Raw genomic sequence first — 56,151 nt, forward strand, 5'->3', positions numbered from 1 at the left:
ATGCGCATCCTTGTTATCGGTTCGGGCGGCCGTGAACACGCCCTGTTGAAAGGTCTTGCAGGACACGAGCTCACTGTCGCGCCGGGAAACGTCGGCATGGCATCACTTGCTGAGGTCAGGAGTGTCGACGTCGCTTCGCCTGAGTCGGTCGTCGAGCTGGCGAAAGACGTTGACGCTGAGCTTGTCGTGATTGGCCCTGAGGTGCCGTTGGTGGCGGGTGCGGTGGACGCGCTGCAGGCCGCGGGCATTCCAGCGTTTGGCCCGACGAAGGCCGCGGCGCAGCTGGAGGGGTCGAAGGCATTCGCGAAGGACGTCATGGCCGCTGCTGGTGTGGCGACGGCCCGCGCGCAGCGCGTGGAGCGCATCGAGGAGATCGACGATGCTCTTGAGGCGTTCGGCCCGCACTACGTGGTCAAGGATGATGGGCTGGCTGGCGGCAAGGGGGTCGTCGTCACGCTCGATGCTGCCGAGGCCCGCGCGCACGCTCGCGCGGTGATTGAGGCCGGCAACCCCGTGCTGTTCGAGTCCTTCCTGGAGGGCCCGGAGGTGTCACTGTTCTGCCTCGTAGACGGCGAGACCGTGGTGCCGCTGCTGCCAGCGCAGGACCACAAGCGCGCCTACGACAATGACGAGGGCCCGAACACTGGTGGGATGGGCGCGTACACGCCGCTTCCGTGGCTGCCGGAGGGTGGCGTAGACCGCATCGTGGACGAGATTGCGCGGCCGGTGGCGCGCGAGATGGTCGCCCGCGGCATCCCGTACCAGGGCCTGCTGTACGTCGGCGCCGCGTGGGGGCCAGAGGGCCCGTCGGTGGTGGAGTTCAACGCTCGCTTCGGCGACCCGGAGACCCAGCCGGTGCTCAGCCTGCTGCGCACCCCACTTGTCGACGTCCTCTACGCCGTAGCAACGGGCAGCCTCGACACGCTGCCGGCGCTGGACTGGGAGGACGGCTACGCGGCGACGGTGGTGCTGGCGGCGAAGGATTACCCGGAGCACCCGAAGACCGGGGACGCCATTAATGGCGCCGACCTGGACAACCCCGACGTGGTGTTGCACGCAGGTACCGCGACCAAGGATGGGGAGTACGTCTCTGCTGGTGGGCGCGTGCTCAACGTGCTGGGTAAGGGCGTAACGCTGCAGGACGCGGTGGACGCTGCCTACCAGGCGATTGGGCAGATTTCGCTCGAGGGTTCCTTCTACCGCAAGGACATTGGGCGGCGCGCGATTGAGGGAGAAATCCGTATCTAGCGCGCGTGTCGGGACGTTGTGCGATAATCAGCGTCGTGGCTGAGAAACTGTTGAAACCGAACAATAGCAACGTCCTGTCGAACCGCTACGCGTCGCCGGAAATGGCGACGCTGTGGAGCGCAGAACACAAGATCATTCTGGAGCGTCAGCTCTGGATCGCCGTGATGAAGGCGCAGCGTGAGCTGGGAGTCGAGATTCCCGAGGAGGCGATCGCTGCGTACGAGGCGGTCGTCGACAAGGTGGACCTGGCTTCGATTGCTGAGCGTGAGAAGGTCACGCGACATGACGTGAAGGCGCGCATTGAGGAGTTCAACGCGCTGGCCGGGTACGAGCACATCCATAAGGGGATGACCAGCCGTGACCTGACCGAGAATGTCGAACAGCTGCAGATTTATCGCTCGCTGGAGCTGATTCGCGACAAGTCGGTTGCGGTACTCAAGACGATCGGGAACCGGGCGGATCAGTACTCCACCCTGGTGATGGCGGGGCGTTCGCACAACGTTGCGGCGCAGGCCACGACGCTGGGCAAGCGTTTCGCATCGGCGGCGGATGAGATGCTGGTAGCGGTTGAGCGCATCGAGACGCTGCTGGCGGCATATCCGCTGCGCGGCATCAAGGGCCCGATGGGCACCGCACAGGACATGCTCGACCTGATGGGTGGTGACGAGGCGAAGCTGCGCCAGCTGGAGCAGTCGGTGGCGCGCCACCTGGGATTTGAGCGCACCTTTGACTCGGTCGGCCAGGTCTACCCGCGCTCCCTGGACTTCGACGCTATCTCGGCGATCGTGCAGCTGGGAGCGGGTCCGTCGTCGCTCGCGACCACGATCCGCCTGATGGCCGGCAACGAGACGGTCACGGAGGGCTTCAAGGAGGGCCAGGTTGGTTCTTCGGCGATGCCGCACAAGATGAACGCGCGTTCCTGCGAGCGCGTCGGTGGCTTCCAGGTGATCCTGCGCGGCTACCTCACCATGGTCGCTGACCTTGCTGGGCAGCAGTGGAACGAGGGCGATGTGTTCTGCTCGGTGGTGCGCCGCGTGGCACTTCCGGACGCCTTCTTCGCTATCGACGGCCAGTTTGAGACATTTCTCACTGTGCTGGATGAGTTCGGTGCGTTCCCGGCGATGCTCAACCGTGAGCTGGACCGTTACCTGCCGTTCTTGGCCACGACGAGGATTTTGATGGCGGCGGTACGCGCGGGTGTGGGCCGTGAGACGGCGCACGAGATTATCAAGGAGCACGCGGTTGCGATGGCGCTTGATATGCGCGAAAATGGCGCTGAACAAAACCTCATTGAGCGCCTCGCCGCTGATGAGCGCCTCCCGCTCGACAAAGAGCAGCTGCAGGATGCGTTGGCTGACCGCCACGCGTTCATTGGCTCGGCGGAGTCGCAAGTCAGCAACGTGTGCGCTCGTATCCAACAGCTTATCGACGCCCACCCGGACGCCGCTGCGTACAAACCAGGGGAGATTCTGTAACCTTTATGTCCATGCGTCCAGAGCTTTCTGACTATACCCACCTGGCTGGCGGCAAAGTCCGCGAGATTTACGAGGTGGATGACGAAACGTTATTGATGGTGGCGTCCGACCGCATTTCGGCGTTCGACTTCTCGCTGGAGCCGGCGATCCCGGATAAGGGCCGGATTCTGACTGCCACGTCCATGTTCTTCTTCGACCTGCTTTCGGGTGTGCGCAATCACCTGGCGGGCCCGATTGATGATCCCCGGATTCCGGAGGAAGTCCTCGGCCGCTCGTACGTGGTGAAGAAGCTGAAGATGATTCCGTTCGAGTGCGTCGCTCGCGGTTACCTGACTGGTTCAGGCAAGAAGGAGTACGACCGCACCGGCATGGTGTGTGGTGTGAAGCTGCCCGAGGGCCTGGTTGAGGCCTCGAAGTTACCGGAGCCGATTTTCACTCCTGCGACGAAGGCTGCGCAGGGTGACCACGATGAGAATGTCACGTTCGAGTACGTGGAGGAGAAGGTGGGCGCGAAGCTCGCCGCCCAGCTGCGCGACCTCACCTTGGAGGTGTACACCAAGGCTGCGGAGTACGCGGAGACCAAGGGCATCATCCTGGCGGACACGAAGCTGGAGTTCGGCGTCGACGAGGAAGGCAACCTGGTCCTTGCGGACGAGGTACTCACGCCTGATTCGTCCCGCTACTGGCCAGCCGATACGTACGAGGAAGGCAAGGTGCAGCCGAGCTTCGATAAGCAGTACGTGCGCAACTGGCTCACCGGCCCGAAGTCCGGCTGGGACCCTGCGGAGAACACGCAGCCACCGGAGCTGCCTGGTTCCGTGGTGGAGGCGACCCGCGACCGCTACATCGAGGCGTACGAGCGCCTCAGCGGCGAGAAGTTTGGGGACTGGCCGGGGGCGCGTGCCTAAGGCGTGAGGTTGCGCGTAGACTCGTCGCCTATGACGAATTTCAGCGCGCAACCGCCAGTGGCAGCAAAACACCCTACGACTCGCGTGTTTCATGGACGCGAGTTCGTCGATAATTATGAGTGGCTCCGGGACAAGCAGTCCCCGGAGACCATTGCCTATTTGGAGGCGGAGAACGCGTATACCGCGGAGGTGACTGCCCCATTTGCCCCGCTCGCGGAGCAGGTTTACCAGGAGATGAAGTCTCGCATCAAGGAGACTGATATGTCCGTGCCGCAGCGCAACGGAGACTGGTGGTACTACGGCCGCACCATCGAGGGTAAGAGCTACGGCGTGTCCTGCCGCGTGCGGGTCGGCGACGACCCGTGGACGCCGCCGACGCTGCCGGAGGACGGCTCGCCGCTGCCGGGGGAGCAGGTGCTGCTTGACCTCAACGAGATGGCCGAAGGCCATGAGTTCTTCTCGCTCGGCGCGTCAGCGGTATCTACGTCGGGGCGCTTGCTCGCCTTTTCGACGGACACCTCCGGCGACGAACGCTTCGACCTGCGCATCAAGGACCTGGAGACCGGCGAGCTGCTGCCGGATACCATCGAAGGCGCCTTTTACGGCGCGACGTGGGCGGGGGAGCAGTACCTGTTTTACCTGCGCGTTGATGACGCGTGGCGCCCGCACCAGGTGTGGCGCCACGAGGTGGGCACGGCGGCGTCGGAGGACGTGCTGGTCTACCAGGAGGACGACGAGCGCTTCAACCTCGGCGTGGGCGGGGACCGCGCCGAGCAGTTCCTGTACATCGTGGCCAGCTCGAAGCTGACCAGCGAGTGGCGCGCGGTACCCCTGGAGACGCCGACCGCCGAGTTCGAGGTGCTGTGGCCGCGCGAGGAAGGCGTGGAGTACGACCTGGATTACGCGGAGCTCGCCGGGCGCGGGTACTGGGTGGTCACGCACAACGCCACCGGCCCCAACTTTGCAGTGGGGACCTGCCCGGTGGATGCGCGGGTGCCGCTGACTGAGCTGGAGACGTTCGTGGAGCACAGCGCGGACGTGCGCGTAGAGGGCGTCGATACGTACCGGGACTTCCTGTTTTGTGCCTACCGCTCCGGCGGCATTAGCAGGCTTGCGGTAGCGCCTGTGGAGGGCGGCAGCTTCGGCGCGCTGCGCGAGCTCGAGTTCGACGAGGAGCTCTACACCGTGGGCTTGGGCGGAAACCCTGAGTGGGACGCGCCGGTGGTGCGGCTGACCTACACCTCGTTTACGCAGCCGGCCCAGCTGTTCGACTACCAGGTGGCCACCCGCGGCCTGACGTTGCTGAAGCAGCAGGAGGTGCTTGGGGGTTACGACGCCGCCGATTACGTTGCCAGCCGCATGTGGGCTACGGCCGACGACGGAACCCAGGTGCCGATCTCCGTGGTGCACCGCGCGGACCTGGACATGACCCATCCGCACCCGACGCTGCTCTACGCCTACGGCTCCTACGAGTCCTCCGTGGACCCAGGCTTTTCCGTGGCGCGGCTGTCGTTGCTGGACCGCGGGATGGTTTGGGCGTGCGCGCACGTGCGCGGCGGCGGCGAGATGGGCCGCGGCTGGTACGACAACGGCAAGATGCTGACGAAGAAGAACACGTTCACCGACTTCATCGCGTGCGCCGACGAGCTGGTGCGCGCGAGCGTGAGCTCCTACGACACGCTTGTGGCCGAGGGCGGATCGGCGGGCGGGATGCTGATGGGCGCGATTGCGAACATGGCCCCGGAGAAGTTCGCGGGCATCCAGGCGATCGTCCCGTTCGTGGACCCGCTGACCTCAATCCTCATGCCGGAGCTGCCACTGACCGTGGTGGAGTGGGAGGAATGGGGCGACCCGTACCACGACCCGGAGGTGTACGACTACATGGCCTCCTACGCCCCGTACGAGAACATCACAGCCCAGCGCTACCCGGACATCCTTGCAGTGACCAGCCTGAACGATACGCGCGTGCTGTACGTGGAGCCCGCGAAGTGGGTGGCGAAGCTGCGTGAGATAGCTACGGGCGGGGAGATTCTGCTTAAGACGGAGATGTCTGCCGGTCACGGCGGTGTGTCCGGCCGCTACGAGAAGTGGAAGCAGACCGCGTTCGAGTACGCCTGGACGCTCGTACACTCGGGGGCGTGCACCGTCTAGCAGCCGCAAAATAAAGGACTCCCGCGGGAGGGATCCGTTCGTTATACTGTCTTCGTCGTAATGACCTCCGAGACACGAAGGATTCTCATGGCAAAAGTCGTGGTAAATGTCATGCCTAAGGCTGAAATTTTGGATCCGCAGGGCCAAGCTGTCCTGCGCGCGCTGGGCAGAATCGGGGTGAACGGTGTCGAGGACGTGCGTCAGGGCAAGCGCTTTGAAATCGAAGTCGACGACACCGTGTCCGACGATGAGCTCAAGCGCGTCGCCGAAACCCTCCTGGCAAATATGGTGATTGAAGACTTCGAGGTTGTTCGATGACGGCAACCATCGGTGTAATCACGTTCCCAGGCACGCTCGACGACGTCGATGCGTTGCGTGCAGTTCGCCTGGCTGGCGCACAGCCGAAGTCGCTGTGGCACGCTGATGAAGATTTGACGGGTGTTGACGCCGTCGTGGTCCCCGGTGGGTTTTCCTACGGGGACTATTTGCGTTCCGGAGCCATCGCCGCGCAAGCCCCAATGATGGGCGCTGTGGTGGAGGCTGCGAAGAAGGGCATGCCGGTGCTGGGCATCTGCAACGGTTTCCAGATCCTCACCGAGGCTGGACTGCTGCCGGGCGCGCTGACCCGCAATCAGCACCTGAACTTCCACTGCGTGGACACCTACCTTGAGGTGGCCAACGCGGAGACCGCGTGGACGAACCGCTTCAACGAGGGGGACAAGATCCTCGTGCCGGCGAAGCACGGCGAGGGCCGCTTCCAGGCGTCCGCCGAGACCATCGAGCAGCTGGAGAAGGAAGGCCGCGTGGTGTTCCGCTACACGGATAACTTCAACGGCTCTATCAACGCGATTGCTGGTGTGACGAGCGAAAACGGCCGCATCGTGGGGTTGATGCCGCACCCGGAGCACGCGATTGAGGCGCTTACGGGGCCGTCGACGGACGGGCTCGGGTTGTTCTTGTCCGCTATTTCTTCGATCGGAGCGTAGGGAAACAATGACTGTACATAATGACACGGTGGAGCACGCCGCGCAGACTCCTGAACTGGAGCAGCCCTACGCGGAACTCGGCCTGAAGACCGACGAGTACGAAAAGATCAAGCGCATCCTGGGCCGCCGCCCGACGGATGCGGAGCTGACGGTGTACTCCGTCATGTGGTCCGAGCACTGCTCCTACAAGTCCTCCAAGGTGCACCTGCGCTACTTCGGGGAGACGATGACGGAGGAGATGGCGTCGAAAATTCTGGCCGGTATTGGCGAGAACGCGGGCGTCGTCGACATCGGTGACGGCGACGCGGTGACCTTCCGCGTGGAGAGCCACAACCACCCGTCCTTCGTGGAGCCCTACCAGGGTGCCGCGACGGGTGTGGGTGGCATTGTGCGCGACATCATGGCGATGGGCGCGCGCCCAATCGCGGTGATGGACCAGCTGCGCTTCGGCCCTGCTGACGCGCCGGACACCAAGCGAGTCCTGCCTGGCGTGGTGCACGGCGTTGGCGGCTACGGCAACTCGCTGGGCCTGCCGAACATTGGCGGCGAGACCGTCTTCGACGAAGCATATGCGGGTAACCCGCTGGTCAACGCGCTGTGCGTGGGCACGCTCAAGGTCGAGGACCTGAAGCTGGCGTTCGCCTCCGGCACGGGCAACAAGGTGGTCCTCTTCGGCTCCCGCACGGGCCTTGACGGCATCGGCGGCGTGTCGGTGCTGGGCTCTGCGACCTTCGAGGAAGGCGAGGAGCGCAAGCTCCCAGCCGTCCAGGTTGGCGACCCGTTCGCGGAAAAGGTCCTCATCGAGTGCTGCCTGGAGCTGTACAAGGCCGGCGTTGTCGTCGGTATTCAGGACCTCGGTGGCGGCGGCTTGGCGTGTGCTACCTCCGAGCTGGCTGCGGCGGGCGACGGCGGCATGACCGTCAACCTGGACAACGTGCCACTGCGCGCGGCGAATATGAGCGCCGCCGAGATCCTGGCGTCCGAGTCCCAGGAGCGCATGTGCGCCGTGGTCACACCTGAGAACGTGGATCGCTTCATGGAGATCTGCGCGAAGTGGGAGGTCGGTGCGGCCGTGATTGGTGAGGTCACCGATGAGAAGGACCGCTACCTCGTCTACCACAAGGGCGAGCTGGTACTGGACGCGCCACCGTCATCGATCGACGAAGGCCCGGTCTACGACCGCCCGTACGCGCGCCCCGAATGGCTTGATGGCGTGCAGGCGAAGGCGGACGTCGATACTTCGGAGGACCTGGAGGCTACCTGGCTCAAGATGGTTGCCTCCCCGGCGCTGTGCTCCCGCGACTTCATTACGCAGCAGTACGACCGCTACGTGCGTGGCAACACCGTGCAGGCCCAGTACTCGGATGCGGGCGTGCTGCGCATCAACGAGGAGACCTCGCGCGGTGTGGCGATTTCCGCTGACGCGTCCGGCCGCTACTCCTACCTGGACCCGAACATGGGTGTGCGCCTCGCGCTTGCGGAGGCCTACCGCAATGTTGTGGTCACCGGCGCGAAGCCGGTCGCGGTGACGAACTGCCTCAACTTCGGTTCCCCTGAGAACCCCGACGTGATGTGGCAGTTCCGCGAAGCCGTCCACGGCCTCGCCGACGGCGCTGCTGAGCTGGAGATTCCGGTCTCCGGCGGCAACGTGTCCTTTTACAACCAGACCGGCGAGACCCCAATCCTGCCGACCCCAGTCGTGGGCGTGCTCGGCGTGATCGAGGACGTCAACGCCGCCATCCCGCACCGCCTGCCGAAGGGCGAGGGCGAGCAGGCCTTGCTCGTGCTGGGTGACACGAAGGCGGAGTTCGGCGGCTCGGTGTGGCAGGACATCTCCGGCCAGGGCCTGAGCGGCCTGCCGCCACAGGTAGACCTTGCCAACGAGGAACGCCTCGGCGAGCTGCTGCACGCGAACAAGGATATTCTTGCCGCGCACGACCTCTCAGAAGGTGGCCTGTCCCAGGCTGTCTTCGAGATGCTGCTGGGCTCCGGCAAGGGCGCCAAGCTGGACCTTTCGGCGGTCCACGAGGACGCGTTCACCGCGCTGTTCTCCGAGTCCGCCTCCCGCGTGCTCGTCGCGGTGGATCCATCGCTTGTCGACGCCACCATCGAGCGCGCCAACGCAACCGGCGTCCCAGCGCACGTGTTGGGCACCACCACCGACGACGGCCAGATCACCTTCGGTGATCACTCCGTCGCCGTGGCCGCGCTGGCAGACGCGTGGGCGAATACGTTGCCGGCACTGTTCGGCAACGCGACGGCCCCGAACGCCGCGCTGTAGTTAGCGCGATTTAGAGGTTATGCCGCCAGGTCATTACGGTGCCTGGCGGCGTTTCCATGCGCAGGCCTGTTGCCTCAACGCCGGGCTGGCCTGCGTCGTCGACGGAGAAGCTGACGAAGGTCTGGTTGTAGGTCTGATTGGGAACGAGCGCCTGCGGGTCCCGTGGCAGGACCGGGAGCTCTACGGTGTCGCAGAGCTGGGTGGCAAAGTTGCGCACGCGGTTCGCCGCCACGTTGCCTTCGCCGACGATGGTGATTTCGGGGCTGATCACGGCCTCGTCGGGGCTGTCGCCTGCGGTGCCGCCGGTGTAGACGTAGCTGATGTCGAAGCAGCGCAGCTGGGTCACGTCGGCGAGCGCGGTGTCGGCGTTGGTGTAGTTGCCGACACGCCTGCGTGCCTCCTGTCCTGAGATGACGCGGGGGTTCTCTACGCGTGCCCGGAAGTGGTACGCCCCGCCGCTATCGCCGAGGAGCGTGACGGCGGCGGACTGGCGGAACTGCAGCGCGGTCGCCGTCTTCGGCTGGGGCGCCGCGCAGCCAACCAGTGAACCGGCCACACAGGCGCTCGCGGCCAGCAGCGCAGCGGTTCGCTTCAGCACTGACATAGCCGCCACTAGTCGACGCGCTGCTGCGCATCGTCTGGGCGCACCAGCGGCTCCGGCTCATACTGCGCCCGCAGGTCCTTGAGCGTCTGCGTGTGCTCCCAGAGGCGTTTGTCCTCGTCCGTGACTGGGGTGAACTTGCGCGCGGCCAGCGGGTTGCCGTCGATATCGATACCGATGTAGGTCACCGTGGCGTGAATCGCGTTCTGGAGCGACTCGCGTCCGCCGCGCGGATCCCCCGATCGAACAAAGATAGAGGTGTGCATCGAGCGTGCATCCGTCCTGGTCAGGCGCGCTTCCACCTCGATGAGGTCGCCGATGTGGATCGGCTTGTAGAAGCGGATGCCGCCCGCGTACACCGCTGCGGTGCGTTCCCCGGACCACTCCATCGTGCAGGCCATGCCGGCCTCATCGATCCACTCCATGGCGGTGCCGCCGTGCACATCGCCGCCCCAGTTGATGTCGGTCGGTTTGGCCAGGAAGCGGTGGATGGTGCGCGGCGCGGTGGAGTCGTCCGTGTAGGTCTGTTCCAGCATGGACGCCTCGATGGCCTTGCGCAGGTCGATGCGGGAGATCGCGGCGGCTTCCACGCGGCGTTCCTCATCGGTCTCAGGCGTAAATGTCGGCACCGGGGTTGGGCGCCCAGCTGCATCCTTTGCCACGAAAATCACCAGGCAGTCGCACGCGCGGGTGAAAACACCTTCCCGTGGGTCTGCCGAGAGCACCTCGTTGACGATGTGCATGGAAGTGCGGCCAGTCATCGCGATCCGGGAACGGACCTCCACAATGTGACCCGACGGAATCGGTCGGGTGAAGTGGATGTGGCCGACGTAGGCAGTCACGCAGTAGGTCGAAGACCACTGCGCGGCACACGCGTATGCCGCCTTGTCGATCCACTGCAACACACGGCCACCGGAGACGCCCTGGGCGCCCGCGTGGAGAACATCTGTAGGAGCCGCCATGAAACGCAGCGTGATGGAAGGAGACTTCATGGCACCACAGCATAATATGAAATCCATGGCACAGAGGAAGGCACAGAAGAAGACAGAGGTGGACCCGGCAGCGACTCGAGCGGCCGTCTTGGCAATCAAGGACTGGCTGTTGGACGAAGAGGGCGTCGATAAGCCCGGCAGGGCGCTGCTTGCCGACGCCGTTCGCCGCACCGCCCGCACCCTCGCCCACGAGATGCCCGGACACACAGTAGAGCTGCGAGTACCCCCGTTTGTTGCGGTGCAGTGCGTCGAAGGCCCCCGCCACACCCGCGGCACCCCGCCCAACGTCGTGGAAATGGACCCGGCCACCTGGCTGCGAATCGCCACAGGTTGTGCCACTTTCGAGGAAGAAGTTCGCGCCGGGCGTATCGACGCCTCCGGCTCCCGAGCCCACGAAGTCCAAAAAGGGCTGCCCGTTCTACCCCTTCACCCCTAGGTGTTCGTTAGAGTAGAGCACGTGCGAACCGAAGAGGAATACATCGGGGATGACACTCCGCGCGAAGAATGCGGTGTGTTCGGCGTTTGGGCGCCCGGTGAAGACGTATCAAAACTGACATATTTCGGACTATTTGCCCTCCAGCACCGCGGCCAAGAAGGCGCAGGTATCGCTGTGGGCGACCACGACCAAGTGGTGGTGTTCAAAGACATCGGGCTGGTCAGCCAAATCTTTGACGAGCCGACGCTCGGCGCGTTGCAAGGCGACGTCGCCATCGGCCACACCCGGTACTCCACGGCGGGCAACAACTCGTGGGACAACGTGCAGCCGATGTACCGCGTCAGCCCCAACGGCACCGACGTTGCGCTGGCGCACAACGGCAACCTGACCAACTACGTGGAGCTGCAGCGCGAGGCCGTGGAGCGCAAGCTCATCCCCGCCGACGGGGTAGAGGGCCAGGGCTCCTCCTCCGACACGGCGGTCGTCTCCGCCCTGCTTGCCGACGCCATCCGCGACGACGTCACCCTCCTGGACTCCGCGCGCCAACTCCTGCCGCGCGTCAAGGGAGCGTTCTGCTTCATGGTGACCGACGGCAAGACCCTCTACGCGGCGCGCGACCCACACGGCGTGCGCCCACTGTGCCTCGGCCGCCTGGAACGCGGCTGGGTCGTCGCTTCCGAAACGTGTGCGCTGGACATCGTGGGCGCCTCTTTCGTCCGCGACATCGAACCGGGCGAGCTCATCGCCATCGACGAGACCGGCGTCCACTCCGAGCGCTTCGCCGACGCACCGCACGCGCACTGCGTGTTCGAGTACGTCTACGTCGCCCGGCCCGACTCAGTTGTCGACGGCCAATCCGTCAACAGCGCCCGCATCGATATCGGACGCCGCCTGGCCCGCGTCGCACCCGTCGACGCCGACCTGGTCATGCCGGTCCCAGAGTCCGGCACCCCGGCAGCAATCGGCTACGCCGAGGAGTCCGGCATCCCGTTTAAGCAGGGCATGATGAAGAACGCCTACGTGGGCCGCACCTTCATCCAGCCCTCGGACACGCTGCGCCAGTTGGGCCTGCGCCTGAAGCTCAACCCGGTGCGCGAAGTCATCGAGGGTAAGAAGCTCGTCGTCGTGGATGACTCCATCGTGCGCGGCAACACCCAGCGCAAACTGATCCGGATGCTGCGCGAGGCCGGCGCCGCCGAAGTGCACGTGCGCATCGCTTCGCCACCAGTGAAGTGGCCGTGCTTCTACGGCATCGACTTCGCCAGCCCCGGCGAGCTCATCGCCAACCACGGGCGCGGCGGCAACGAAGAAGTCGTCGCCGAGTCCATCAGGACCATGGTGGGTGCGGACTCCCTGGCGTTCGTCACCACCGAGGACATGATCGCCTCCACCAACCAGCCAGCCTCCAACCTCTGCGCGGCCTGCTTCACCGGCGAGTACCCACTCGGGCTCCCGGAGGGCAACCACAACGCAGATCTTGTTCGTCGTCTTCAGAAAGGTGAAAACGCATCATGACCCACCACAACACCCCAGCTGACTCGGGCGTGTCCTACGAGGCCGCAGGTGTCTCCATCGAAGCCGGCGACAAGGCCGTCGAGTTGCTCGCGCCCCTTGCCAAGCGCGCCTCCCGCCCAGAGGTCCAGGGTGGCATCGGCGGCTTCGCCGGCCTGTTCGCCTTGGGCAAGTACAAGGAGCCGCTGCTCGCGGCCGGATCCGACGGCGTCGGTACCAAGCTGGCCGTCGCTCAGGCGATGGACAAGCACGACACCATCGGCATCGACCTGGTCGCCATGTGCGTCGACGACCTTGTCGTCTGCGGCGCGGAGCCACTTTTCTTGCAGGATTACATCGCGATCGGCAAGGTCGTCCCCGAGAAGGTAGCCGACATTGTTTCCGGCATCGCCGAGGGCTGCGTCCAGGCGGGCTGCGCGCTGCTCGGCGGCGAGACCGCGGAGCACCCAGGCGTCATGGACGTCAACGACTACGACGTCTCCGCCACCGCAATCGGCGTCGTCGAAGCTTCCGAGCTCCTCGGCCCGGACAAGGTCCGCGAGGGCGACACCATCATCGCGATGGCGTCCTCCGGCCTGCACTCCAACGGCTACTCACTCGCACGCTACGTGCTGCTCGAGCGCGCCGGGCTGCCTCTCGACGGCCACGTCGACGCCCTCGGCCGCACCCTCGGCGAGGAGCTTTTGGAACCAACCAAGATCTACGCTCTCGACTGCCTGGCGCTTGCCAAGGAGTGCGACGTGCGCACCTTCTGCCACGTCACTGGCGGCGGCTTGGCGGGCAACATGGAGCGCATCATCCCTGAGGGCCTCGTTGCCGACATGGACCGCTCCACCTGGACCCCCGGTCCGATCTTCCAGACCATCCAATCCGTCGGCGACGTCCCCGTCGAGGAGATGGAGAAGACCTTCAACATGGGTATCGGCATGGTGGCCGTCGTGGCACCAGAAGCGCGTGACCAGGCGTTGGCGCTGCTGAAGGACCGCGGCATCGACAGCTGGGTCCTCGGCGAGGTCCGCACGGCCGAGGCCGGGGAGGATGCCCGCGCGGTACTTCGGGGCCAGCATTCTTAGGACTCACGCACCACATTCCGCAATTTCAATCAACGGGCTTCACAAAAGCCTAGGTCGCTGATTAGCTGTGCAGGAATGTGGTGTCTCCTTGGTCGCCCCAGTGCCAAAGGACGCACCCAGTTTTATTTAGCCCTTTTGTGGCCTGCGGATACGTAAGGGTCCTGTTTTGGAATTGCGTCCTTTGGCACTCGTGCTCCTGTGCGTGCACCAAATTCCCTCCCGCCCGACCAGCGACCAGGGAAAACGCCAGGCCTCTATCTAAAACCAAGGAATGTGGTGTCTCCTTGGTGCCAGCAGCCCCTGAACGAGTGTTAAAGGCACCAAAAGAACACCCGCGGCCCGGATGGGCAGCAGGTGTTCTTTGTAAGCGTTGGACGTTTAGCGGCCTGAGGTGCCGTACGCATCCCAGTCGGCGTAATCGGCGTACTGGTCATCTACCTCGTAGTCGTCGTCCTCTTCCCAGCTCTTCTTCGGAGCTTTGCCTGCGAGCTCGCGTTGGAGCGACTCGAGGTCCATTTCGGGAGAGTTGTACTTCAGTTGGCGAGCAACCTTGGTCTGCTTTGCTTTGGCGCGTCCGCGACCCATTGCGTGACCCCCTTGAGGTGGTTCTTCTGGGCGGCTCCCGGGCAGGGAGCGGCCTCATGCTTTTCGATTCGTTAATTGTCCTGTAGGACATAATAGCGCGAACGTTCCAAAAATTCCCCTCCACGGGGTGACCTGTGTGTTTGCCCAGCGGGCCCCGGCAAGAGCCCGCACCGGGCCCCAATTTGAGACCTAGTTGCCGCGCAGCCGTTGTTGCGCCTTGCGTCCGGCTTTCTCGCCCTCGTCGGTGGGGAGGGAATCGGGGTCGATGCGGGCGGCGACGCCGTCGATGTCAAGGTCGACGTCAGTGCCGGCGTTGAGTGCGGACCGTTTCAGGCGGGCCAGTGCGATGGGGCCGTAGTCGGCGTCGTGGACGACGGTGCCGAGTGTGCCAACCGCGCGCCCGCCCGCCCGGATGGTTGCACCGATCTCTGGCTCGGTGGGTGCGGAGCCGTCGAGCTGCAGCATGACCATCAGGCGGGGGGAGCGGCCAATGTTTTCCACGCGCGCGACGGTCTCTTGTCCGCGGTAGCAGCCCTTCTCCAGGTGGACTGCGGCGATGCGGTCACCGCGGTTGATCAGGCGCGGGGCTTCGTGCGGGATGGTTTTTTCGTCGCAGTCGGCGCCGAGTTCGGGCTCGCCGGCCCGCACGCGCTCGGCGGTGAACGCCATCAGCCCGCCGAGCACGCCGCCGCGTTCCACCAGCGCATCGACGACCTCTTCGAGCCGGTCGCGTTCGACCGCGATGTCGAAGCGCGCGTGCGCGGTCCACGGGGACACCCGCCGGGAAAACGCCGTGCCGTCCATCGACGCGAGGGCTTCCGTGGCGTCGGCTGGGCCGATGAGCGTGAGGATCGCCAGGTCGGTGTCGGTGATGGTGACGTCGGACCAGAACACCATTTTGCGCAGGAACGCGGTGAAGGTTTCGTATTGCGCGGCTGGCAGGTCGAGGTAGAACGTGGCGCCGTCGTAGAAGACGTCGGCGTGGTGGAGGATCCTGCCCTGCGCGTCGAGGTCGAGGGCGGAGGCTGCGAAGCCGGAGGGGGCGTCGTCAAGCTTTTGTGAGAGGAGGTTGTTTAAGAACTCTGGTGCGTCGGGCCCCGCGACCGCGATGATGCGGCGCTGCGAGCGGTCGATGATGACGGGCTGGGTGTCCATGGCGCGTTGTTCGCCGAGCGGCTCCCCGTAGTGCCAGGCGACCCCCTTCGCGTCGAGCGGCGTCGTGCCCGCAAACTCTGCGGCGCCAGGGCGTTGCAAAAGTGGAGAAGAGTTCAACACATCCACCATCGTAGCGGGATACTATGAACGCATGGGTTCGTCGCACTTGTTACCAGCTCCAGTGATCTATCTTGTGGAACCGTTCGGCGGTTCTATTCGACGCCAAAACGCCAGCATGCCGCACGTGTTTTGGGACGACGCCGCCGTCACGCGTGGCGACGGCATCTTCGAAACCATCCTGATCCGGAAGGGGGTGCCCGCCAACCTTGAGGCCCACATTGAGCGTTTCCGGCGAAGCGCCCGCACACTCGACCTGCCGGACCCGGGGGTGGACCACTGGGTGAAGGCGACGAATGAGGCGGTGGCCGACTACGTGCGCGAGCGCGGCAGCGAGCCGGAGGAAGTGGACGCGCGCTGCGTGTGGACGATGACGCGCGGCCGCGAAACCACCGGGGTGCCCACAGCGTGGCTGACGGTGCGCCCCATCGACGAGACTGCCCTGAAGCAGCGCAAGAGCGGGGTGTCGGTGATGACGACCTCGCGTGGCTACTCCCTGGACACCGGTGAGCACGCAGTGCCGTGGATGCAGGTAGGCGCGAAGACCTTGAACTATGCGGCGAACATGGCTGCGCTGCGCTGGGCGAAGAGCCACGGGCACGACGACGTCATCTACATCGACCCCACCACCGAGCGCGTGCTGGAAGGTGCGAACTCGACGGTGATCGTGGTGAAGAAGGGCGGGCGGATCCGCACGCCGAAGCCGGGGCCGGGCATCCTGCCGGGCACGACGCAGGCCGCGCTGTTCGAGTACGCATCCGAGCGCGGCTGGAAGTGCAAGCAGAAAGACATCTACCTCAATGAGCTGTTCAAGGCTGAGTCGGTGTGGCTGGTGAGCTCCACGCGGATGGCGACGAGGGTGAAGCGCCTGAATGACAAAAAGCTCCCGGCCCCCGAGAACGCTCGGGAGATCCAGGAGCTGGTGCAGCAGGCGCTCGACGCGAGTCTTGGCCTGTAAAAGCCGGTAAACCCTAGTGCTTAGCCGGCGATGCGCTTGAGCTCGGCGGACATGTAGGGGACCATCTCGCCGTCGACGGCGCGCTCGTCAACCCAACCGAGGTTGTTGTTTGGCATCAGGCCGTAGACGCGCTTGCCGGGGCCGTGGTTCTCAGGGCCCGTTTCCGTCACGATGGTCGACGCGCTGGTCAGCTGCCATGCGCGCTCGTTGAGCAGCGTGCCGTACATGATCTCGGTGAGCCCGCGGGAGTTGGTGAGGGTGACCTCGATTTCGTCCTTCAGGGAAATGCGCCAGAAGCCGACCTCGCGCTGGTCCGCGCCGGTGGGCTTGCCGTCCTTGTCCAGGCGCCAGATGCGGGACTCGAAGCGGAGGTAATTCTCGCCGTCGTGGGAGATGACCAGCTGCTGGCCAAAGGCGTACTCGTCGCCGTTATCGTTGGCTTGGCCCTCGCCGTGCCACACGCCGACCAGCGGCAGAAGTGCTAAGAGGCCGTCGTGGAGGCTAGGGCCTTCACGCAGGTTTGCCGTGTCCGCTGGCAGGGGCATCTCATCAAACCCGAGGGCGGGGATGTTGCGGTGCGCGGTCGCCTTCGACTGTTCAGCGGCGAGGTTGACTGCTTCGTTTCCGTTTAGCTTTTCACTCATGCGTACCAGGCTACAACGTCCTACACCAGCGGTGCGAGGTCGGCAGCTTCCACGACGGTGTTGATGCGGTCGCGGGAAAATTCGATGGAGCCGCCGGAAAGTTGCACGTTGTCGGCCTGGCCGCCTAGCGGCAGGTCGCGGGTGTCCCTGTCCAGGGTGTACGCGTCGATGACGCGGTCGGTGAGGTCGGAGGGGACGTCGATAAGCTGGCTGGGCCGCATGCGGAACGTGGGGCCGTCGAGGCGCAGGGTGACCACGACTGTGGTGGGAATGTCCGTGCCGGGGACGGTGCCGGTCATGCGAGCTTCGCTCGCGGTGCCGCCGGAGGGCGAGATGTCGTAGGGATGCGCGATGTCGAGGTCGGTCATGCCGAGGAGCTGGCCGAACGCGACGCCGTCGAGGCGCACTGTGCGGCGTACAACGTCGGCCTGCGCGCCGGTGAGATCCGCGCGGCGCAGGCGTTGCCCGGCGCTCGCGGGCAGTTCCAGGTTGATCAGCTCCACCCCGGCGTTGCCCACGCCGACGCCCGCCACCGGCACGTCTACGGAGTGCAGGCTCACCCTTGACACAGCTCCGGTCACAGCAGCCAGCGCCACCGGGAACCCGGAGATGTAGGCCTCGGGGGCGACTTCGAGCCCGTTGAGCTGCGCGGCCTGCCTCGACAGCGTGCGCTCCACGCCGGAGGCAAACAGGGTGTCGGCGGTGCCACCGATGCACAGCACCGCAACGAGCCCGAGTGCGATCGACCGTTTCTTCACGTCTCTAGTTGTACACACACGCTAGCCTTGGGGCATGACGAACACTCGCTTTCACCCCCAACCGCTCACGCTGCCGGAACATCCGGAGACGGCCAAACAGGTCGAGGCGATGCTGCAGCGCGTCGCGGACTACGACGGCATCGCAGCCTTTTCCGAGCAGTTCCTCAACGGGCTTCACGACGCCCGCCTGGGCCACAACCACCTGGTAGTCAACCAAGGTGACGACGTTGTAGGAGTCGTGGGGTTCGCCCCGGACGGTTCGGCGGAGCTCGCGGTGGATCCGCAGTCGCGTGGTCAGGGGATGGGCCGCAGCCTTGTCGACGCCACCTTCGCCCACAACCCCGCCGCCGGCCTATGGGCCCACGGCAACCTGCCCGACGCCCACGAGGTTGCGCTGCTCCTCGGGCTCCGCCCGGTGCGCGAGCTGCTCGTGATGCGTCTGGACGAGGTGCGCGCTGAACCCGTGCAGCTGCCCGAGGGATACGAGGCGTTCAACCTCACCGAGGCGAGCGCAAAGTGGGGCCGTGGGGCCCTCGAAAAGGCGTGGCTGGAGGCCAACAACCAGGCGTTTTCCTGGCACCCGGAGCAAGGCGGCTGGGATATCGAGCGCCTGCACCGCGCGATGGAAGCGGAGTGGTTCGACCCAGCCGGGGTGTGGCTGCTCTACCGCGGCGAGGAGCTTGCGGGCTTCCACTGGACGAAGCGCCACCCGGACGGCACCGGAGAGGTCTACGTTGTCGGCTTGGCGGACGCCTTCCGCGGCCACGGCCTTGGCGGCGTATTGATGGAACTGGGGCTGGTTCACCTCGCGGAGCAGGGAAGCCCGGCCGTGATCCTCTACGTTGAGGCGGACAATGCCCCGGCCGTGAAGCGCTACGAGGAGCTTGGATTCCAGGTCGCGGAGCGCCACGTCGTATATAAAGCGGCGGGGGCAGCGGCGGGTGATTAAACCCAACCGTCACGCAACATTCATGTGAAGTTCACGAATAGGGGCCTTTAGTGTTCACCATCACGCTTTAGCGTTACTCCTCGAACATTAAAGGTCACTATTTCTTGGAAAGGTATTCCACGTGAATTTCAAAAATCAGCGTTCTGCAGCAGTATTCGGTGCATTGGCGGTAGCGTCGGCCGCGTTGGTTGCGTGTGGCAACGGTGCAGACAATGCGGCGGACACCTCCGCAACGGATACCCCCGGTTCCGATGCTGCAGTCGCAGGGGAGTACGAGCTTTCCGGCGAAACTGGGCAGCTGCTGGCGGAGGGCGCGTCTTCGCAGCAGAACGCGATGGACTACTTCCGTACCGTGTACGAGGCAGACGTTCCGGGGGCAACGCTTGCGTACAACCCGACCGGCTCCGGCGCTGGCGTGAAGCAGTTCCTGGATAACCAGGTGGTCTTCGCAGGCTCCGACTCGCCACTGAAGGAAGAGGAAGTCGCAAAGGCTGCGGAGCGCTGCGGTGGCAACGAGGCGTGGCACCTGCCGTTCGTGATTGGCCCTGTCGCGGTTGCATACAACCTGGAGGGCGTCGACGAGCTGACGCTGAGCGTCGACAACATCGTGGAGATCTTCCAGGGCGTCATCAAGAACTGGAATGACCCGAAGATTGCGGAGTCCAACCCGGGTGTGGAGCTGCCGGACCAGAAGATCAACGTCGTTTACCGCGCGGATGAGTCGGGTACCTCGGACAACTTCCAGAAGTTCCTGATCGCAGCGTCGGATGGCAAGTGGGAGTCGAAGGGCAAGGCGTTCCCGACGGAGGTTGGCTCCGGTGCGAACGGCTCCACGGGTGTCGCTGACCAGGTGGCAAACACCCCAGGCGCGATCACCTACGTTGAGGCGGGCTTCGCAGACAAGATTGCGAAGGTTGACTTCGGCAACGGCCCGGTTGAGCTGAACTCCACCACCGTGGGCAACGCGCTGGCACACATGAAGTTCTCCACGGAGGGCCACAACATGGTGGTGGACTCGGAGGCACTGTTCGCGTCGAAGGATGCGGATTCCTACCCGCTGATCCTGACCACCTACGAGATTGTGTGCTCGGCTGGCTACGATGCCGCAACCGCTGGCATGGTGCGTGACTTCCTGAACGTGGCGCTGGATTCGCAGGACAGCGAGCTGGAGTCCGAGGGCTTCATTCCGGTGTCGGGCGCGCACGCTGAGCGTCTCCGTGAGGCTATCAACGCGATTCAGTAACCATGGCTGCAGCTCACGTTGAGGCGCGCCCCCGGCGCCGAGCCGGGGACCGCGTCTTCGAGGGCGTATCGACGTCCTCTTCGGTTTTAATCACGCTCATCATTTCTGCGATTGGCGCATTCCTCCTGCTGGAGGCGTTGCCGCCCCTGCTGCGGAACGAAGGCGGCTTCCTCGGGTTCCTGACGTATTCGGGTCCGTGGGAGACGGCGAACTTAGACGCAATGCGTTTCGGTATCCCGAACTTGTTCTTCTCCACGGTGATGATTTCGCTCATCGCGTTGCTCATCGCGATGCCGGTCGCTCTGGGTGTGGCGTTGTTCCTCTCGAGCTTCGCGCCGAAGCGCATGGTGCGCCCGCTCGCGGTGCTGGTGGACTTGCTGGCGGCGGTGCCGTCGATCGTCTACGGCATCTGGGGCGCGAAGGTGCTGGGACCTGCACTGGGCAAGTTTTATGAGTGGGTGCATTCCTGGGGAGGCGACTTCTTCCTCTTCGCGCACTACCAAAACTCGCCGTCGTTCGCGACGGGCCGCAACATCCTGACCGGTGGCATCGTGCTGGCCATCATGATCTTGCCGATCATCGCAGCCACCGCGCGCGAGATCTTCACGCAGACGCCGCGCGGTCTCATCGAGTCTGCGATGGCGTTGGGTGCGACGCGCTGGGACGTGGTGCGGATGACGGTGCTGCCGTTCGGCAAGTCCGGCTTCGTGGCCGGTTCCATGCTGGGGCTGGGCCGCGCGCTGGGCGAGACGATGGCGCTGTACATGGTGGTCTCCCCGGCACCGCTGTTCCGCGGCTCGCTCTTCGACGGCGGCACCACCTTCGCAACCGCGATCGCGAATGCGTCCGCGGAGTTCAATAACCCGATTAGCGCTGGCGCCTACATTGCGGCGGGCTTGGTCCTGTTTGTGATTACGTTTGCGGTCAACGCTGCAGCGCGCGCGATTGTGAGGAGAAGTAAATGACAACAAAGCCTATGTCGCCATTTACCCCCGTGGCGAAGTCGCGCACGATCAAAAGCGCTGTGATGGGCACCCTCGTGGCTGCCACGATGGTGCTGGCGATGCTGCCGCTGCTGTGGCTGCTGGTCACGGTGGTCGGCCGCGGGTGGGACGCCATCAGCGACGTGTCCTGGTGGACCACCGACATGGTCGGTATCCGCGCCACCAAGGAGGGCGGCGGTGCGCTGCACGCGATTGTAGGAACGCTGGCGCAGACATTGGTGGCGTCGATAATTGCGATCCCGATTGGCGTGGCCACAGCGATCTACCTGGTGGAGTATGACAAGGGCGGGAAGCTGGGCAAGCTGACCACGTTCATGGTGGACATCCTGTCAGGTGTGCCGTCGATTGTTGCCGCGCTGTTCATCTACGCGCTGTGGATCACGGTGCTGGGGCAGGCGCGCTCCGGTTTCGCGGTCGCGCTGTCGCTGATCCTGCTGATGCTGCCCGTGGTGGTGCGCAATACGGAGGAGATGCTGCGCGTGGTACCGATGGATCTGCGCGAGGCGTCCTACGCCCTGGGCGTGCCGAAGTGGAAGACCATCGTGCGCGTCGTGGTGCCGACAGCCTTCTCCGGCATCACCACCGGCATCATGCTGGCGATTGCCCGCGTGATGGGCGAGTCCGCGCCGGTGCTGATCCTGGTTGGGTCCACGCCGATCGTGAACTGGGCCGGCATGTTTGGTCAGCCGCAGTCCTCGCTGCCGCTGTTCATGCTGGACATGTGGAAGGCAGGCGGCACGGGTGCGGCCGCCGACAGGCTGTGGGGCTCGGCCCTCACACTGCTCATCATTGTTGTTGTGCTCAACGCCCTCGCGCGGTTGATTGCCGCGAAGTTTTCAGTGAAGAAATAAGGATTACGTGCAATATGTCGAAGCTTCAGATGCGTGACGTCAACATTTACTACGGTGATTTTCACGCGGTGCAGGACGTCACCATGGAGATTCCCGCGCAGGCAGTCACTGCGTTCATCGGCCCTTCGGGCTGTGGCAAGTCAACCGTGCTGCGCACGCTCAACCGCATGCACGAGGTGATCCCGGGCGCCTCCGTGCAGGGCGAGATTATTCTGGACGGCCACAATATTTACGGCAAGGACGTGGACCCGGTGTCGGTGCGAAGCACCGTCGGCATGGTGTTCCAGAAGGCCAACCCGTTCCCGACGATGTCCATCGAGGACAACGTCGTGGCGGGCCTGCGCTTGGCAGGGGTGAAGAACAAGAAGGAGCTCAAGGACGTCGCGGAGCGCTCCCTGCGCGCGGCGAACCTGTGGGACGAGGTCAAGGACCGCCTGGACAAGCCGGGTGGCGGCCTTTCCGGTGGTCAGCAGCAGCGCCTCTGCATCGCGAGGGCCATCGCGGTGCGCCCCGAGGTCTTGCTTATGGACGAGCCCTGCTCCGCCCTCGACCCGATCTCGACCCTGGCCGTGGAGGAACTCATCCACGAGCTGAAGGAGAACTACACCATCGTGATCGTGACACACAACATGCAGCAGGCCGCGCGTGTGTCCGACAAGACGGCGTTCTTCTCCCTGGAAGCAACCGGTAAGCCTGGCCAGCTCATCGAGTTCGACGACACCACCACGATCTTCGAGAACCCGTCACGGCAGGAAACCGAAGACTACATCGCAGGCCGCTTCGGCTAGCCGCTACTTCTTGGCTCTGAACCGCCGCTCGATTGCCGCCAGCTTCGAGTGGCGGTCAAACGCGTCCTCGTCGCGCTGCTTCATGTACTCCTTCGGGTTTAGGCCCGTGACCAGGAAGACGACGCGGCCGGCGACGTTCACGCAGCGGTCCGCGTAGCGCTCGTAGTAGCGGGAGACGAGCGCCACGTCGACGGCCTCCCGCGCAGAGTGTTCCCAGGAGTCAGACGTTGTGATGGCGTTGAGGTAGTCGTGGAGGTCGTCGACACCTTCGTCGATTGCGTTGAGCTCAACGGCGACGTCCGCGTCAGGGTCGAGCAGCAGGTCGTGTGTGATGTTGACCATTTCGTCCACGCGGGCGGCCATCTCAGCGATCGGGGCGTGCTCCGTGTTCGGCAACACGGGGAAGGGGTGGCGCAGCCGCGCCAGCTTCGCAATGTGCTTCGCCATCGCGCCCATCCGCGAGAAGTTCTCCACGATATAGATAGAGGACAGCACCTGGCGCAGGTCTCCCGCCACCGGGTTCTCCAGCGCGAGCAGGCTCATGCTGCGCTCCTCGCAGCGCAGCTTCAACTCCTTGAGCGGGTCAGAGGCGTTGAGGGCATGCTCGGCGTCCTCGAGTGACTGCTCCAGCAGCGCCGTGGACGCCAGCTGCATGACTTCGCGCACGGTGTCGCACATCTGCAGCAGGTCGCGGTTGAAGGCTTCGAGGTGTTCACGGTAGGCGGTACGCATGCCCGCCATAGTAATAGGTACGGCCTTATCAACGAGGCTAGGGCTAGCCGCCGTTGTTCTCGATTTCCGCGCCCTCCGGCACGGTGGCGTCTTCCGGATCGTCGAGCCAGCCCTCAGGCAGCGCAACCTTGGAGGAAGAACCCTGGCGGCCGCGGGCGTCGTCGGCGTGCTCGGCGAGTTCTTCGGAGTCCGCGATGGTCGCCAGCAGCGCCCCGAGCTCATCGAGCGTTTCCACCCGGGCCAGGTCCTTGCGGAATTCGCCGCCAACCGGGAATCCGCGCAGGTACCAGCCGGTGTGCTTGCGGATGTCGCGGCAGGCCTGCTGCTCACCGACGTGCTCCGCGAGCAGTTCCGCGTGGCGGGCGATGATGCCGCTGACGCGCCCGAGCGTCGGCTCCGGCGGAATCGGCTCCCCGCGCAGCTGCGCGCCAATCTGGGCGAACAGCCACGGCCTGCCCAAGCACCCGCGGCCTACCTCCACGCCGTGGCAGCCGGTTTGCTCCATCATGTCGGTCGCATCCTTGGCAGCGAAGATGTCCCCGTTGCCGATCACCGGCAGCCCCGTGCCGCGCATGTGCTCAACCAGCCGGGCGATCTCATCCCAGTGCGCCGCCCCGGAGTAGCGCTCGGCGGCGGTACGCGCGTGCAGCGCCACGGCTGCCGCACCCTCCTCGGCGGCGATCCGGCCCGCGTCCATGTGCGTGTGGTGGTCGTCGTCAATGCCGATGCGGAACTTCACCGTAATTGGCACCCCCGAACCTTCCGCCGCGCGGACAGCCGCGGCCACGATGTTGCCGTACAGCCTGCGCTTATACGGGATGGCCGACCCGCCGCCGCGCCGGGTGACCTTGGGCACCGGGCAACCGAAGTTCATGTCCACATGGTCGGCGATGTTTTCCTCGACGATCATGCGCACCGCCTCGTACGTGTAGGCGGGGTCCACGGTGTAGAGCTGCATGGAGCGCGGCTGCTCCACATCGGCGAAGCGGATCATCCTGAGCGTTTTCTCGTTGCGCTCGACCATCGCGCGGGCGGTGATCATCTCGCAGACGTACAGCCCGGAGGTGGTGCCGGTGAGCTCCTGCTCAATTTCACGGCACAGCACGCGGAACGGCATGTTGGTCACGCCGGCCATCGGCGCGAGGAGGACGGGGGAGTTCAGCTCCAGGCCGCCGATGCTCAGATGTGGGTTCATAGTGCCCCCATTGTTCCCGTCACTGCCTGCGCAGTCCAATTCGGATGTCCTTTTTGTTTGTCGACGCCCGCTTCGCCCGGTAGGGGGTATCCAGTGAGGGTGACCTTTCTGGATGTTTGCGTAGTTTTCTGCCGTAAGACCTAAGTCACAATTATGGTGGTGTGATATCTGAATCATCAACACGAAGTGAGGTTTTTAATGAGCGAGCGTATCGCGAGTGACAAGCTGCGCGCCAAGGTCATGACTGCAGAGGAAGCTGCCCAGTTCGTGAACCATGGAGATAAGGTCGGTATCTCGGGATTCACCGGCGCTGGTTACCCGAAGGCAATGCCTGCTGCGATCGCAGCCAAGGCAACCGACGAGCATAACGCTGGCCGGGAGTACGCAATCGACCTGTTCACCGGCGCTTCGACGGCACCGGAGTGCGACGGTGTCCTGGCGGAAGCAAATGCGCTGCGCTACCGAATGCCGTACCAGTCTGACCCGCAGATGCGTAACAAGATCAACGCCGGCGAGATGAAGTTCCAGGACATCCACCTGTCCCACTCCGGCATGATGGTTGAGCAGGGTTTCTTCGGCGACGTGGACGTCGCGATCGTCGAGGCCGTCCGCATTACCGAGGAGGGCAACATCGTGCCTTCCTCGTCGGTCGGCAACTCCGTTGAGTACCTCAACGCTGCGAAGAAGATCATCATCGAGGTCAACGAGTGGCAGTCGCTGGACCTTGAAGGTATGCACGACATTTGGCTCGTGCCACCACTGCCGAACCGCATCCCGATCCCGATTACCAAGGCTGGCGACCGCATCGGTACCACCTACATCGAGATCGATCCGGAGAAGGTCGTCGCCGTCGTCAAGACCAACGCTGAGGACCGCAACGCGCCGTTCAAGGCTCCGGACGAGACCTCTGAGCGCATCGCCGCGAACTTCCTCGACTTCCTCGAGCACGAGGTGCGCCACGGCCGCCTCACCTACGACGGCTACGTTATGCAGTCCGGCGTGGGCAACGTGCCGAACGCTGTGATGGCGGGCCTGATGGACTCGAAGTTTGAGAACATCCAGGCGTACACCGAGGTTATCCAGGATGGCATGGTCGACCTTATCGACGCCGGCAAGATGTCCGTCGCATCCGCAACGTCCTTCTCGCTGTCCCCTGAGTACGCAGACAAGATGAACGCGGAAGCCAAGCGCTACCGCGAGTCCATCATCCTGCGCCCGCAGCAGATCTCGAACCACCCGGAGGTCATCCGCCGCACCGGCCTGATTGCCTCCAACGGCATGATTGAGGCGGACATTTACGGCAACGCGAACTCCACCCACATCAACGGCTCCCGCATCATGAACGCTCTGGGCGGCTCTGGCGACTTCACCCGCAACGCCTACATCTCCTCGTTCATCTCCCCGGCAACCGCGAAGGACGGAGCGATTTCCTCCATCGTCCCGATGGTCTCCCACGTGGACCACACCGAGCACGACGCGATGGTCTTCATCACCGAGTTCGGTGTAGCTGACCTGCGCGGCCTCGCTCCACGTGACCGTGTGGCCAAGATGATCGCGATCGCTCACCCCGACTACCGCCCACTGCTCGAGGAGTACGTGGAGCTGGCGTCGAAGAGCAAGTTCCAGCAGACGCCACACGATCTGCGTCATGCGTTCGACTTCCATACCCGCATCATGGAAACCGGCACGATGAAGAAGTAGCGCCAGCTACGACACCGCATCCGGGCCCGTCGGCGAGGCAGCAACCTCGATGCCGACGGGCCCGTCGACGTGTACGACCGCAATCACCGTGCGCTGCGGCAGCGCGCCGGGTAGCGGTTCGTGCAGCAGGACATCGAGGAGGTGCTCCGCGGCGTCGATCGAGAGGTGCTCGGTTGGTTCGTCGAGCAGCAGGATGGGGGCGTCGCTGACCAGGGCGCGGGCCAGCAGCAGTCGGCGGCGCTGCCCGGAGGACAGCGAGTCTGCGCCGTTAGCCAGCATGAAATCCAGGCCGAACTCGAAGCCGGTCGCCTCCAGTGCCTCCGCCATGCGGGCGTCGCTGGCGTCGCCGTTGGCAACCAGCAGGTTCTCCCGCACCGTCGTGGCGAACACCCATGCGTCCTCCGCGAACAGGCGCGCACCCTCCGCGATGGCCGCCGTCCCGCCGGCGACGGGCAGCAGGCCGGCGAGCGTTTCCAGCATCGTGGTCTTGCCGCAGCCGGAAGGCCCGCGCACCAGCATCCGCTGGCCGGGGGCAAGCTCGAAGTCCCATGCTTGGTCGCCGTAGACGGTGCGCAGCGCCTCCGCCCGCACGGCCACGCCGGTCTCCGGGTGGGGGAGGGGTCCGCCGCTGAGCTTCGTTGTCTCTTCGGCGCGGTCCGCGACCTCGCGCAGGCGGTGGGCACTGCGCTTCGCCTGGTCCGCGTGCACCGCAGCCCCCGCGAGTGGGCCGTGCGCCTCAAAGGCCGCCAGCGGCAGCATTACCAGCATGCCCAGCCACACCGGGTTGCCCGTATACGTCTCGACGGCCAACCACGTGATGAGCAGTGCGCAGATGCCCGTGGCCCACGCCTGGATTGCAGACGCGGTGGCCTCCGGGCGCGTGGATTGAGCCCACGCCTTGCTCGCATCCGCCGAGGCCTGCGCGGCTTGCTCTATCAGCGCGTCGCCCTTGCCAGCGACGGCGTACTCCACCCTGTCGTGCAGCACCGAGTCGAGCTGCAGCGTGAAAGCGTTTTCTGCCTCGACAAGGAAGGTGTTGCGCGAAGCGCGCGTCGCTAAGTAGGGGATGAGCAGGCCCGTGAGCGCGAACCCACCCGCCATGATCACCGCCGCAAGGGGGTGCAGCACCGCCGCGCCCACGATGGCTACCACCGTGAGCACCACGGCGACGCCACGCGGGACGAGCGTGCGCACGATGTAATCCGTCACGCGCTCCGTATCCGCCACCAGCAGCGCCTGGCCCTCGCCGCGGCCCACACGGCCGGCGGCCGCCTGGGCGTCGTACATGGTGGCGCGCAGCGTCGTCAGCGCGCGCAGGCCCAGCTTGTGCGCCACCAACCGGTCAAGGTAGCGGAACACCGCTCGCGAAATACCCAACGTGCGCACAGCCGTCACCGCCACCGAGAGGTCCAACACCGGCGGCATCTCCCACGCGCGCGTAATCAGCCAGCCGGACAGTACCGTCAGGCTCAGCGCCGCCAGAAGCGTGATCGCACCGGCGATGATCGGGCTGATCAGGTCGCGGGGACGCACCTGCGCGATGCGCAGCAAAAACTTCAAGTCACTCATACCTGCACCACCTGGTCCGCGGCGTCGAGTACCCGCTGGTCATGGGACGCAACCAGCACCGCAGCGCCCCGCTGCGCCAGCCCGCGCATCCTTCGTATCACTTCGTCAACTAACTCGGGGGAGAGGTGCGCGGTCGGCTCGTCCAACACGAACACGTCCGCATCCGCGGCGAACGTGCGCGCAATGCCGACGCGCTGTCGCTGGCCTGCGGAAATGCCGTCCCCATATGGGCCGACAGCATGTGCCTCGGACACGCCCACCAGGCTGACGTCCCCGCGCGCGCCGAACAGAGCCACGTTCGAGCCCACGGTCCCAGGCTCCATCGCCGGGGTCGCAGGCAGATACGCCACCTTCTTCTCGACGCCCACTTCGCCCCCAACCATTGCATCCGGCAACTGGCCCAGCACCGCCAACAGCGTGGTTGACTTACCAGAACCATTTGCGCCGGTCAGCACCGTGACCTGGCCGCGCGGGGCATCAAACGTCAGACCGTCCGGGCGTACGCCGTCGCGCCCACGCACGCTCAGGTTGCGTACCTGCACACCGGGTTCCTCGGCGATGTAGGAGCCGGTGGTGGCGGAGGGGGCGTCGAGAAGCTCGAGGACGCGCTCGGCAGCGCTCAGGCCGTCGGCTGCGGCGTGGTAGCTTGCGCCGACCCTACGGATCGGTGCGAAAACCTCCGGGACGATGATGAGCACCGTCAGCCCGGCCAGCAGCGTGATCGAACCGGTCACCAGCCGCAGGCCGATGCTCACCGCGACCAACGCCACCGACAGCGTCGCGATGAACTCCAATGCGAACGAGGACAGGAATGCCAGTCGTAGCACTCCCATCGTGGAGTCCGCGTGTTTTTGGCCCGTTTGGCGGATCTGCTGCGCAGGACGCTTCGTGGCGTGCAGAGCGCGCAGTGTCGGGGCACCTGCCAACAGGTCCGACAGTTGAGCTCCCAGCCCAGCTGTGACCTCGAGTCGGCGCTTGGTGTGATCCGCCGTCAACTTGCCGATCAGCACCATAAACATCGGAATCAACGGCAGCGTAATCAGGCAAAACACGCCAGAGATCCAGTCGAAGTAGAAGATGACGGCGACCACGATTGGGGTGCCGATGGCCGTCGAAAAGAGGGCAGGGAGGAACTCCGTGAGATATGGGCGGAAGTCCGTAATGCCGCGCGTGAGCACATGGCTCCACGTTGCCGAATCCTGCTCCACCGCGCGCGGGTCCTGCTTCGCCAACGCCCGCAGCGCCTTCGTCCGCAAGTCCTCTACAACGCCGCCGACCGCATCGGCGGACCAGCGCTGCGCTACCCACGACAACACGCCGTGGGCCACAACAACGCCAGCAAGCGCCAACAGCAACGAGGCACGCGGAACCGCGCGCTCCGTCACCGCCGACGCTGCGACAATCCCAATCAAAATACCCCGGGCCACCAGCAGCAACGTGTCTGTAGCTTGCGCAACGCCCGTGCGCACAATGAGTTGGCGCACGGGCGGAACGAGGCGAAGTAGCCGGGGGTCAATCGGCGAGGCCATAGCCTAGACCGACACCCTCTTCCGGAACGCCCAGTAGGTCCAAATCTGACCTGCCAGGACGATCGGGGTGAGGCACACAGCCGCCCACGTCATCACCTTCAAGGTGTACGGCGAGGAGGACGCGTTGCGGATATCCCAGCCAGCGAACAGGTCGCTTGTCGACGGCATCACGTCCGGGAATAGCGAACCGAAGAGAACGATCGCGCAGCAGATAATGGCAAACGCCGTCATCCAGAACGCCAATCCATCACGGTTGCCAGCGATGCCAACCACCGAAACGATCAGGCCGACCGCCGCGAGTGCCAGCGGGATCCAGGTCCAGCCAGCGCCCAGCGTGAGCTGGATCCACAGCAGGTACGCTGCGCCAACCACAATCGCCGGGCCAGCGATGAACTTCTTTGCAAACGCGTGCATCTCAGCACGCAGCGGATCGTGGGACTTAAACCCAAGGAACGTCGCACCGTGCAGCATGAACAGCAGCACGAACGCCACGCCGCCCAGCAGGCCGAGCGGGTTGAGCAGGCCAAGGAAGCCGTCATAGAAGGAGTCCAGGCGGCCCTGCTCGTTGAGCGGAACGCCCATCACGATGTTCGTGAAACCAACGCCCCACAGCAGCGTAGGCAGGTAGGAGCCAAACGCCGTGCCGGCGTCGCAAAGCCTGCGCCACTTCAGCGTGTCCACCTTGACTCGCCACTCCAAGCTCACGCCGCGGACAATCAGGCCCATAAGGATGAGCACCAGCGGCAGGTAAAAGCCGGAAAACAGCGTGGCGTACCACTCCGGGAACGCCGCGAAAATCGCCGCGCCGCCCGTAATGAGCCACACCTCGTTGCCGTCCCAGATCGGGCCAATCGTCCTGATCGCAGCCGTACGACGACGGTCGTTCTCGATCTCATCGCCCTTCATGAACGGCAACAACATGCCAACACCGAAGTCAAAGCCCTCCAACACGAAGTAGCCGGTGAAGAACACTCCGATGATCACAAACCAAAGCACTTGCAAGTCCATGATTTATAGCTCCTTGTTGTCCGCAGTGGTTGTGGTTGCGCCGGACTCCTGCGAAGACTTGAAGCTCAACGGCTCCAACTCGGTCTCGGCGTTCGGACCGTAGAGCACATCCTTCAGGCGCTTGGAGTCGCCCTCGTGCAGTCCAGGCTGGTCCATGCCCTTACGGACCTGACGCTGAATGAGCCACACCCACAGCACCGCACCGATGCCGTAGAGCACCGTGAACAGCACCATAGAGAGCAGCACCTGCCACGGCTGGTGGTCAGAAACACCGAAGTCCAGCAGCATGTGAATGTTCTGCTCCATACCCGGATGGTCCCCACCCTGGAACGCAGGGTTCGGATGGACGATCCACGGCTGACGGCCCATCTCCGTGAAGATCCAGCCCGAAATGTTCGACAGCCATGGAGCCGGCAGCGCCACCAGGCACAAGGTGCCCAGCCACTTCGCAGTAGGCACGCGCTTGCCGCGGGTTACCCACAGGCCTACCAGCGCCATCACGACGGAAACGACGATGAAGAAGATCATCATGCGGAAGGACCAGTACGTCACGAACAGGTTCGGGGTGTAGTTGCCCGGGCCGTACAGCGACTCGTAGTACTGCTGCAGATCCAGCACGCCCTGCAGCTCAACGCCGGAAAACTTGCCTTGTGCCAGGAACGGAAGCACAAATGGCAGGCCGATCAGCTGGGTTGCGGACTCGCAGTCGTTGTACGTCGAGATAGAAAGCACCGAGAAGTGCGGATCCAGCTCGGTGTGGCACAGTGCCTCTGCCGACGCCATCTTCATCGGCTGCTGCGTAAACATCAGCTTGGCCAGCTCATCACCAGTCAGCGTGATGAGCACCGTCGCAGCGAGGATGACCCACGCACCGAAGCGGGTGCAGGAACGCCACACCGTCGCGGCATCCCCATCCGGATCGCCCTTGCGGGCCTCGCGAATCATCCACCAGCCAGCGACGCCACACACCAACGTGCCCGCGAGCATCCAAGCGCCGAACACCGCGTGCGGGAATGCCCACAGCACCGTTGGGTTCGTCAGCAACGCCTTGAAGGAAACCAGCTCAGCGCGGTTCGTTTCCGGGTTGAACACAGCGCCCACCGGGTGCTGCATGAACGAGTTTGCGGTAATAATCCAGAACGCCGAGATGTTCACGGCGATCGAAACAATCCAGATTGACGCAAGGTGTGCCCACTTCGGCAACCTGCCCCAACCGAAAATCCAGACGCCGAGGAAGACGGATTCAAAGAAGAATGCCGTCAGGCCCTCGAAGGCGAGCGGTGCACCAAACACGTCTCCCACGAACGAGGAGTATTCAGACCAGTTCAAGCCGAACTGGAACTCCTGGACGATGCCGGTGACAACGCCCATTGCGAAGTTAATGAGGAAGATGTTTCCGAAGAAACGGGTCGCGCGGTACCAGCGCTCGTCGCCAGTCTTGTGCCAGATGCTTTGCATGATCGCAACCATCGGCGCGAGTCCCATGGTCAGTGGGACGAAAAGGTAGTGATAGACCGTCGTAATGCCGAACTGCCACCTTGACAGATCGACTAAATCTAGCGGCATTGTGACTCCTTCAACGTAAACAACCAATAAAGGTTATGGTCATATATTTACCGTAGCAGGCGCCGAAAACCCCTAACTTCCAGGGAGTATGACCATATATGGGGGTAGCGTCCTGAAGGGTCATTTCGGGGTGGGTTTACGATTTCGGCCCACCCTTGAGTTGTGCTAAGTTGTTGCGCACGGGCCTTTAGCTCAGTTGGTAGAGCTACGGACTTTTAATCCGCAGGTCGCGGGTTCGATCCCCGCAGGGCCCACATTCAGCGCCACGCGACTTCGGTCGGTGGCGCTTTTTGTTGGATGCAGAGTGGCTTGAGTCGGCGCGCCCCTTGAAAACTTGCTATGTACTGGTGATTTGTGATGTTATTCTGCATCGGCTTATGATGGTCGAGCTGTTAACGCAGCGGGCCCCCATCGTCTAGAGGCCTAGGACTCCGCCCTTTCACGGCGGCAACACGGGTTCGAATCCCGTTGGGGGTACTTCAGCCGCAAGGTTGAAACACAAAAACATATGGCCCTGTGGCGCAGTTGGTTAGCGCGCCGCCCTGTCACGGCGGAGGTCGCGGGTTCAAGTCCCGTCAGGGTCGCCATGTTTGAAGAGTCGGAACGGAAACGTTCCGGCTCTTTTTATTTTGTCCAACCTGCCTACATGAAGAGGTGAAGTGGCGTCGAAAAATATGGTTTGTGCTGGCGATTTGCTTGTGTTCGAGAGCTCTGTGTAAAGTATCAACTCGTGCAAGCGACCGTGTAGCGGCCGTGAGTACGAAACTGAATAAGGCCCTGTGGCGCAGTTGGTTAGCGCGCCGCCCTGTCACGGCGGAGGTCGCGGGTTCAAGTCCCGTCAGGGTCGCGAACAGCACTTGTGTTGTTCTGGCCAGATAGCTCAGTCGGTAGAGCACACGCCTGAAAAGTGTGGGGTCGCCAGTTCGATCCTGGCTCTGGCCACACTCCAACCCCTTCACTGCGGTGGAGGGGTTTTGTGTTTCTGTCCCCGAGGATTGGAGCGTTGATTTGTCGCAGCACGACGCAGTACAGCCCGAGCTGAAGAGGAATGACCAGGAGTCCCGCTACGAGATATTTGTCGACGGGCAATTGGCCGGGTTTGCCACGTACGCTGACGTCGACGGTGCGCGGGAGCTGCCACATACGGTGGTGGACCCGAAGTTCCGCGGCCAGGGCCTCTCGAAGCCGCTGATGCAGTTCGCGCTTGACGACGCCCGCTCCGAGGGTCTCAACGTTATTCCGACGTGCCCCGCTGTGGCGCGCTACATTGCGCAGAACCCGGAGTACGCGGACCTCGTCAAGTAGCGCGGATTAGATGACGTAGCTGCCCGGGTCGAAGTACTTGTCGGGGTCGACGAGGTGCTTTGTTTCGCACTCTTGGCGCTCCCTGACCTTGGCAGGAATGCCGACGGCGATGGAGTTCGCCGGGATCGATTTTGTGACGACGGCATTCGCCCCAACCGCTGTGTTGTCTCCGATTGTGATGGGGCCGAGGACCTTCGCCCCGGCACCGATGGTGACGTTGTTGCCGATGGTGGGGTGGCGCTTCGTCTGTGTAAGCACCTGTCCGCCGAGCGTTACGCCGTGGTAGAGCATGACGCCGTCGCCGATTTCGGTAGTCTCACCGATGACGATGCCCATGCCGTGGTCGATGAAGAAGCGTCGGCCGATGGTGGCGCCGGGGTGAATCTCAATACCGGTGAAGAAGCGGTTGGCCTGGGCGAGCACACGCGCGGGCCCTTTCAGGTTGCGTTGCCACATCCAGTGGCACACGCGGTGAGTCCAAATGGCGTGGAGCCCTGAGTAGACGATGGCGTTCTCGAGGTCGCCTCGCGCCGCCGGGTCGTGGTCCCTCGCGTTGGCAAGGTCCTCGCGGATCATTTGAATCACGCGGATGGCCGTTTTGATCATGTGGCGATCCTATCAACGACCACCCGCGGGGTGGCGTCGTGCCCGTTGTGTCTAGTCGCGGATGTCTTCGTAGAGCACGGTGGAGACGTAGCGCTCGCCGAAGTCCGGAATGATCACGACGATCGTCTTGCCTTCGTTCTCGTCGCGAGCGGCGAGTTCGAGCGCCGCCTTGAGGTTTGCGCCCGCCGAGATGCCGCCGAGGACACCGTCCTTCATCGCAAGTTCGCGTGAGGTGGCGACGGCGTCTTCGTTTGAGACTGTAATAATCTCGTCGATGACGTTGCGGTCGAACGTGCCAGGGATGAAGTTCGCACCGAGGCCCTGAATCTTGTGCGGGCCTGCCTCGCCGGTGGACAGCAGTGGGGAAGCAGCTGGCTCAACTGCGACGGCCTTGACGGATTCCTTCTGCTCTTTGAGGTACTTCGCGGAGCCAGAGATCGTGCCACCTGTGCCGACACCGGCAACCACAATGTCGACCTCCCCATCAGTGTCGTTCCAAATCTCGGGGCCGGTGGTCTCGTAGTGGACCTGCGGGTTGGCTTCATTTTCGAACTGGCTGGCCAGGATTGCGTTTTCCGTCGTCTCGACGATCTCGTTCGCCTTATCGACGGCCCCCTTCATGCCTGCCGCGCCTGGCGTCAATACGATCTCTGCCCCGTACGCGCGAAGGACCACGCGACGCTCCTGCGACATTGTTTCCGGCATGGTCAGGATGACTTTGTAGCCCTTCGCGGCGCCGGTGAGCGCGAGTGCGATGCCGGTGTTGCCCGATGTCGCTTCCACGATGGTGCCGCCTGGCTTCAGTTCGCCGGAGGCTTCCGCCGCGCGGACGATTGCGTCACCAATACGGTCCTTGACGGAATTTGCCGGGTTGTAAAACTCAAGTTTTGCTAGGACGCGTGCCTTGAGCCCGTCAGCGATGCCGTTGAGCTCTACGAGCGGCGTATTGCCGATGAGGTCCAATACTGACTTTGCGATCTTTGCCATGAAAATAACTCCTTTACCTGTATGTTTCGCGTAAGTTGCGTTCTTGTTGCGCGATTATACACTCGCGACATGAACCAGCTAGTCTTTGTCAAATAGACCGATTTGTTCACCTACTTCCGGGGTTGTGTTTCTGTGAATGTGTGGCAAGTGCAAAGTTTGGCTACCCCCGAAAACGCGTTATGATGAAAGGGCTTTGAGTCAAGTTCGACAAGCAGTGTCCCTAAACAGGGGACACTCGAACGGGTGGAAAGCGAGAGATCATTGACCGACGCACAGTGCCTTAAGGAAGACGACGACGCCATCCGGGCAGCGTTGACCACGCTGAAAACCGCAACCGGTATCCCCGTAGCCATGTATGGCACCCTCCTGGCGGATAACCGTTTGCAGATCACGCAATGGATCGGACTACGGACTCCAGCCCTGCAGGAGCTTGTCATTGAGTCAGGTGCCGGTGTAGGTGGAAGGGTCGTCGCTACGCGCCGCGCGGTGGGTATTTCCGACTACACACGCGCGAATGTCATCTCCCACGAGTACGACAAGCAGATTCAAGACGAAGGCCTGCACTCCATCGTTGCAGTCCCGGTAATTACCCAGCGCGAGATCCGTGGCGTCCTTTACGTGGGTGTGCACTCGCCGGTGCGTTTGGGCGACAAGGTGATTGAAGAGGTTGCTATGACGGCTCGCTGTCTCGAGCAGGACCTCGCGGTCAATACCGCCATGAGGCAGGGCGACGGCGCGCGCGCCGGACAGAAGACGGGTCGCGTTATGAACAGTGCTGAGTGGGAGCAGGTTCGCTCCACGCACTCGAAGCTGCGCATGCTAGCAAATCGTGTGGGCGATGAAAATCTTCGCAAGGAAATCGAGCAGCTGTGTGACCAGATGGTTTCCCCGGTGCGCGTGAAGCAGACGACGAAGCTTTCCGCTCGTGAACTCGACGTTCTTTCCTGTGTTGCGCTCGGCCATACCAATGTTGAGGCCGCGGCCGAGATGGGGATCGGTGCCGAGACGGTGAAGTCCTACCTCCGCAGCGTGATGCGCAAGCTTGGGGCACACACCCGCTACGAGGCCGTTAACGCAGCTCGTCGCATCGGGGCGTTGCCGTAACCGTTGTTGGGTACGCTGGGTTCCGTGAAAGAACGATTTTTAGTCTCTGGCGGTACCCGGCTTGAAGGCGTCGTAAAGGTAGACGGCGCCAAGAACAGCGTGTTGAAGCTCATGGCGGCAGCGCTGCTCGCCGAAGGTACAACAACGCTATTTAACTGCCCCGAAATTCTCGACGTCCCCCTCATGCGGGACGTCCTCGTCGGACTCGGCTGCTCCGTAGATATCGACGGCACCGTGGTCACCATCCACACTCCTGCCGAGGTTTCTCCCCACGCCGACTTCGAAGCCGTCCGGCAATTCCGCGCCTCCGTTGCGGTGCTTGGCCCGCTTGTTGCCCGCTGCGGCGAGGCGTATGTTGCCCTTCCTGGTGGTGACGCGATTGGGTCCCGACCTCTAGATATGCACCAGTCTGGCCTTGAGAAGCTCGGGGCGACGACACACATTGAGCACGGAGCCGTTGTTGCCCGCGCCCAGCAGCTGCACGGCGCGGACATCGCGCTCGATTTCCCCTCGGTTGGTGCGACCGAGAACATCATTACCGCGGCAGTACTTGCTGAGGGGCGTACTACTCTCTCCAACGCGGCACGTGAACCGGAGATCGTCGACCTTTGCGACATGCTCCGGGCCATGGGGGCGAAGATCGAGGGTGCGGGAACGTCGACAATTGTTATCGATGGCGTCCAAAAGCTGGAGCCGACGCAACACACCGTGGTTGGCGACCGGATTGTTGCCGGAACCTGGGCTTACGCAGCTGCAATTACTCAGGGCGATATCACGGTATCCGGCATCGCCCCTGGTCACCTGCACCTTCCTTTGCAGAAGATCAAGCTGGCTGGCGCGCAAGTGGAGACTTACGACAACGGTTTCCGCGTACGCATGAACCAGCGTCCAAAGGCTGTCGACTACCAGACGCTGCCGTTCCCCGGCTTCCCGACAGACCTGCAACCGATGGCGATTGCACTTTCCGCGGTAGCCGACGGCGTTTCAGTCATTACGGAGAACGTCTTCGAAGCGCGCTTCCGGTTTGTCGACGAAATGATGCGCCTCGGCGCTGACGCCAACATCGATGGCCACCATGTGGCTCTTCGTGGCGTATCGACGCTCTCCTCCACTGATGTGTGGAGCTCCGACATTCGCGCCGGAGCTGGCCTTGTCCTTGCTGGCCTTGTCGCGGAAGGGCAGACCACGGTGCACGATGTCTACCACATTGACCGTGGTTACCCACGGTTTGTGGAGCAGCTCAATGAACTCGGTGCGAAGGTGCAACGAGTCAACGGTTAGAACGCTTAAAAACCGGTCCCTCCTAGGCGATTTGTGTTGTTTGTTGGTTCGTGGTTAAGTTATCCCTCGTTGCCGACGAGCGGCCTGGTCGCTTGGAGGGAATGATCAAAGTGAATAAAGTTGCTGCTTGTGGGCGGTTTTGAGTCTGGCTGGTTTGGTTGGATTTGACTTTGTGTTTACGGGTGTGTAACTTTGTTTCAGCTGCTTGACGCTGGCTCTGGTTGGGGTTGGTTGTTGGGTGTGCGGTTGTTGTTTGAGAACTCGATAGTGTGCCAATGTACTTTTTATTTTTTTGATTGCATTGACTTTTGATATACTTTCCGGAAACCTACAGGTCAATCCGTGAAAATCCGCGATTCCGGACACACTTTTTGACCCTTAACCCAAGGATGTTGAGCGCATATCGAATAAGCAAATACTCAAAGCCGTATTTGTTTGTGGATGAACAGCTTTCCAAGCTGGAGTCTCACGGCCTGAAAATAGAGGATCATAAACATGCGCGCTCCGTGTTGATGGAGATTGGCTACTTTCGTTTCTCGGGGTATGCATACTTTTTCCGGAATGACAATGAGTTCCAGCCAGGCACTTCGTTTGGTGCTATTGATGCGCTTTATGAATTCGACAAATTGCTGAGAAGAAAGTTCGTCGAAGGGGCAGAACTGATTGAAGTTTGGCTTCGGTCCCAGGTAAGCAACCGGCTTGGCCTCTGCCACCCGTTTGCCCACAGGCTTCCCGAGCATTTGAGGAAGGGCGTATCCATTTGGTCGGCTTCGTCGCAGGTGGTCAAGAGATCAAAACACATCGACTGGGTTGCAGACTATTCTCAGGAAGAGAAGCGCAGCCGCGGAGACTTTCTCGAGCACTTTCGTAAAAAATACGGTCCGCATTTACCAGTCTGGGCTGCAACGGAGATCATGACCTTCGGGACGCTCTGTCGTCTCTTTAGCCTGCTGCATGAGGAAGATTGTTCACTCATTGCAGCCCGTGCCGGAATTGTGGATCGTGCTGGAAAAGGTGATTACGGAACTTTTTCAAGTTGGTTGAATCACTTCCGGTACCTTCGGAATCTGTGCGCGCACTATGGGAGGGTTTGGAACAAAGTGTTCGATGTGACTCTTGGGTCTCCGAAACAGCATCTTGAAGAGCTTTCCAATTTTAGTGATTTGCCGCATAAGCTCTATAAGTCCATTGTTGCGATGAGGTTCCTGCTAGCTCGAATATGCCCGGATTCCACTTGGTCTGATGAGATGCTACACCTCATTACGGAATTTGCTGAGTGCAACGCAATAGCTTTATCCGAGTTGGGCTTTCCCGAGAGTTGGCGACAAGAAAAGGTCTGGCGCACACCGTATCGACCTGACTTAGAAGCTTGCCTCGCTATTGACAGAGTTAATCAGGTCGCTAGTGTTACGCAGGCAAGACTGCTTGGAAGTGTGTTCTCTGATCGTGATGAAAAGGGAAGAAAGGATTTTCTTAAATACCTACGGGGCAAGAATGCCATCTTTGCCCACGAGGTGGGTGGAACGAAATACTATCCAGCTTTTCAATTTAATGAAGATTTGAGTGATATTGATCCGAATGTTGGAGATGTGAATGAAATCCTTCTGAGTGGCGACTCGAACAGAGATCTGCGTATTCAGCGAGCCCAGGAATGGTGGGTCAGTGGAACGATCGATGTTGATGATGGCGTCATGAGCCCAATGCTGGCGATAAAGAAAGACCCTGCGCAAGTGTTCGAAACAGTTAAACTTGTATCCAATACAAACAATGCTTAGATCACTTACGTAAACCGGAGCGTCCTACGCACTGCGGGTTTTGTCGGCAGGACGTTCCAGCGACGCCACGGAGCTGAGGGCAACCGCCTGAAGGTTTACTTCAGTGGGATTCCGTTGGCGTCGGTGTCGTAACCTCCGCCGCCGACGAGGACCATGATCATCTCGATGATGCACCACACCCATAGTGCGAGGAAGATCGGGGTGGAAACGATCCAGCCGACGAACGGGATCAGACTGAAGAGGCTGCCGGTCAGGAAGAGCCCCACTTTGGTGACGCCACGGACGTTCTGCCCAAGGTAGAAGTTGCCGATACCAAACGACCCCAGGAAGAAGAACAACGCCGCTGCGAGGAACTTGTTCTTTTGGGGCACGGCGCGCCCGTAGGCCATCTGCATCTGCTGTATCTGGGACATCTGCTGCATTTGGGGCGTTTGTGCAGGTGCGAACTGTTGCATCTGCGGTTGCCCGTACGGTGAACCCTGCCCGAACTGTCCAGTCTGCCCGAACTGTCCAGTCTGCCCGAATTGCCCAAACTGCCCGGCTTGCCCGTACTGCCCGAACCCCTGGAATTGGCTGGTTGGCTGCGAGATTGGGAGCCCGTCTTTGTCGTACATGGGCTGTTGTTCGTTCATGTGCTTCCTCTTTTTAGGCAGTCGGGAAAGGTTCATCCCGTAGTGTAGTTCATTCGTGTCCATGTGTAACGGTATGATGCGCAGAGTTAGACAGCAGAGTTAGTCAACAGTGATGGGCGTAAGGCGATGCGATGGTGAAGCAGGTTTCGTTGTGGGTGTGGGTGCTTGTTGGTGTGCTCGCGGCCGCGAGTGGGCTCAGTGAGGTCTTCGGTGCTGCTGCGCGCGGTGAGCTGCTGGACGTCGGGGTGTTTCGCGACGCCGGCAACGCCCTGACCAGCGGCGCCGACCTGTATGACGATTTCCCGACGCGCAGCGGGTTCCGCTTCATCTACCCGCCGTTTGCGGCCCTGCTGTTCGTGCCGTTGACGTGGATGCCCGAGCCGGTGATGGACGTGGTGTGGACGTTGGCGACGATGGCGTGCGTGGCGCTCATCTCGTGGTTGGCGCTGCGCCGCCTGGACGTGAAGGTCACACCGCTGGTGTTGGTGGGGGTGATTGCGTGGTCATTGGCGATTGATCCGCTGCAGGCGAATTTCTTCTTCGGCCAGATTAACGTGTTCCTCTTTGCGCTGGTCGTGGTGGATGTGCTGGGCCTGTTGCCGCGGCAGCTGCGCGGCGTCGGCGTGGGCATTGCGGCTGGGATTAAGATCACGCCGGCGGCGTTCGCGATTCTGTTCTTGGTGAAGAAGGATTGGGTGTCGGTGGCGCGTGCTGCGGGGACGTTCGTTGGCACGATTGCGATTGGTGTGCTGATGCGTCCGGCGGAGACCTGGTACTACTTCACCGACGAGTTCTTTAACACCGACCGCGGCGGTAACGCGATGTACCCGCCGAACCAGGCGCTGTCCGGTCTGTTCGCGCGCGCAGGTTTCGACGCCCCGACCGGCGTCATCTTCCTGCTTTTCGCGCTGCTCACGGGGTTGGGGGCGTGGTATTTGCTGCGTCGCGGGCTGGATGTGCACGCGCTGTTTTTCGTCGCGTTGGGCATAAGCGTGGGTGGGCCGTATGCGGTGTCGCACCACTTCTCCTGCGTGATGTTGGCGGTCCCGCTGATTTTTGCGGCGGTGCCGTCGGTGTGGAAGTTCGCGCACGTGCTCTACGTCGCGGTGTTGTTTGTGCCGTCGTATCAGCTGTACCCGGAGGTTGATGCCTACAGCTTCTCGACGCCCCTTTGGTACATGGGCAACTTGATCGGGTTGGCCTCGTTGGCGATGTGGGTAGCACTGCTTCTGGAGCGGTGGTTCCCGGCTGAGAGCAAACTTATTGCGCACTAAAACGTTCCGACATATAGTGGAACGTAATACCAACCACAGGGTTGTTACCTGCCGGGTTCGGCGGGGCAAGACCTGGGACGTTTTCGCGTCCCGGGTCTTTTTTCATCCCTGGATCTATGAAGAAAAGGAGTGAACATGGCAACCAAGCAGGCCGGCTTGCAGGAGCAGGCGGCGGATATCCTTGCGGGGATTGGCGGTGCGGACAACATTGCGTCCTTTACGCACTGCGCGACCCGTTTGCGTTTCGAGCTCAACGACGCCTCCCTGGCTGACAAGGAGCGTCTTGAGGCGAACCCGAAGGTGATGGGTGCGGTGCCGCAGGGTGGGTCGCACTACCAGGTGATTGTTGGCGGGGACGTCGCGACGGTGTACAACGCGATGAACAACCTGCCTGAGATGCAGTCGCGTGGCAGCCAAAGCAACGATGACGTGAAGGCGGCCCAGCGCGCGAAGGCGCAGGGCAAGGTGCCGTGGATGGACGCGTTCTTCGAGTACCTCTCGGATTCCTTTAGGCCGATTCTGGGTGTGTTGCTTGGGGCGTCGTTAATTATTGCGTTTGCTGCGGTGATGGACGCGCTGGGCTTTGTTGACTTCCATGCGGAGGTCAAGACGCCGGGCTGGCAGTTCGTCGACGCGATGTGGCGCTCGGTGTTCTACTTCCTGCCAGTGATGGTGGCGTACAACGCAGGCAAGAAGCTCAACATTGAGCCGTGGGTGCCTGCCGCCGTCATCCTGGCGCTGTTCACCCCCGAGTTCATGGGGCTGGCGGACCACCCGGATGCCGTGACTGAGGTCAACGACCTGCTCGGCACCGAGGTCAGCCGCGTGACGGTGATGGGCTTGCCGATGTTGCTGCCTGGCTACGAAGGCAACGTGTTCGTGCCGCTGATCATGGCGGTCGTGGCGGCCCTGGTGTACAAGGGTTTCCAGAAGATTATTCCGTCCGCGGTCCACATGGTGTTCGTGCCGTTCCTCACCCTCTTGGTGATGATCCCAGTCACCGCGATCGTGATTGGGCCGCTCGGCTACGCGCTCGGCGCATGGATTGGTGTTGGCCTTGCGTGGCTGAACGGCAACGCACCGTTCGTGTTCGCCATCCTGATCCCGATGCTGTACCCGTTCCTGGTTCCGCTCGGCCTGCACTGGCCACTCAACGCCCTGATGCTGGTCAACATTCAGACCCTGGGCTACGACTTCATCCAGGGCCCAATGGGTGCTTGGAACTTCGCCTGCTTCGGTGCAACCGCTGCTGTGTTCGCGCTCTCGCTGCGCGATAAGGATCCAGTCATGCGCCAGACCTCCGGGTCGGCGCTGGCAGCTGGTCTGTTCGGTGGTATTTCGGAGCCGTCCCTCTACGGTATTCACCTGCGCTACAAGAGGATCTACCCGCGGATGCTGGTGGGCTGCTTCACCGGTGGTCTGACCATCGCGATTCTGGGCACCCCGTTCGGCGGCGTGCAGACCAACGCGTTCGTGTTCACCTCGCTGTTGACCACCGTGGTCTTCAGCCCGATGTGGGTCTACGTCATCGCTATTGCGGTCGCGTTCTTCACCGCGTTCTTCGTCATCTACTTCACCGACTACCGCACGCCGGAAGAGCGTGAAGAGGCTCTGGCTCGCGCACGCGCGGCACAGGAGGAAAAAGAGCAGGAGGAAGCTCCGGCAGTTGCGGCAGCAGCTCCGGCGGCGGCCGCTCCAGCCGTTGCAGCAGAGGCCGACGCGCCTGCAGCTGCGGCGACCCCAGCAGCGGACACCTGCGAGGTCACCGCGCCGATCGCAGGCAAGGTTGTCCCGATGGACCAGATCCAGGACGCCGCGTTCGCATCCGGTGCGCTCGGCCAGGCAATTGGTGTGCTGCCGGAAGGCGGCGTCGAGAAGGTTGTGGCGCCGGTTGCTGGCAAGGTGATCTCTGTTGCGAAGACGGGGCACGCCTACGGCATCAAGACTGACGACGGCGTCGAGGTCCTCGTCCACATCGGCATTGACACCGTCAAGCTGAAGGGCGAAGGCTTCACCCCGCTCGTAGAGAAGAAGCAGCGCGTCGAGATTGGCGACGCCCTCGCGGACGTCGACTTCGGCGCAATCGCAGGTCACGGCGTGGACACTACGGTGATCGTGACCGTGGTCAACTCCAAGTCGCTGGCTGCTGTGGAAGATATCGCCACTGGTGAGGCCGAGGTCGGCCAGCCACTGTTGGGGGTAACCAAGTAGGGTCGAACACATGCAAATACTGCGCATCTTTAACAACAATGTCGTCCTGGCCCGCCGCGGGTCGGAGGATGTTGTGGTGACCGGTCGGGGCATCGCCTTTGGGGCAAAGAAAGGCGACGTCCTCGACGAGTCGAAGGTGCAGCGAGTATTTGTTCCGGCGGATGGTCGGGACCCGGACCACTCCGGCCAAATGATTGCCGGGCTTCCCGCCGAAGATATACACCGTGTGACCGCAGCGTTGGAGGCCGTGGGCGCAAAGCCCAGCATCACGCTGGTCACCGCGGTGACGGACCACATTATTAATGCACTTGAGCGGGCCTCCCGCGGCGAAGAGATCGCCTACCCGTTGCGCGCCGAGGTCCAGCACTTGTACCCAGCAGAGTATGCACAGGGCGAACGCCTGCTGGAGCACATCAACATTCTTTTCGACGCCACCCTGCCCACCACCGAAGCCACCGCGCTTGCGATGCACCTGGTCAACGCCGGTTTCAACACCGGTGACCTGGCGCATACGTACCGGATGACGGGGTTGATTCAGCAGATGATGCAGATCATTGAGGCTGAGTTTGGGGTGGAGTTCGAAGCGGCGTCGATAAATGTGGCCCGGTTTATTACACACATTCGTTATTTGTTTGTTCGCCTTGAGCAGGGGAAACAACTCGAGCGCGGAAATTCTCCGTTGGCGCGTGAGTTGACGCGCAGTTACCCGCGGGAAGTTGAGTGCGCCCGAAAAGTGGCTGCTGTAGTGGAGCTTCGCTTCGATACGGAGTTGACAGAAGATGAAATTGCGTACCTTGCTCTGCACGTTGCGCGCCTCAGCGCGTACCATCAAATGTAATACCATTAGCTTGATTGCTGAAAGGACACACTCATGACTGACCGCACCGTCTTGTATGGGATCGGGGTTTCCTCAGGTACTGCCTCTGGCCCGGTCGCAGTTGTTACACCCGCCGTTGGTATCGACGAGCACGAACAACCATGCACCGACCCAGACGCTGACGGCGAGCGCGTCGTCGCGGTCCTGGAAGAAGTCTCCGCGTCCTTGACGGCGCGCGCAGAGCACGCAAACTCCGAAACATCCAAGGCTGTCCTTGAGGCAACCGCCGCCTTGGCGAAGGACCGCGGCCTGGTGCGCGGCATTAAGAAGGAACTGAAGAAGGGGACCGGCGTGACCAAGGCGGTCCACGACGCGGTGGAGGCGTACGCGGCGAAGTTCCGCAAGCTCGGCGGCTACATGGCTGAGCGCGTCACCGACCTCTACGACATCCGCGACCGCGCCACCGCGCGCCTGCGCGGGCTGCCGGAGCCGGGCGTTCCAGCGCTGACCGAGCCGTCCGTGCTCGTCGCGAACGACCTTGCACCGGCTGAGACCGCGACGTTGGATCCAGCGTTGGTCGTCGGCATCGTGACGGAGGCCGGTGGCGCGACATCGCATACGGCGATCCTCGCCGCGCAGCTCGGCATCCCCGCAGCGGTGCAGGTCAAAGGCATTAGCGAAGCGCTTGTCGACGCCCCAGCGATCGCCCTCGACGGCGGCGTCGGCGAAGTGATCGTCGCCCCGAACGAGTCGGACGTCGCCGAACTCGAAGAGCGCTCCCGCCGCCGCGCCGCTGCCCTGGCAGGCTCCTCCGGCGAGGGTGCCACCCGCGACGGCTACCGCGTGAAGCTGCTGGCCAACATCGGCACCGCGGACGACGCCGCAAAGGCCTCCGGCTACGACCTGGAAGGTTCCGGCCTGTTCCGCACCGAGTTCCTCTTCCTGGACCGCGACTCTGCCCCGAGCGTCGAGGAGCAGACCGAGACGTACACCAAGGTGCTGCGCGCATTCGGTGACCGCCGCGTCGTCGTGCGCACCCTGGACGCAGGCGCCGACAAGCCGCTGTCCTTCGCCGACCTCGGCGAGGAAGAGAACCCGGCACTGGGCCGTCGCGGCCTGCGCCTGTCCATGGCCCGCGAAGACCTCCTCGACGACCAGCTCAAGGCGCTGGCCGCAGCACACAAGGCTGTCCCGGAGGCTGAACTGTGGGTCATGGCCCCAATGGTGGCCACGGTGGAGGAGACCCGCTGGTTCACCGAGCGTGCACGCGCCCACGGCCTGCCGAAGGTCGGCGTGATGGTGGAGACCCCCGCGGCCGCTATCCGCTCCTCCCACATCCTGGACATCGCGGACTTCGCATCCATCGGCACCAATGACCTGTCGCAGTACACCATGGCCGCCGACCGCATGCAGGGCGAGCTCGCAGAGCTGCTCACCCCGTGGCAGCCGGCAACGCTGGCCATGATCCGCGAGACCTGCCGCGGTGGCGAAGCCACCGGCAAGTCCATCGGCGTGTGCGGCGAGGCAGGCGGCGACCCGCTCATGGCGCTCGTCCTCGTCGGCCTGGGCGTGAGCTCCCTGTCCATGGCGCCGGGCAAGGTCAACGCGGTGCGCGCCGCGCTACGCCTGCACGACCGCGACACCTGCCGCCAGATGGCAAACTTTGCCGTCGACGCCCCGACCGCGAAGGAAGCACGCGAGAACGTGCTCAAGATCGCGGATCCGGTGCTGCGCGACCTGCTCTAAACTGGCCGGTTGGGGCCGGAGGAGGCGTCGAAAAGCCTCTGTTCGCTACGAGCGAACACCCGACCTGAGCTGGTGTAATGGCCCCTGAAGCCATGAAGTGACGCCCTCGGCGGGACGATGTGTCCGCCGGGGGCGTTATGGTTGGTGACAACTCTTTAAAAACCGTTATTAGTAAGGGGTCAGCCAGTTGTTTGAGAGGTTTACCGATAGGGCCCGCCGCGTCATCGTCTTAGCTCAGGAGGAGGCGCGCGAGCTGAACCATAACTTCATGGGTACCGAGCACATCCTGCTCGGGCTTATTAAAGAAGGCGAAGGCGTCGCAGCAAAGGCGCTCGAGTCCATGGGTATCAATCTTGACGACGTCCGCTCCGAAGTCATCGAGATCATCGGACACGGCACGCAGCCAGTCACTGACCAGATCCCATTTACCCCACGCGCCAAGAAGGTACTGGAGCTCTCCCTGCGCGAAGGCCTGCAGATGGGGCACAAGTACATCGGCACCGAGTTCCTGCTGCTCGGCCTCATCCGGGAGGGTGATGGCGTCGCAGCCCAGGTGCTGATTAAGCTCGGCGCCGACCTGCCACGCGTGCGCCAGCAGGTCATCCAGCTGCTCTCCGGCTACGAGGGCGGCGAAGCACAGAACCCGGAGACCCCGCAGGGCGGCGGTCCGGGCTTCGCGGGCGCCGGCCAGGGCCCAGGCATCATGGGTGGGCCGCGCCCGGGCCAGCAGGGCGAGCGTTCCAACTCGCTCGTGCTCGACCAGTTCGGCCGCAACCTCACCGCAGCAGCCCGCGAGGGCAAGCTCGACCCGGTGGTCGGACGCGACAAGGAAATCGAGCGCATTATGCAGGTGCTCTCGCGCCGCACCAAGAACAACCCGGTGCTGATTGGTGAGCCGGGCGTCGGCAAGACTGCCGTCGTGGAGGGCCTCGCGCTCGACATTGCGAACGGCAACGTCCCCGAAACGCTCAAGGACAAGCAGGTCTACTCCCTCGACCTTGGCTCCCTGGTTGCAGGCTCGCGCTACCGCGGTGACTTCGAGGAGCGTCTGAAGAAGGTGCTCAAGGAGATCAACCAGCGCGGCGACATCATCCTGTTTATCGACGAGATCCACACCCTCGTCGGCGCCGGCGCTGCCGAAGGCGCCATCGACGCTGCTTCGCTGCTCAAGCCGAAGCTGGCACGCGGCGAACTCCAGACCATCGGCGCGACCACGCTCGACGAGTACCGCAAGCACATCGAGAAGGACGCCGCCCTCGAGCGCCGCTTCCAGCCCGTCCAGGTCGACGAGCCCTCCGTCGAGGACACCGTCACCATCCTGCGTGGCCTGCGCGACCGCTACGAGGCACACCACCGCGTCTCCTACACCGACGACGCCCTCAAGGCCGCCGCCACCCTCGCGGACCGCTACATCAACGACCGCTTCCTGCCGGACAAGGCCGTCGACCTCCTCGACGAGGCCGGTGCCCGCATGCGCATCAAGCGCATGACCGCGCCTTCCGAGCTGCGCGAAGTCGACGATCGCATCGCCGACGTCCGTCGCGAGAAGGAAGCCGCTATCGACGCCCAGGACTTCGAGAAGGCAGCGGGCCTGCGCGACACCGAACGCAAGCTCGGCGAGGAGCGCAAGGAAAAGGAAAAGAAGTGGCGCTCCGACGACCTCGAGGAAATCGCCGAGGTTGGCGAAGGCCAGATCGCCGACGTGCTCGCGCACTGGACCGGCATCCCAGTCTTCAAACTCACCGAGTCCGAGTCCTCGCGCCTGCTCAACATGGAGTCCGAGCTGCACAAGCGCATCATCGGCCAGGACGAAGCCGTCCGCGCGCTGTCGCGCTCCATCCGACGCACCCGCGCCGGCCTCAAGGACCCGAAGCGTCCATCCGGCTCCTTCATCTTCGCCGGCCCATCCGGCGTTGGTAAGACGGAGCTGTCCAAGGCACTTGCCGAGTTCCTCTTCGGCGACGAGGACTCCCTCATCCAGGTCGACATGGGCGAGTTCCACGACCGCTTCACCGCTTCCCGCCTCTTTGGTGCCCCTCCGGGATACGTCGGCTACGAGGAGGGCGGCCAGCTTACCGAGAAGGTCCGCCGCAAGCCGTTCTCCGTGGTGCTCTTCGACGAGATCGAGAAGGCGCACAAGGAGATCTACAACACGCTGCTCCAGGTGCTCGAGGAAGGCCACGTCACTGACGGCCAGGGCCGCATGGTGGACTTCAAGAACACCGTGCTCATCTTCACCTCCAACCTGGGTACTGGCGACATCTCCAAGCCAGTCGGCCTCGGCTTCACCGGCAACACCGCCACCGACGCCGACGCCCAGTACGAGCGCATGAAGAACAAGGTCCACGACGAGCTGAAGAAGCACTTCCGTCCAGAGTTCCTCAACCGCATCGACGAAATCGTGGTCTTCCGCCAGCTGACCCAGGAAGAAATCGTACAGATGGTGGACCTGCTCATCAGCCGCGTGGACACCAACCTGGCCGCGCAGGACATGGGCATCGAGCTCACCGAGAAGGCCAAGAACCTCCTGGCCATCCGCGGCTTCGACCCAGTGCTCGGTGCGCGCCCGCTGCGTCGCACCATCCAGCGCGAGATCGAGGACCTGCTTTCGGAGAAGATCCTGTTCGGCGAGATCGGCGCCGGCGAGATCATCACCGTCGACGTCGAAGGCTGGGACGGCGACATCGAAGCCGCCCGCAACACCCGCGGCAAGGCAGCGCCGGACGCGACCTTTACGTTCACCCCACGCCCACGCCCGTTGCCAGCGGAGACGTTCGGCGAGGATGCTGCGTCCGAGGAGCCTGAAGAGAAAGCCGTGCGTGACATCGCCCCTTCCGATGGCACCCCGGAGACCGAGGCCTCCCAGTTCCCGGACGAGCGCGCAGAGTCTGGTCCTGAGCCTGACTCCGACTCCGATTCCGACGGTCGGGGACCTGAACCGGTCTAATCAGTAGGTTGGAAAGCCGCACCCTGGTGGTGCGGCTTTCTTTTTGTCTTGGTGGGGTGAGTGTTTGGTGCCAATAGACGCAACCTTATACGTCTAGCACGTTTCTGACCTGCAAGAATGGAGGCCGTGGATTTTAGAATTGCGTCCTTTGGCACTCTATGTATCCAAAGAGGCACCAAATTCCCTCGCGCGGCGGCAGCGACCTGGGGAAACGCAAAAACGCGCTCCTAAATCAGCGAATTTGGTGCGCCCACACCAAAGCCGGGTTCGGCAGGCCGGAGCCAACGAGCCAGGTGCCTAAACCGACAGCGCTGAGTACAGCGAAGATGCCGAAGAGGATGGCGTCGGCGACTGGGCCGGTGTAATGGTAGTTCGAGGCGGTGTTGATGGAGGTGTTGTCGGGGATGCTGCAGTGCGGGGTGAAGGCTGGCGCGTTTGGGTCGAAGCGCTCGTCGAGCCAGGTGATCACGTGGGCGGTCTCGAGGACGATTGGCAGGGCGTGGCCGGCACCGGCGAAGTTTGCGAATGGGGTGGTGGAGGACCCTGAGTCAAGTGGCGTGGATCGGGTGCCGGGGATTGCGACGCTGCGGTACTCCACGGGTGAGCCGAGCGCGCAGTAGTCGCGGGCGAGTTGGACGGCTTGTGGGGCGGGGACCATGTCGTCGTCGGGGTTGGTGAGTACCAGGGTCGGGACCTTGGTGGGGACGCGGCCGAGCTTGTTCTGGTCGAGGCGGGCTCGCAGCACGGGGTTGTCGTGGGCGAGTTCGGCCAGGTTGACGCCACGTTTCGTGTAGGCCTTGAATTCCTTGGGCGCGATTCGGACGGCGTCGAGGATGCACGCCTTGGACAGGGCGTCGAGGGTGCGAACGCCTTCCTCGTTGAGTTCGACGTAGAGGGCTTCGCGGAAGTCGGGGTAGGTGGAGGAGTAGGAGACGGCGGTGAAACCGGCGACTGGGGTGATCAGAGTCCCGCGGGACTGTTCGAGTACGGCCAGTGGGTCGGCGGGTGGGGCGCCGACGAATGCGGCGACCACGTTGAGTTCGGGGGCGTAGTCGGCGACGAGTTCGGCTGCCGCGCCGGATGCGCCGCCGCCTTGGGAGTAGCCCCAGAACGCGACTTTTTCGCCGGCGTGGGCGGCGTAGCGGGCGGCGTCGATGACGGCGTGTCCCTGGTCGACGCGGTTGAGATACGTGTGCGTACCTGGGGTGCCGAGGCCGACGTAGTCGGTGACGATGACGCGGTAGCCGGCGTCGAGAAGCATGTGGGCCATGGGGCGCTCGTAGTCGACGCTGAAGGAGGTCCCTGAGTCGGAGGAGATCAGCGAGGTGTTCTTGCTGGGTGCGCAGTGGTCGGCCATACCGCGGGTGCCGGGCGCGATCACGACGAGCCCTTTCGCGTTGTCCCTGTCGTAGAGGGTGGCGGTGACTGGCGCGCGCGTGCCCAACTCGGTGGTGGTTTCGTAGCGCACGACTTTCGGCGCGGGGCGGAAGGCGGATTTGATGGCGGAGGAGCCCACCTCCGCCACGGAGCTCAGCGGGTCGAGCGAGCTAGCGGCGGCGGAGGGGGCGAGGGGAGCGGCGAGTGCGAGGGCGCACAGCGCTGAAAGTGTAGACCGAATGTGCATAGTCGGTCATTGTAAACGACGCCCTTCTGCCCGAACTATGTCAGCGCATCAGCCCCGTGCCGACCATCCAGGCGCCCATCCCAACGGCACTGAGTACGCCGAGGATGCCGAGGAAGATCGCGGCGATGGTTTCGTTGGTGTACTGCAGGATGGGGTGATCTGACTGGATTGGGGGAGTGTCGGGGATGGGGCAGGTTGCGGTGAATGCGGCCGCGTCGGGGTCGAAGCGCTCGTTGAGCCAGGTGATGGCGTTAGAGGATTCGAGGTAGAGGGGCAGGGTGTGGGCGGAGCCGTCGACGTTGGCGAAGGGTGCTTCGGGGCGCACGCCTTGCATGGCAACTGCTCGGTATTCCACCGGTGCGCCCAGGCTGCAGTAGTCGCGGGCGAGTTGGGTGACTTGTGGGGATGGGACGAGGTCGTCGTCAGGGTTGGTGAGTACGAGGGTCGGCATGCTCGTGGACACGCGGCCGAGTGTGTTCTGGTCGAGGCGCGTCCGCAGGGTCGCGTTGGCCTGGGCGAGTTCGGCGAGGCTTTCGCCGCTCTTGGTGTACTCAGTGAACGGCTTGGGGGCGACGCGGGGTGCCTCCGCCATGCAGGCATTGGAGAGCGCCTCGAGCGTGTCGACGCCTTCTTCGTTGAGTTCGGCGTAGAGGGCTTCGCGGAAGTCTGGGTAGGTGGACGCGAAGCTGACAGCGGCGAAGCCGGCGACGGCGCTGATCTGTTTGCTGGTTGCTTGCTCGAGCACGGCCAGTGGGTCGGCGGGTGGGGCGCCGACGAAGGCTGCGACGACGTTGAGTTCGGGTGCGTAGTCGGCGACGAGTTCGGCTGCTGCGGCGGAGGCGCCACCGCCTTGGGAGTAGCCCCAGAAAGCGATTTTTTCGCCGTCGTGTGCGGCGTAGCGGGCGGCGTCGATGACGGCGTGGCCTTGGTCAACACGGTTGAGGTAGGTGTGGGTGCCGGGAGTGCCAAGCCCGACGTAGTCGGTGACGATGACGCGGTAGCCGGCGTCGATAAGCTTGCGCACGATGCCGCGTTCGTAGTCAATATTGACTGATTTTTGGTGGGCCGTGCGCAGAATAGCGGGGCTGTTGCTGGGGGCGCAGTGGTCGCCGAGGCCGCGGGTGCCGGGGGCGAAGGCGACGAGCCCTTTGGCGTCGGGGGTGTCGTAGAGGGTGGCGGTGACTGGGGCACGGGAGCCGTCCTCGGTGGTGGTTTCGTAGCGGACGAGCTGTGGCTTCACACGTTGCGTGAAGCGCTGGGAGGTGGCGCTCTCGGATGAAAGTGGGGTGGCGTCAACGATGGGCGCTGTCGAGGCGCCGAGGGCCATAGCGCAGGCTATGGTCAGGGAAATTTTTGACCAATGATGTTTCATGGTCGGGAGTTTAACGTACAACTGTCTGTGACGTACAATTGTCAGGGCAGCAGCATGAGGCTCACGGCCATGATCGCCATGCCGCCCATGACGCCGTAGACGCTGTAGTGGTGGTGTCCGGTGGCGATCGCGTTCGGCAGCAGCTTGTCGAAGCTGATGAACACCATGATTCCGGCGATCACCGCGAAGGAGTAGCCCATCGTGGTCGGCCCCATAAAGGGCGCGAGGATGAGGTACCCGACGAGCGCTCCGAGCGGTTCCGCAAGCCCTGAGAGGGTGGCCCACCCGGCGGCCCACCAACGTCGGCCGGTGGCTTCGCGTAGCGGGACTGCCACGGCGACGCCTTCTGGGATGTTGTGCAGCGCGATCGCGACGGCGATCGGGATGGCCAGGTACGGGTCGGCGAGCGCGGACATGAAGGTGGCGAAGCCCTCGGGGAAGTTGTGCAGGGCGATTGCCACGCCGGTGATCACGCCGGCGCGCCGCATCGCTTGGGCGCGTTTGTCCTCGTCGCCCTGGATGCTTTCGTGCGGGTTGATGTCGTGCGGCACCAGCTTGTCGATCACCGCGATCAGCGCCACCCCGCCGAAGAACCCGAGGATCGCGCGGCCCTGGTCGAGGGCGTCAATGCCCGCGGGGAGCAGCTCCGCGAGTGAGATGTAGACCATCACTCCAGCGGAGAACCCGAGGCTGCCGGCGAGGAACCTGTCGCCAATGGTGGACTTGAGCGCCACGACCACCCCGCCGATGCCGGTGGAGATGCCAGCCAACAGGGTCATCGCGAATGCGATCAAAACGCTCGAAGTCATGCGGACAGTCTATGTGTAGTCTGAGCGCATGGGAATTTATTATCGCAAGAAGCACAAGGTGAGTAAGAACTCGTGGCTGAACTTCTCCAAGTCTGGTGCTTCGGCTTCCACGAAGGTCGGCCCTGTCACGTTCAACTCGCGCGGTGGCGTGTGGGTGAAGCTGCCCGGTGGGTTCAATTACCGCGGTAGGTGGAAGTAGCCGGCGTCGTCTTGGACGGCGAGGCCGTCCTCAAGCAGTGAAAATAGCGCGCGGGAGCGTTGCGCTGCATCGGGCCACACCACGTCGATGTCGCGTTGCGGCACGGGTGCCGACGCCCCTCGCAACACCTGCATGATCTTGCCGCGCACCTGCCGGTCGGTGCCGGCGAAGCGCTGCGTCTTCTTCTTGCGCTGCTCCTCCGGGTTCGGCTCCGGCTTGCCCGCTGCCACCCACGCGCAGCGGCTGACCGGGCACGCCCCGCAGTCCGGGTTTGTGGCGGTGCACACGAGGGCACCGAGCTCCATCAAGCCAACCGAAAAGGTTGGGCCGTCCCACTCCGAACCGTCGTCGGGCAGCAGCGCCGCCACCTCCTGGAGCTCCGCCTTGCGCGGGTGCGCGACGGGCCTACCACGCTCGGCGCGCGCGACCACCCGGCGCACGTTCGTGTCCACCACCGGCACGTTTTCCCCGTAGGCAAAGCAGGCCACTGCGCGGGCCGTGTAATCGCCGATGCCGGGCAGTGCCAGCAGCTCCTCCACGCTGCGGGGAACAATACCTCCATGAAGCTCGGTGATCGCTCGCGCGCACTCCAGCAGACGCAGCGCGCGGCGCGGGTAGCCGAGGCTGCCCCAGGCGCGCAACACCTCGTCGGCGCCGGCGGCTGCGAAGGCTTCCGGGGTGGGCCAGCGCCGCATCCACTCCTCCCAGATGGGGGCGACGCGCGCCACCTGTGTCTGGTGGCTCATCACCTCGCTGAGTAGCACGCCCCACGCGCTTGTGCCTGGTGCGCGCCACGGAAGCTCACGCGCGTTGGCGCGGTACCACGGGTTAATCTCGGCGGGTTGGAGGTTTGTTCGAATTTTGGCCATATCCTCAGTCATCTCTGCCAAAATATAGCCTATGAGTACAGCAAAGACGCCTCGTGAGGTGTGGGAACTCCTCAGGGCAGGAAATGAACGATTCGTTGCAAGCCAGGAGACGCACCCGCACCGCGACCCCACGTGGCGCGAACAGCTCCGAGACGGCCAGAACCCCATCGCCGCCGTCGTCGCTTGCTCGGATTCGCGTGTCCCAGTTGAGCTGCTTTTCGACGTCGGCTTCGGCGACATTTTCGTCATCCGCACAGCGGGCGGTTGCGTCGACGCCGCGGTGTCCGCCTCCGTCGAGTACGCGGTGGAAGGGCTGAACGTGCCGCTGGTGATGTTCCTGTCGCACGAGTCCTGCGGCGCGGTCGGTACGGCGCTCAACGCGGTGGAGACCGAGGAAGTCCCGGACGGGTTGGTGCGCGTGTTCGTTGAGAAGATCGTGCCGTCGGTGCTCGAGGCGCCGTCGCGCGACCCGAAGGATGTGGAGGTCACGCACGCGAACCTGAGCGCCCAGCACCTCATCGAGCGTGTGCCTGTGCTCGCCGAGCGCCTTGCCAACGGCACCCTCGGCGTGGTGGCGGCACGCTACCAACTTGCCGATGGCCAGGTTCACCCGACCATGGAAACCTTCGGTATAGAGTAAGGGGCATGACTAACCAGCATCCGCTTCCTCCCGAGATCTACCGGCGCCGCCGCGTTGCGGCGCTCGTTGCGTTGTTGGTGCTCGTGGTGTTCCTGGTGTGGGGGTTGAGCGCTATGGCGCGCTCAGGCGGCGGCGACGCCGACGTATCGACGTCCACTTCGCCCACCACCACGCCTGTCACGGAGCCGACGGTGCCGGAACCGGGTGCTGCGACGCCGAGTGAGTCCGAAACTGCAAAGGAAAGCGCATCCGGTGAGCCGACCGAGCCGACCTCGTCAGCAGAGCACACGCAGGCTGCGCCTTCGGGCACCTGTGAGCTGAAGGATTTGCGTGTGGTGGCGTCGACAAACCAGCCGTCGTACGCGGTAGGGGAGCAGCCGGTGTTCTACATGGAAGTGCAGAACCCGACGGACGCGGACTGCGTCATCGACCTGGACACCAACATCATGCGTTTTGAGGTCTACGACATGGCTACCAACAACCGCGTGTGGTCCGACGTCGACTGCTTTGACCCTGTCTTTGCTGGTCAGGAGACGTTCCCGCGTGACTCGAAGCGTGGCTTTGAAGCCCGCTGGTCGGGTACCAGCTCGCAGCCGAACGTGTGCACCGACCGCCAGCCAGTACCAGCTGGGTCGTACTACCTTCACACCGTGATCGGCGACAACGCCTCCGACGCGGTCCCGTTCAACCTGACTTAGCTGAGGCGGCGCAACCCCTCGTAGATGTGGCGCGCCCACAGGCTGGTCACGTGGTCTGCGGAGCTCAAGTCTTCCGGCTGCGCCTCCAAAATGGCGGGCAGCGTGCCGAAGACGGCCACGATCTGATCCATCAAGAACTTCTGCACGCGAGGCACGCGCGCAAGCGCCCGGTAGCCACGCGGGATCAGCGCTTGCACGAGGTTCTCCTCGTTCGCGGGCAGCCCCAGCTGGCGCGCCAGCGCGGTTGTGTTCAGCAGCTCCGAATCCGGCAGGGTGTCCAAGGCTTCGAGCGCCTGGTGGACCTGCTCGTCCGTGGGCACGGTGGTCGTGGCGATGTAGTCGCGCACCAGCATCTCTACGTCGTGGGCGTTGTTGCCCTCCAGCTCGGAAAGCTGCAGGCTGAGCTGGCGGGCGTCGACACCCAACTCCACAATGCTCAGCTCCAGGTCGGTGACGGCGCGCTCGAGCATCAGCTGGCGCTGCAGCACGTTGAGCACGTCGGCGACGGTGGCATAGTTGTTCATCTCTGCCACGAACAGGCGGTGGTTCGACATGTCGAGGCGCTGGCGATAGCGCTCCACCGTGGACAGTGCCTGGTTCGCCCGGCCCATCAGGACCGCCGGCTCCTCCAAGCGGTGGCGACGCCCACCCGCGTACACCGTCACCGTATTCATCGACGCCGACACCGAGATCACCGGCCTGCCGGTCTGCAGCGCGGTGCGTTCCGCGGAGCGGTGGCGGGTGCCGGACTCACTGGTGGGGAAGTGCGGGCTGGGCACGAGCTGCACGTTGGCGTGGGTGATGCGGGAGCCGTCGGCGGATAAAACGACGGCGCCGTCCATCTTGCACAGCTCGCGCAGCAGCGGTGGCTGGAAGGCGACGTCGAAGGCGATGCCGCCGTCGCAAATCTCGACGACCTCCGGCCCGTCGCCGAGGACGATGAGGCCACCGGTGTGGCCACGTTGGATTCGCTCGAGGCCGTCGCGAAGTGCGGTGCCGGGGGCGAGGCGCTCGAGGGCGGCGCGCATCGTGTCATCACTCATGCTGTGCAAGTGTAGCGATAGCCTGGCCAACCGTGGCCACCTGCTCAATTCGCAGGCCCGGGACCTGCAGTGACTCGCCAGCGGGCACGATCGCATGCTCGTATCCCAGGCGCGCCGCCTCTTGCAGACGACGGCCCAGGCTTGGCACGCGGCGGATCTCGCCGGCCAAGCCGACCTCCCCGATCACCACCGTCTTT

At 63.4% G+C, this 56,151-nt stretch carries 50 protein-coding genes and 5 tRNA genes (1 of these 55 only partly in view); 34 read left to right on the forward strand and 21 right to left on the reverse strand.

All coding sequences use genetic code 11. The features are described 5' to 3' along the window. From purD to purL, 7 genes are all read left to right on the forward strand, one after another. A partial coding sequence (gene purD, locus ACXIUA_RS11295; protein ID WP_457976892.1) for a phosphoribosylamine--glycine ligase occupies positions 1–1,248 on the forward strand: 1,248 nt, incomplete at its 5' end. A gap of 26 nt (positions 1,249–1,274) precedes the next feature. After that, positions 1,275–2,723 carry an adenylosuccinate lyase gene (purB, locus tag ACXIUA_RS11300; RefSeq protein ID WP_457976917.1) on the forward strand — a complete coding sequence of 483 codons (1,449 nt, stop codon included), beginning with the start codon at positions 1,275–1,277 and terminating at the stop codon, positions 2,721–2,723. An 11-nt stretch (positions 2,724–2,734) separates the two neighbouring features. Continuing rightward, positions 2,735–3,631, forward strand: coding sequence for a phosphoribosylaminoimidazolesuccinocarboxamide synthase (locus ACXIUA_RS11305; protein ID WP_070975665.1), 897 nt, complete (start codon positions 2,735–2,737; stop codon positions 3,629–3,631). A gap of 30 nt (positions 3,632–3,661) precedes the next feature. Next, positions 3,662–5,782, forward strand: coding sequence for a S9 family peptidase (locus tag ACXIUA_RS11310; RefSeq protein ID WP_070975539.1), 2,121 nt, complete (start codon positions 3,662–3,664; stop codon positions 5,780–5,782). 87 nt (positions 5,783–5,869) lie between these two features. Further along, entirely contained in the window at positions 5,870–6,100 is a 231-nt protein-coding gene (gene purS, locus ACXIUA_RS11315) for a phosphoribosylformylglycinamidine synthase subunit PurS (protein ID WP_070361934.1), read from the forward strand. Continuing rightward, positions 6,097–6,768: a phosphoribosylformylglycinamidine synthase subunit PurQ gene (gene purQ / locus ACXIUA_RS11320; protein WP_070478088.1), complete on the forward strand. Its 672-nt coding sequence runs from the start codon at positions 6,097–6,099 to the stop codon at positions 6,766–6,768. Before purS ends, purQ begins: the two co-directional genes overlap by 4 nt. Positions 6,769–6,775: 7 nt before the next feature. After that, a complete protein-coding gene (purL, locus tag ACXIUA_RS11325; RefSeq protein ID WP_256021440.1) occupies positions 6,776–9,049 on the forward strand; it encodes a phosphoribosylformylglycinamidine synthase subunit PurL in 2,274 nt (757 codons plus the stop codon). Positions 9,050–9,059: 10 nt separating this feature from the next. Here the strand turns inward: purL and ACXIUA_RS11330 are convergent, their stop codons facing one another. Both ACXIUA_RS11330 and ACXIUA_RS11335 read right to left on the reverse strand, forming a co-directional pair. Continuing rightward, entirely contained in the window at positions 9,060–9,653 is a 594-nt protein-coding gene (locus tag ACXIUA_RS11330; protein ID WP_457976894.1) for a hypothetical protein, read from the reverse strand. Positions 9,654–9,661: 8 nt separating this feature from the next. Then, a complete protein-coding gene (locus ACXIUA_RS11335; RefSeq protein ID WP_336296762.1) occupies positions 9,662–10,642 on the reverse strand; it encodes an acyl-CoA thioesterase in 981 nt (326 codons plus the stop codon). On the opposite strand from ACXIUA_RS11335, the gene ACXIUA_RS11340 reads away from it, so the two are divergent. From ACXIUA_RS11340 to purM, 3 genes are read left to right on the forward strand one after another with little or no spacing between them, the layout of a single operon-like run. Next, positions 10,641–11,078, forward strand: a complete 438-nt coding sequence (locus tag ACXIUA_RS11340; protein WP_457976895.1) for a sterol carrier family protein — start codon at positions 10,641–10,643, stop codon at positions 11,076–11,078. The two genes, ACXIUA_RS11335 and ACXIUA_RS11340, sit on opposite strands and share 2 nt — an antisense overlap. A gap of 21 nt (positions 11,079–11,099) precedes the next feature. Next, entirely contained in the window at positions 11,100–12,593 is a 1,494-nt protein-coding gene (gene purF / locus ACXIUA_RS11345; protein ID WP_256001033.1) for an amidophosphoribosyltransferase, read from the forward strand. Further along, positions 12,590–13,663, forward strand: coding sequence for a phosphoribosylformylglycinamidine cyclo-ligase (gene purM / locus ACXIUA_RS11350; RefSeq protein ID WP_256042169.1), 1,074 nt, complete (start codon positions 12,590–12,592; stop codon positions 13,661–13,663). The genes purF and purM overlap by 4 nt, the downstream gene beginning before the upstream one ends. 378 nt (positions 13,664–14,041) lie before the next feature. Here the strand turns inward: purM and ACXIUA_RS11355 are convergent, their stop codons facing one another. Beyond that, a complete protein-coding gene (locus tag ACXIUA_RS11355; protein ID WP_070478076.1) occupies positions 14,042–14,248 on the reverse strand; it encodes a DUF3073 domain-containing protein in 207 nt (68 codons plus the stop codon). A gap of 189 nt (positions 14,249–14,437) precedes the next feature. Further along, positions 14,438–15,523 (reverse strand): CAF17-like 4Fe-4S cluster assembly/insertion protein YgfZ, encoded by a 1,086-nt coding sequence (gene ygfZ, locus ACXIUA_RS11360; RefSeq protein WP_457976896.1) that lies wholly within the window; start codon positions 15,521–15,523, stop codon positions 14,438–14,440. Between the two features lie 31 nt (positions 15,524–15,554). Here ygfZ and ACXIUA_RS11365 point away from each other — a divergent pair, with 31 nt between their 5' ends. Then, positions 15,555–16,478, forward strand: coding sequence for an aminodeoxychorismate lyase (locus ACXIUA_RS11365; RefSeq protein WP_070478072.1), 924 nt, complete (start codon positions 15,555–15,557; stop codon positions 16,476–16,478). Between the two features lie 20 nt (positions 16,479–16,498). On the opposite strand, the gene ACXIUA_RS11370 is transcribed toward ACXIUA_RS11365, so the two are convergent. Further along, on the reverse strand, positions 16,499–17,122 hold the full coding sequence (locus ACXIUA_RS11370) for a heme-binding beta-barrel domain-containing protein (RefSeq protein WP_070478070.1): 624 nt from the start codon (positions 17,120–17,122) through the stop codon (positions 16,499–16,501). 20 nt (positions 17,123–17,142) lie between these two features. After that, the gene (locus ACXIUA_RS11375) at positions 17,143–17,880 is read right to left on the reverse strand and encodes an LmeA family phospholipid-binding protein (protein ID WP_457976897.1); all 738 of its coding nucleotides are present in this window, start codon (positions 17,878–17,880) and stop codon (positions 17,143–17,145) included. A 34-nt stretch (positions 17,881–17,914) separates the two neighbouring features. Between ACXIUA_RS11375 and mshD the strand changes: the two genes are divergently transcribed. The 5 genes from mshD (at position 17,915) to pstB (ending at position 22,715) form a co-directional block, all read left to right on the forward strand. Beyond that, a complete protein-coding gene (gene mshD / locus ACXIUA_RS11380) occupies positions 17,915–18,829 on the forward strand; it encodes a mycothiol synthase (RefSeq protein ID WP_457976898.1) in 915 nt (304 codons plus the stop codon). Positions 18,830–18,950: 121 nt separating this feature from the next. Next, positions 18,951–20,072 carry a phosphate ABC transporter substrate-binding protein PstS gene (pstS, locus tag ACXIUA_RS11385; RefSeq protein WP_070361948.1) on the forward strand — a complete coding sequence of 374 codons (1,122 nt, stop codon included), beginning with the start codon at positions 18,951–18,953 and terminating at the stop codon, positions 20,070–20,072. A gap of 2 nt (positions 20,073–20,074) precedes the next feature. After that, on the forward strand, positions 20,075–21,037 hold the full coding sequence (pstC, locus tag ACXIUA_RS11390) for a phosphate ABC transporter permease subunit PstC (protein ID WP_070478064.1): 963 nt from the start codon (positions 20,075–20,077) through the stop codon (positions 21,035–21,037). Beyond that, on the forward strand, positions 21,034–21,927 hold the full coding sequence (gene pstA, locus ACXIUA_RS11395; protein ID WP_070361950.1) for a phosphate ABC transporter permease PstA: 894 nt from the start codon (positions 21,034–21,036) through the stop codon (positions 21,925–21,927). The genes pstC and pstA overlap by 4 nt, the downstream gene beginning before the upstream one ends. Before the next feature lie 14 nt (positions 21,928–21,941). After that, positions 21,942–22,715: a phosphate ABC transporter ATP-binding protein PstB gene (gene pstB, locus ACXIUA_RS11400; protein WP_070361951.1), complete on the forward strand. Its 774-nt coding sequence runs from the start codon at positions 21,942–21,944 to the stop codon at positions 22,713–22,715. Positions 22,716–22,718: 3 nt separating this feature from the next. Here pstB and ACXIUA_RS11405 read toward each other — a convergent pair whose 3' ends face one another. Continuing rightward, complete coding sequence (locus tag ACXIUA_RS11405) at positions 22,719–23,447, reverse strand: phosphate signaling complex PhoU family protein (RefSeq protein ID WP_070363440.1); 729 nt, start codon at positions 23,445–23,447, stop codon at positions 22,719–22,721. 43 nt (positions 23,448–23,490) lie between these two features. Then, positions 23,491–24,642 carry a tRNA dihydrouridine synthase DusB gene (gene dusB, locus ACXIUA_RS11410; protein ID WP_070478060.1) on the reverse strand — a complete coding sequence of 384 codons (1,152 nt, stop codon included), beginning with the start codon at positions 24,640–24,642 and terminating at the stop codon, positions 23,491–23,493. A gap of 198 nt (positions 24,643–24,840) precedes the next feature. Between dusB and ACXIUA_RS11415 the strand changes: the two genes are divergently transcribed. After that, positions 24,841–26,343, forward strand: coding sequence for an acetyl-CoA hydrolase/transferase family protein (locus tag ACXIUA_RS11415; protein WP_070361953.1), 1,503 nt, complete (start codon positions 24,841–24,843; stop codon positions 26,341–26,343). A gap of 6 nt (positions 26,344–26,349) precedes the next feature. On the opposite strand, the gene cydC is transcribed toward ACXIUA_RS11415, so the two are convergent. The 4 genes from cydC to ACXIUA_RS11435 are packed head-to-tail and all read right to left on the reverse strand — an operon-like array spanning position 26,350 to position 32,015. Beyond that, positions 26,350–27,912 (reverse strand): thiol reductant ABC exporter subunit CydC, encoded by a 1,563-nt coding sequence (gene cydC / locus ACXIUA_RS11420; protein WP_284805437.1) that lies wholly within the window; start codon positions 27,910–27,912, stop codon positions 26,350–26,352. After that, on the reverse strand, positions 27,909–29,441 hold the full coding sequence (locus ACXIUA_RS11425; protein ID WP_284805436.1) for an ABC transporter ATP-binding protein/permease: 1,533 nt from the start codon (positions 29,439–29,441) through the stop codon (positions 27,909–27,911). The genes cydC and ACXIUA_RS11425 overlap by 4 nt, the downstream gene beginning before the upstream one ends. Positions 29,442–29,444: 3 nt before the next feature. Next, entirely contained in the window at positions 29,445–30,449 is a 1,005-nt protein-coding gene (gene cydB, locus ACXIUA_RS11430) for a cytochrome d ubiquinol oxidase subunit II (RefSeq protein WP_070361956.1), read from the reverse strand. A gap of 3 nt (positions 30,450–30,452) precedes the next feature. Beyond that, the gene (locus ACXIUA_RS11435) at positions 30,453–32,015 is read right to left on the reverse strand and encodes a cytochrome ubiquinol oxidase subunit I (protein ID WP_284805435.1); all 1,563 of its coding nucleotides are present in this window, start codon (positions 32,013–32,015) and stop codon (positions 30,453–30,455) included. Positions 32,016–32,196: 181 nt separating this feature from the next. Here ACXIUA_RS11435 and ACXIUA_RS11440 point away from each other — a divergent pair. The 6 genes from ACXIUA_RS11440 to ACXIUA_RS11465 all read left to right on the forward strand — a co-directional run bounded on the left by ACXIUA_RS11440 (position 32,197) and on the right by ACXIUA_RS11465 (position 33,320). Further along, positions 32,197–32,269: transfer RNA gene (locus ACXIUA_RS11440), tRNA-Lys, on the forward strand. A 150-nt stretch (positions 32,270–32,419) separates the two neighbouring features. After that, positions 32,420–32,492: transfer RNA gene (locus ACXIUA_RS11445), tRNA-Glu, on the forward strand. A 33-nt stretch (positions 32,493–32,525) separates the two neighbouring features. Then, positions 32,526–32,602 (forward strand) — tRNA-Asp (locus ACXIUA_RS11450). A gap of 186 nt (positions 32,603–32,788) precedes the next feature. Continuing rightward, positions 32,789–32,862, forward strand: a tRNA-Asp gene (locus ACXIUA_RS11455). A 22-nt stretch (positions 32,863–32,884) separates the two neighbouring features. After that, positions 32,885–32,957 (forward strand) — tRNA-Phe (locus ACXIUA_RS11460). A gap of 66 nt (positions 32,958–33,023) precedes the next feature. Further along, positions 33,024–33,320, forward strand: a complete 297-nt coding sequence (locus ACXIUA_RS11465; RefSeq protein WP_070361958.1) for a GNAT family N-acetyltransferase — start codon at positions 33,024–33,026, stop codon at positions 33,318–33,320. A 6-nt stretch (positions 33,321–33,326) separates the two neighbouring features. Here the strand turns inward: ACXIUA_RS11465 and epsC are convergent, their stop codons facing one another. Both epsC and cysK read right to left on the reverse strand, forming a co-directional pair. Then, on the reverse strand, positions 33,327–33,926 hold the full coding sequence (gene epsC, locus ACXIUA_RS11470; RefSeq protein WP_070478055.1) for a serine O-acetyltransferase EpsC: 600 nt from the start codon (positions 33,924–33,926) through the stop codon (positions 33,327–33,329). Between the two features lie 51 nt (positions 33,927–33,977). Next, complete coding sequence (gene cysK / locus ACXIUA_RS11475) at positions 33,978–34,913, reverse strand: cysteine synthase A (protein ID WP_457976899.1); 936 nt, start codon at positions 34,911–34,913, stop codon at positions 33,978–33,980. A 261-nt stretch (positions 34,914–35,174) separates the two neighbouring features. On the opposite strand from cysK, the gene ramA reads away from it, so the two are divergent. The 3 genes from ramA to ACXIUA_RS11490 all read left to right on the forward strand — a co-directional run bounded on the left by ramA (position 35,175) and on the right by ACXIUA_RS11490 (position 39,073). Then, positions 35,175–36,017: an acetate metabolism transcriptional regulator RamA gene (ramA, locus tag ACXIUA_RS11480; RefSeq protein WP_457976900.1), complete on the forward strand. Its 843-nt coding sequence runs from the start codon at positions 35,175–35,177 to the stop codon at positions 36,015–36,017. 24 nt (positions 36,018–36,041) lie between these two features. Beyond that, entirely contained in the window at positions 36,042–37,298 is a 1,257-nt protein-coding gene (gene murA, locus ACXIUA_RS11485; protein WP_457976901.1) for a UDP-N-acetylglucosamine 1-carboxyvinyltransferase, read from the forward strand. 437 nt (positions 37,299–37,735) lie between these two features. Then, entirely contained in the window at positions 37,736–39,073 is a 1,338-nt protein-coding gene (locus ACXIUA_RS11490) for an Abi family protein (RefSeq protein ID WP_457976903.1), read from the forward strand. Between the two features lie 95 nt (positions 39,074–39,168). Here ACXIUA_RS11490 and ACXIUA_RS11495 read toward each other — a convergent pair whose 3' ends face one another. Continuing rightward, positions 39,169–39,705, reverse strand: coding sequence for an NINE protein (locus tag ACXIUA_RS11495; protein WP_457976904.1), 537 nt, complete (start codon positions 39,703–39,705; stop codon positions 39,169–39,171). Positions 39,706–39,836: 131 nt separating this feature from the next. Here ACXIUA_RS11495 and ACXIUA_RS11500 point away from each other — a divergent pair, with 131 nt between their 5' ends. From ACXIUA_RS11500 to ACXIUA_RS11520, 5 genes are all read left to right on the forward strand, one after another. Beyond that, on the forward strand, positions 39,837–40,979 hold the full coding sequence (locus ACXIUA_RS11500) for a glycosyltransferase 87 family protein (protein WP_457976905.1): 1,143 nt from the start codon (positions 39,837–39,839) through the stop codon (positions 40,977–40,979). Positions 40,980–41,114: 135 nt separating this feature from the next. Continuing rightward, the gene (locus ACXIUA_RS11505) at positions 41,115–43,190 is read left to right on the forward strand and encodes a glucose PTS transporter subunit IIA (RefSeq protein ID WP_457976906.1); all 2,076 of its coding nucleotides are present in this window, start codon (positions 41,115–41,117) and stop codon (positions 43,188–43,190) included. 10 nt (positions 43,191–43,200) lie between these two features. Beyond that, positions 43,201–44,028, forward strand: coding sequence for a PRD domain-containing protein (locus tag ACXIUA_RS11510; RefSeq protein ID WP_070361906.1), 828 nt, complete (start codon positions 43,201–43,203; stop codon positions 44,026–44,028). A gap of 33 nt (positions 44,029–44,061) precedes the next feature. After that, complete coding sequence (gene ptsP, locus ACXIUA_RS11515) at positions 44,062–45,753, forward strand: phosphoenolpyruvate--protein phosphotransferase (RefSeq protein ID WP_070361907.1); 1,692 nt, start codon at positions 44,062–44,064, stop codon at positions 45,751–45,753. A 187-nt stretch (positions 45,754–45,940) separates the two neighbouring features. Beyond that, the gene (locus ACXIUA_RS11520) at positions 45,941–48,700 is read left to right on the forward strand and encodes an ATP-dependent Clp protease ATP-binding subunit (RefSeq protein ID WP_457976907.1); all 2,760 of its coding nucleotides are present in this window, start codon (positions 45,941–45,943) and stop codon (positions 48,698–48,700) included. 232 nt (positions 48,701–48,932) lie between these two features. On the opposite strand, the gene ACXIUA_RS11525 is transcribed toward ACXIUA_RS11520, so the two are convergent. From ACXIUA_RS11525 to zupT, 3 genes are read right to left on the reverse strand one after another with little or no spacing between them, the layout of a single operon-like run. Next, positions 48,933–50,324 (reverse strand): lipase family protein, encoded by a 1,392-nt coding sequence (locus tag ACXIUA_RS11525; RefSeq protein WP_457976908.1) that lies wholly within the window; start codon positions 50,322–50,324, stop codon positions 48,933–48,935. A gap of 40 nt (positions 50,325–50,364) precedes the next feature. Next, positions 50,365–51,696: an alpha/beta fold hydrolase gene (locus ACXIUA_RS11530; RefSeq protein WP_457976909.1), complete on the reverse strand. Its 1,332-nt coding sequence runs from the start codon at positions 51,694–51,696 to the stop codon at positions 50,365–50,367. A 41-nt stretch (positions 51,697–51,737) separates the two neighbouring features. Next, the gene (gene zupT / locus ACXIUA_RS11535; RefSeq protein WP_070361911.1) at positions 51,738–52,505 is read right to left on the reverse strand and encodes a zinc transporter ZupT; all 768 of its coding nucleotides are present in this window, start codon (positions 52,503–52,505) and stop codon (positions 51,738–51,740) included. Positions 52,506–52,533: 28 nt separating this feature from the next. Between zupT and ACXIUA_RS11540 the strand changes: the two genes are divergently transcribed. Further along, entirely contained in the window at positions 52,534–52,704 is a 171-nt protein-coding gene (locus ACXIUA_RS11540) for a DUF4236 domain-containing protein (protein ID WP_071565885.1), read from the forward strand. Here ACXIUA_RS11540 and ACXIUA_RS11545 read toward each other — a convergent pair. After that, positions 52,683–53,585, reverse strand: coding sequence for an A/G-specific adenine glycosylase (locus ACXIUA_RS11545; RefSeq protein ID WP_457976910.1), 903 nt, complete (start codon positions 53,583–53,585; stop codon positions 52,683–52,685). The two genes, ACXIUA_RS11540 and ACXIUA_RS11545, sit on opposite strands and share 22 nt — an antisense overlap. A 19-nt stretch (positions 53,586–53,604) precedes the next feature. Here ACXIUA_RS11545 and ACXIUA_RS11550 point away from each other — a divergent pair, with 19 nt between their 5' ends. Both ACXIUA_RS11550 and ACXIUA_RS11555 read left to right on the forward strand, forming a co-directional pair. Continuing rightward, positions 53,605–54,213, forward strand: coding sequence for a carbonic anhydrase (locus ACXIUA_RS11550; protein ID WP_457976911.1), 609 nt, complete (start codon positions 53,605–53,607; stop codon positions 54,211–54,213). 5 nt (positions 54,214–54,218) lie between these two features. After that, a complete protein-coding gene (locus ACXIUA_RS11555; RefSeq protein ID WP_070975548.1) occupies positions 54,219–54,911 on the forward strand; it encodes a hypothetical protein in 693 nt (230 codons plus the stop codon). Here ACXIUA_RS11555 and disA read toward each other — a convergent pair. Next, positions 54,908–55,954: a DNA integrity scanning diadenylate cyclase DisA gene (gene disA, locus ACXIUA_RS11560; protein ID WP_457976912.1), complete on the reverse strand. Its 1,047-nt coding sequence runs from the start codon at positions 55,952–55,954 to the stop codon at positions 54,908–54,910. The two genes, ACXIUA_RS11555 and disA, sit on opposite strands and share 4 nt — an antisense overlap. Then, positions 55,947–56,151 carry the final stretch of a DNA repair protein RadA gene (gene radA / locus ACXIUA_RS11565; RefSeq protein WP_256001050.1) on the reverse strand. The gene runs 1,184 nt beyond the window's last position, so only the last 205 of its 1,389 coding nucleotides appear in the window; its start codon lies beyond the right edge, outside the window; its stop codon occupies positions 55,947–55,949. Before radA ends, disA begins: the two co-directional genes overlap by 8 nt.

Source organism: Corynebacterium sp. UMB8791, assembly GCF_054166365.1.

What these genes read in the sequence shown, in the direction of transcription:
- ACXIUA_RS11500 (WP_457976905.1), top strand. Translation starts at nt 39,837, where the DNA reads ATGGTGAAGCAGGTTTCGTTGTGGGTGTGGGTGCTTGTTGGTGTGCTC.
- ACXIUA_RS11435 (WP_284805435.1), bottom strand. Translation starts at nt 32,015, where the DNA reads ATGCCGCTAGATTTAGTCGATCTGTCAAGGTGGCAGTTCGGCATTACG.
- ACXIUA_RS11540 (WP_071565885.1), top strand. Translation starts at nt 52,534, where the DNA reads ATGGGAATTTATTATCGCAAGAAGCACAAGGTGAGTAAGAACTCGTGG.
- ptsP (WP_070361907.1), top strand. Translation starts at nt 44,062, where the DNA reads ATGACTGACCGCACCGTCTTGTATGGGATCGGGGTTTCCTCAGGTACT.
- ACXIUA_RS11330 (WP_457976894.1), bottom strand. Translation starts at nt 9,653, where the DNA reads ATGTCAGTGCTGAAGCGAACCGCTGCGCTGCTGGCCGCGAGCGCCTGT.
- ACXIUA_RS11425 (WP_284805436.1), bottom strand. Translation starts at nt 29,441, where the DNA reads ATGGCCTCGCCGATTGACCCCCGGCTACTTCGCCTCGTTCCGCCCGTG.
- ACXIUA_RS11340 (WP_457976895.1), top strand. Translation starts at nt 10,641, where the DNA reads ATGGCACCACAGCATAATATGAAATCCATGGCACAGAGGAAGGCACAG.
- ACXIUA_RS11505 (WP_457976906.1), top strand. Translation starts at nt 41,115, where the DNA reads ATGGCAACCAAGCAGGCCGGCTTGCAGGAGCAGGCGGCGGATATCCTT.
- cysK (WP_457976899.1), bottom strand. Translation starts at nt 34,913, where the DNA reads ATGGCAAAGATCGCAAAGTCAGTATTGGACCTCATCGGCAATACGCCG.
- ACXIUA_RS11530 (WP_457976909.1), bottom strand. Translation starts at nt 51,696, where the DNA reads ATGAAACATCATTGGTCAAAAATTTCCCTGACCATAGCCTGCGCTATG.
- disA (WP_457976912.1), bottom strand. Translation starts at nt 55,954, where the DNA reads ATGAGTGATGACACGATGCGCGCCGCCCTCGAGCGCCTCGCCCCCGGC.
- ACXIUA_RS11310 (WP_070975539.1), top strand. Translation starts at nt 3,662, where the DNA reads ATGACGAATTTCAGCGCGCAACCGCCAGTGGCAGCAAAACACCCTACG.
- zupT (WP_070361911.1), bottom strand. Translation starts at nt 52,505, where the DNA reads ATGACTTCGAGCGTTTTGATCGCATTCGCGATGACCCTGTTGGCTGGC.
- purQ (WP_070478088.1), top strand. Translation starts at nt 6,097, where the DNA reads ATGACGGCAACCATCGGTGTAATCACGTTCCCAGGCACGCTCGACGAC.
- ACXIUA_RS11335 (WP_336296762.1), bottom strand. Translation starts at nt 10,642, where the DNA reads ATGAAGTCTCCTTCCATCACGCTGCGTTTCATGGCGGCTCCTACAGAT.
- ACXIUA_RS11510 (WP_070361906.1), top strand. Translation starts at nt 43,201, where the DNA reads ATGCAAATACTGCGCATCTTTAACAACAATGTCGTCCTGGCCCGCCGC.
- epsC (WP_070478055.1), bottom strand. Translation starts at nt 33,926, where the DNA reads ATGATCAAAACGGCCATCCGCGTGATTCAAATGATCCGCGAGGACCTT.
- cydB (WP_070361956.1), bottom strand. Translation starts at nt 30,449, where the DNA reads ATGGACTTGCAAGTGCTTTGGTTTGTGATCATCGGAGTGTTCTTCACC.
- ACXIUA_RS11555 (WP_070975548.1), top strand. Translation starts at nt 54,219, where the DNA reads ATGACTAACCAGCATCCGCTTCCTCCCGAGATCTACCGGCGCCGCCGC.
- purL (WP_256021440.1), top strand. Translation starts at nt 6,776, where the DNA reads ATGACTGTACATAATGACACGGTGGAGCACGCCGCGCAGACTCCTGAA.
- ACXIUA_RS11550 (WP_457976911.1), top strand. Translation starts at nt 53,605, where the DNA reads ATGAGTACAGCAAAGACGCCTCGTGAGGTGTGGGAACTCCTCAGGGCA.
- cydC (WP_284805437.1), bottom strand. Translation starts at nt 27,912, where the DNA reads ATGAGTGACTTGAAGTTTTTGCTGCGCATCGCGCAGGTGCGTCCCCGC.
- mshD (WP_457976898.1), top strand. Translation starts at nt 17,915, where the DNA reads ATGACGAACACTCGCTTTCACCCCCAACCGCTCACGCTGCCGGAACAT.
- ACXIUA_RS11495 (WP_457976904.1), bottom strand. Translation starts at nt 39,705, where the DNA reads ATGAACGAACAACAGCCCATGTACGACAAAGACGGGCTCCCAATCTCG.
- pstC (WP_070478064.1), top strand. Translation starts at nt 20,075, where the DNA reads ATGGCTGCAGCTCACGTTGAGGCGCGCCCCCGGCGCCGAGCCGGGGAC.
- purS (WP_070361934.1), top strand. Translation starts at nt 5,870, where the DNA reads ATGGCAAAAGTCGTGGTAAATGTCATGCCTAAGGCTGAAATTTTGGAT.
- ACXIUA_RS11525 (WP_457976908.1), bottom strand. Translation starts at nt 50,324, where the DNA reads ATGCACATTCGGTCTACACTTTCAGCGCTGTGCGCCCTCGCACTCGCC.
- ACXIUA_RS11405 (WP_070363440.1), bottom strand. Translation starts at nt 23,447, where the DNA reads ATGCGTACCGCCTACCGTGAACACCTCGAAGCCTTCAACCGCGACCTG.
- pstB (WP_070361951.1), top strand. Translation starts at nt 21,942, where the DNA reads ATGTCGAAGCTTCAGATGCGTGACGTCAACATTTACTACGGTGATTTT.
- ACXIUA_RS11365 (WP_070478072.1), top strand. Translation starts at nt 15,555, where the DNA reads ATGGGTTCGTCGCACTTGTTACCAGCTCCAGTGATCTATCTTGTGGAA.
- ACXIUA_RS11545 (WP_457976910.1), bottom strand. Translation starts at nt 53,585, where the DNA reads ATGACTGAGGATATGGCCAAAATTCGAACAAACCTCCAACCCGCCGAG.
- ACXIUA_RS11415 (WP_070361953.1), top strand. Translation starts at nt 24,841, where the DNA reads ATGAGCGAGCGTATCGCGAGTGACAAGCTGCGCGCCAAGGTCATGACT.
- pstA (WP_070361950.1), top strand. Translation starts at nt 21,034, where the DNA reads ATGACAACAAAGCCTATGTCGCCATTTACCCCCGTGGCGAAGTCGCGC.
- ACXIUA_RS11355 (WP_070478076.1), bottom strand. Translation starts at nt 14,248, where the DNA reads ATGGGTCGCGGACGCGCCAAAGCAAAGCAGACCAAGGTTGCTCGCCAA.
- purM (WP_256042169.1), top strand. Translation starts at nt 12,590, where the DNA reads ATGACCCACCACAACACCCCAGCTGACTCGGGCGTGTCCTACGAGGCC.
- ACXIUA_RS11370 (WP_070478070.1), bottom strand. Translation starts at nt 17,122, where the DNA reads ATGAGTGAAAAGCTAAACGGAAACGAAGCAGTCAACCTCGCCGCTGAA.
- ACXIUA_RS11305 (WP_070975665.1), top strand. Translation starts at nt 2,735, where the DNA reads ATGCGTCCAGAGCTTTCTGACTATACCCACCTGGCTGGCGGCAAAGTC.
- dusB (WP_070478060.1), bottom strand. Translation starts at nt 24,642, where the DNA reads ATGAACCCACATCTGAGCATCGGCGGCCTGGAGCTGAACTCCCCCGTC.